This is a genomic window from Roseinatronobacter thiooxidans, from assembly GCF_001870675.1.
GTDB lineage: Bacteria > Pseudomonadota > Alphaproteobacteria > Rhodobacterales > Rhodobacteraceae > Roseinatronobacter > Roseinatronobacter thiooxidans.
On the sequence record NZ_MEHT01000003.1, the window covers coordinates 1 to 45,904 of the forward strand.

A 45,904-nucleotide genomic window follows, 5' to 3' on the forward strand; every position below is an offset into this window, starting at 1 on the left:
CTAAGATCGCGCGCGAATTGGACAAACACCTTGGTGACTTTTGCTTCCAGCTTTGCGCGGTCCTGTTCGGTCTCGACCGCCTGAAAGGCTGCGATCAGGCCCGGCACATCATAGCGGGCGCTTGGCAGGCCGTGTTCGGACGCGCGCGTCAAGGCATTCAGCAATGCTTCGCGGCGGGGCGCATGCGCGGCTTCTGTCCAGAGAGGGGCATAATCGGTGTCGCGGTAAAATGCGGAAACCTTGGGGTCTTCTGCCACGCTTTCGGCAAGCGCTTGCCGGAAGGCAGGGAATTGCTGCGCGACACCTTCCGATGCCAGCCCAAGCGCCAGCACAACTGCGACGGATGCCGCAAATCTTCTAAGCATCACCCTATGCCACCCCGTAGAATCACCATGCATCAACTAACCCCTTCCACTATTGAATACCACTTGGGCAAATAACCGCCTATAAGGTCCAGTCACAAGATTGCGATCACAACACTTCATATAAGCGATGTTGCCTTGAGATTTTGTAAATAAAACTCCGGTAGTCTTGGCCTATGCAGATCATCCTGTCACGCCCCAATCCAGCCGCAACGCCGCGGCCAGCCCCTGTAAACAGGCAAAATTCCGCCCAGATGCGCCCTCCACATGGAACCCATCGCAAAAGCGGGTTTTGGAATGGGCGCAAATGTGGCACCACATTAGCAAGCAAACGCGCTGCTTGGCAGGCACCGAGGTGAACCTTGGGCGCAAGCAGCGTATTTCGATAGAAAAAGGGACAGAGCGCTTCATGCAACATGCAAGCAGACCGAACCTCACGCGCCGTGCAATTCTTGGGGCTTTTGCCGCCACCGCAATTTCCGCCGCACCGTTCTTTCCCGGGGTGACCGCCTATGCACGCGGCTCTGGCGATATTCGCAGATTGCACTTCTACTCGGGCCGCACCGGCGAGAGCATGAATGTAATCTACTGGATAGACGGAACCTATATTCCCGAATCGCTTGCAGAGATTAACCACTTCTTCCGCGACTGGCGCAACAACGCCGTCCATAACATCGATGCACGGACAGTCGATTTTTTGGCCGCGACGCATAACATGCTGGCTGTGAACGAACCTTATATGCTGCTGTCAGGCTATCGTTCGCCCCAGACAAATGCCATGCTGCGCGCGCGCTCGCGCAATGTGGCGCAAAACTCGTTGCATCTGCGCGGGCAGGCTGCCGATGTCAGGTTGCGTTCGCGCACAGTGCGGCAAATCTCGCAAGCGGCGCAGGCGTGCAATGCCGGTGGCGTGGGGCGCTACTCACGCTCGGACTTCGTGCATTTTGACTGCGGCGCAGTCCGCAGCTGGGGATCGTAACCCGAAAATCGCCAAAACCTTGCAATGTAGCGGGTGTTGACCGGTCTGGTTGACACCCGTTTTCGCATGGCGGCCCGTACTGCGCCCAAAGCCCCCCTTTGTCTTGCCCCTCTCAACTTGATAAAATTTGCGCCAGCCGGGTATGAAACCGGCTTTTGTGTCTCATTTTGAACGAATTTCTAACTTAAGGTAGTATTGTGTCGCGTATCGATTGCACGCGCGACAGCAAATTTCCCTCACCCCCGACGAGGATTCAGACGTGCTGGAATTCGAGAATGTAAGTAAATCCTTTTGGACGGGCACACAGCGCAAGATCATTCTTGAAAGCGCAAGCTTCACTGTCAGGCGCGGGACGAATCTGGGCGTGCTTGCCAAGAACGGCACTGGCAAGACCACTGTGATCAACATGATGGCAGGGTTGGAGAAGCCCGATTCAGGCCGGATCGAGCGTAATTGCAGCGTGTCCTTTCCATTGGGGTTCATGGGGGGGTTGGAATCGAAACACACAGGCACCGAAAACGTCCGCTATATTGCAGCGCTTTATAGTCTGGATCAGGACGAGGTTGAGGCATTTTGCCGGTGGCTGTGCGATATCGGTGAATATTTCGACATGCCCATTGGCACCTATAGCACCGGCATGCGCGCGCGCCTGTCGCTTGCATTGATGCTGGCCATGAATTTTGACCTGTATCTGGTAGATGAAGGCATGCCCTCGACAACCGATGTCGCCTTCAACCGGCGTGCGGGTGCGATCATGCGTGAAAGATTTGAGTATGCAACACTGGTGATTGTGTCGCATGATATGGAAATATTATCTAAATTCTGCACTTCCGCCGCCGTTCTGCATGACGGCAAACTTTATTTTTTTGATACTTTGCAGGAAGCCAAGGCGCTTTATGACTACACAAGCTAAACCCCAACGCTTCAGGTTGCGCCGCATGGCGTCGACAGACCCTTCTGCCACCCCGCAGGAGGAGGTTCGCACACCCGCCCCCGCCCGAGAGGCGGACGCGCGCGACACACCGCCTGCCGATAGCCCAACTGTGCTGGTGCGCAAACACGCCAAACAGGCAGAGTATGGCGATGCGCTGGCCCCCCCGCAGGAAACCCCGCCCCATGAACAGCCAGTGACGCAAGCCCCTGCGCATATGGCCGACCACGAAGGCCGCCCGAAAACCCAAAACACGATTGACGCAATCCGCGCCGAAGGGCTGACCGCGCGTCAGCTGCGCATGGCCATGCGGGTGGCCCAGAAACACGGCATTCGCCCGACATCGGCCTTTGAGGCAGTCTTGATGCTGCGCGAGCGCGGCATCGACCCTTTTGCCCGCGCGACAATGCTGGATCTGGTGCAGAGCGAAACGCCCATGCAAGGGCGCGAGATGACACTTCCTGCGCAAACCGCGCCACAGGTCAGGGCTGCCCCTGGCCCACCGGCCCCCGCAAACCCCGTGGCCAATGCCCAAGACCGCATGGCCCAGATCGCCGCCGAGCGTGAAAAAGAACTGAAGCGCGTCCAGCGCGAGATTGCGAAGCGGCGCCGCAAACGGCTGGCGCTTCTGGGCACGCGCCTGCTTGTATTCGTCACGCTGCCAACCTTCATTCTCAGTTGGTATTTCTACGTTATCGCAACGCCCATGTATGCCACCGAAAGCCAGTTCATCATCCAGCAGGCCGATGCGCAGGCCGGTGCAGGCGGGCTTGCGGGCATGCTGCCATCTGCTGCCGGAATGGGGCTTGGCGGCATGAGCGAGGCTGCTTCTGTCCAAAGCTTTCTGCAATCGCGTGCGGCCATGCTGCGGCTGGATCAGGAAGAGGGGTTCAGAGCGCATTTTAGCGATGACAGGATCGACATGATCCGTCGCCTGCCCGCTGATGCAACAGATGAGGCCACCTTCAAGACCTACAAGCGGCATATCAAGATCGGCTATGACCCCACAGAAGGGGTTGTGCGCATGGAAGTAATTGCCGCCAGCCCCGAAGACAGTCAGCGTTTCGCACAAGCCCTTATCAGGTTTGCAGAGCAGCATATCGACATGATGACGCAGCGCCTGCGCGACAGCCAGATGCGCGAGGCACGCGAGAACCTTGAGGATGCACAGCAAAAACTGATCGAGGCGCGTCTGGCCTCGGTTGAATTGCAGGAACAGTCCAGCATCATGTCAGGCGAGGTGGAGTTGTCTTTGCTCTCGCAGCAGATCGGCGCGCTTGAGGCAGAGTTGACCCAGACCAGATTAAGCCTTCAGGAAATGCGCTCTAACCTGCGCCCCAACCCTGCGCGCCTGCAACCGTTGGAGCGGCGCGAAGCGGCGCTGCGCCGCCAGATCGAAGACTTGCGCGGCTCGATGACAATCGACACACCGGCAAGCGCCTCGCTGGCGCGCACCCAAAGCCAGCTTATTATGGCCGAGGCCGAGATACAGACCCGCGAGATGATGCGCGCGCAAGCCATGCAGCAAATGGAATCGGCCCGTATCGAGGTCAGCCGCCAAGTCCGCTATCTGGCCCTGTCGGTCGAGCCTGTGGCCTCGGATGAACCGGCATATCCGCGCAAGCTGGAATATTCGTCCCTGTCGTTTCTGATATTCCTTGGTATCTATTTGTTTGTGTCCATGACAGGCTCTGTCTTGCGCGAACAGATTTCGGGCTAAAGCAGGCAGGCCATGCCGTCAGACGGCCTGGCCTGCCACCCAGCCCGATGACCATGCCCATTGGAAATTGTAGCCCCCCAGCCACCCTGTCACATCGACCACTTCGCCAATGAAATGCAGCCCCCGCACATGGCGGCTTTCCATCGTCCCGGCATCAAGCCCGCGCGTATCCACACCGCCCAATGTGACTTCGGCAGTTCTGTAGCCCTCGGTGCCGACAGGCCGCACGCGCCAAGCCGACACATCCTGCGCAAGCGCTTGCAGCTTGGCCTTTGGCTGGTCGGCCAAGTTGCCTACCAGCCCTGCACGCGCCACAATCTGGCGTGCCAGCTTCTCGGGCAGATGCGCACCCAGTGCCACGGAAACGCCCTGCCGCCCGCGCATCTGTTTTTCCGCAGCCAGCGCAGTGGCAATTTCGACATCAGGCGCAAGGTCGATCTCGATCGCCTCGCCCTCTTGCCAATAGCTGGAGATTTGCAGGATCGACGGGCCGGACAACCCGCGATGGGTAAACAAAAGCCCCTCGCAGAAGGCAATCCGCCCGTAGCGCACGCTGGCAGAAACCGACAGGCCCGCCAGCGGTTTCATCTCATCCAGCTGCTCCGAGGTGAAGGTCAGCGGCACCAGTCCGGGGCGCGTCTCGATCAGCTCGGCACCGAAGCGCGTGGCAAGCTGGTAGCCAAAGCCGGTAGCCCCCATTTTCGGAATGGATTTGCCGCCCGTCGCCACCACCAGCTTTGGCGCGTGCAACTCTCCGGCGCTGGTTGCAACGATGAAGCCATCGCCATGGCGCACATCTTCAATACGGGTGGCAAGCATCAGGTCCACACCCGCCTCGGCCATATCCTTGCACAGCATGGCAATGATTTCGCGCGCAGACCCGTCACAGAACAACTGCCCCAGCGTCTTTTCATGCCATGCAATGCCTGCGGCGTTGACGCGCGCAATGAAATCATGCTGCGTATAGCGCGCAAGGGCAGAGCGCGCGAAACGCGGGTTTTGCGACAAAAACCGCTCTGGGCGGATGTCAAGATTGGTGAAGTTGCACCGCCCCCCGCCCGAGATGCGAATCTTCTCCCCCGGCGCTTTCGCATGGTCGATCAACGCAACACGGCGGCCCCGCCGCGCGGCCTCGATGGCGCAGAACATGCCCGCGGCCCCTGCGCCAAGGATGATCACATCATAGGGTTTCATGAATTCCCCTTGCGCCCAAGCGGGCCACAAAGACCGCCCGCGCAGCCGGGCACGCCCTGCCGCGCGCACCCCCCGGTGCGCACCATCGGCCACACCAGACAACGCCGCCGGGGTGCCAAAGGCAGGGCGTTCCCCCCGTTACCCCTCATTCCGCCTCGATGCTTTGGCGTGCCCACATGGCAGCGTAGCGCCCGTTTTGCGCCAGCAGCACCTCATGCGGCCCTTCTTCGACAATATGCCCGTCATCCAGCACGATAATCCGGTCTGCATCCACCACGGTCGACAATCTATGCGCAATCGTAATCACTGTGCGCCCCTGCCCCATCTGGCGCAGACTGTCCTGAATGCTCTGCTCGGTCTGGGTGTCCAGCGCGCTCGTCGCCTCGTCCAGCAGCAGGATCGGCGGGTTCTTCAGCAAGGTGCGCGCAATGCCCACGCGTTGCTTCTCGCCGCCCGACAGTTTCAGCCCGCGTTCGCCCACGGCAGTGTCATAGCCTTCGGGCAGGGACAGGATGAAGTCATGTATCCGCGCGGCGCGCGCGGCATCCTCAACCTCGGCGCGGGTGGCGCCTTCGCGGCCATAGGCGATGTTATAGGCAATCGTGTCGTTGAACAGCACTGTATCTTGCGGGACCACACCAATCACGCCATGCAGGCTGGATTGCGAAACCGTCCGCAAATCCTGCCCGTCAATGCGGATCGCGCCGCCCGTCACATCATAAAACCGGAACAGCAGCCGCCCGATGGTCGATTTGCCAGACCCCGAGGGGCCGACAATCGCCACTGTCTCACCCCCTGCCACGGTCAGGCTGATCCCTTTCAGGATGGGCCGCGCGGCATCATAGCCGAATTCAACCTGCTCGAAGCATATCTCGCCCGTGCTGACCTGAAGCGCCTTTGCATCTGGCGCGTCGCGCACATCGGGTGGCTGGTCCAGCAGGTCGAACATTTCCGCCATATCGACCAGCGCCTGCCGGATTTCGCGGTAGACTGTGCCCAGAAAGTTCAGCGGCATGGTGATCTGGATCATATAGGCGTTCACCATCACGAAATCGCCCACTGTCAGGTCACCCCGCTGCACCCCGATCGCGGCGAGCACCATGACGGTGACCAGCCCTGTTGTGATCAGCAGCGCCTGTCCGAAATTCAGGAAGGCCAGCGAATAGTTGGTTTTGACCGCAGCATCCTCATATTGCGCCATCGCCCCGTCATAGCGCTGCGCTTCCATACCTTCGGCATTGAAATATTTGACCGTCTCGAAATTCAGCAGGCTGTCGATGGCCTTTTGGTTGGCGTCAGTGTCCTGCCGGTTCATGATCCGGCGCTGGGTCACGCGCCATTCTGTCACGCGAAAGGTGAACCACACATACAGGCTGATCGTCACCACCACAGTGACCAGATACCACACATCGAACAGCCAGAAGAAGATCGCCGCAATCATCAGCAGTTGCAGCATAAGCGGAAAGATCGAGAACAGCAGGAACCGCAGCAGGAAATCCACGCCCTTGACGCCGCGTTCGATGATGCGGCTTAGCCCCCCTGTCTTGCGGGTAATATGGTAGCGCAGGCTTAGGCGGTGGATATGCTCGAATGTCTCCAACGCCAGCTGGCGCAGCGCGCGCTGGCCCACACGGGTAAACAGGATGTTGCGCAATTCCTGAAACCCGATTTCCATCAGCCGCGCAACACCATAGGCCACTGTCAGCCCGACCGCGCCCACGGCCAGAAACCACGCGGCCCCTTCGCCGGCCAGTGCATCCACCGCGCCCTTGTAGAAAAACGGGGTGCCAACCGCGACCAGCTTGGCCAGAACCAACATCAGCAAGGCCAGCACAACCCGCTTGCGCGCCCAAGCCGCATTGGCAGGCCACAGATAGGGAATGACGCGCTGGATCGTGCGCAAACCGCTTGCGCGTTCCTGTGCCGCAGTGGGTGTTGGCGGGATTGCCCCTGACGGGGCCTGATCGGGTGCGGACATGACTGGCTTTCGTGCTGGCTGTCCCCCTATCTAGGGCTAAGGCACGGAAATGACCAGACAGCGCGGCTTGTGCTGTCTGACAGCACGCTGACATGTCTGCCAGTCACTCGGCCGTTTGTGGCACGACAAAAACCTGCCCCGGATAGATCAGATCCGGATTGCGGATCTGGTCACGGTTGGCATCGAAAATCCGCATAAAGCGCCGGCCATCGCCGAATTGTTCCTGCGACATGGCCCAAAGCGTGTTGCCCGGCTGCACAATCAGGGCTTGGGTGCCCGTGGCCTCTCGGGCGATTTCGGGCGTCACGCGCTGGAACGGGATTTCGGCGCGCGAGGTCACTTGTGCGGCATCATCCAACTCATCCACACGCAGACGGTACACACCGCGTTCAATCCCTTCAAGCTGCGCCTGCCAGTTGCCATCTGCGCTGGCGCGCGCGCGCAGGATTGGCTGGTTGTCCAGATAAATCTGGATATCCGCCGCACCCTGCCGCGAACGCCCGCTTAACGCCACCTCGCCGCCCGCGTCATAAGTGACAGCGTCTATGCTGACATTCCCGCCAGATGCCTGATGCGTTGCCAGAGAAGCTGCCTCTCCCAAAACCTGCACCGTGCCATCCGCGCGCATCAGCACAGCGAGAGGGGCGCGGGGATCAGCAGTGTCGGTGGGCTGTAGCTCTGGCGGCATGTCTGTGGCGGCTGCACCCTCTGGCGCCGCTGCCCCGATGACCCGTGGTTCGGAAATCACCGGCCGGCGCGCGGATGCGCCGGGTTCGGGGAATAGGGGCGCCACATCGACCACGCGCGCGGTTTGCAGCGGTTGTGCTGCCGCGCCTTCGGACTGGCTGGCCACCAACTGGTTGCTTCGGGGCGCAAGCATCAGCGTATCGAGCGAGCGCAGCCTGTCGCCATTGGCCAGCCGCACTTCCAGTTCCAGAACCCGTGGCATGGGGCTTGGCTGAACCTCGAACATAAGCACGAATTCCCCGGCAGCCGTGCTGACTGTCTGCGCAACAGGGTTTTCATCTATCAGGGCAGAGACAGCACTTAACGCCGGGGCCTTGCCTGCGATCAGCACATCGCCCAGATCGGTCATGCGCATGATATCAAAACTGGGGGGCTGGCCCGCGGCCGGTGCCACCATTGCCAACTGCAAATCCGGTGCAGGCGCGTCCAGTGGCAGATCAAGATGCGCGGGTTCGCCCAACATGACAGAAGGCGCGGGCAGGTCGGGCTGCGGCCCCTCTGACGGGAATACCAGAACATAGGCCACGCTGGCCGCGCCAGCCACGGCCACCGACCCGACAAGCCATTGCGCCAACGTATCTTTTGGAAAGTACTTTAACATCGCGCGCCCTTTGACACCACGAAACCCAGCCTGTGCTTGAAAGACAGTAGCAATCTCGATAACCGATAGTAAAGCAATTCAGGGGGTAAATTGTTCCAAATGACAGTTTTGGCGCGCTCTTTATGTGTTTTCTGCGGCTCGCGCGCAGGAACAGACCCACGATTCGCCGCAGATGCCCGCGCTGTCGGCGAAATGATCGCGCGGCACGGGTGGCGGCTGGTCTATGGTGCAGGCGATATTGGCATTATGGGAGAGGTCGCGCGCGCTGCACAATCTGCCGGTGCCGCCACAATGGGCGTGATCCCCACCCACCTTATGCAGGCGGAAGTTGGCAAGCGCGATCTGGGCATGCTTGTTGTCACCGAAACCATGCACGAGCGCAAAAAGGTCATGTTCACCAATTCAGATGCCATCGTCGTGCTGCCCGGTGGTGCGGGGTCGCTGGATGAATTCTTTGAAGTGCTGACATGGCGGCAGCTGGGCTTGCACGCGAAAACGATTTTTCTGCTGAACACAGCGGGATACTGGTCACCGCTGGCCAATCTGGTGGATCATATTGTCGACCAGGGCTTTGCCGACCCCAGCCTGCGCGGGTTTTTTACCATGCTGCCAGATGTCGCAACCTTGGAAGCGCGCCTGAGTGATACTTTGATGTGACGCCCCACAGCGCAGGGGCGCGTACCGCAATTTCGCACAGATCAATAGCAGGTATACACGGCATCTTGGCGAAGAACTTGGAAACAAGGCCGCGCGCCATTATTTGCAACTTTTAGATTAATGACTTAAATTAAAAGCAACCTTTACGCGAATTTAATCAACGCGGTCGGATTGTTTCGGTATTTGAATTGCGGTGCCTGCCCCCAATGGTTTTTCGCTGGTCCGCTATGCAAATAAACACCCTATTCGGGGCCGCACCACATCCTAAAGTCAGGGGACAGGCGGCGTTGGGCTGGGCAGATCGCACCAATATTGCCCCCCAGTTACCCTGCTATCGGTAAATCTGAACGATTCGGTTGCCGCCGAACAAGCGCGGCACCAGGCACTCTGGCCCGCCTGCGACGGATGGACAGATTTTGAAATCCGGAAACAATGGTGTCCTTTGAGACGCACCGTTAAACAGTCTTAAACACTGACGCTTGGCAAACCCTCGTTTTATGGGTATTTTCCACATTACCAGTTGTCTTGCGCCCAAGCCTGGTAGAATTTGATTATGCAAAAGTCTCTCGCGCTTTTTTAAAAGCCACAACGATACAAACGAAATTTTAGGACGTGTTGATATAGTCGCTACGGCAGAGTTTTTTCAAAGACCAAATTTTTGGATGAGAAATTTTCTGAACAGACGGCTATGCGTCCCTGTGCAAGGAATTATGAAATGAGCGCATTGTCGTCAGGCGAAATCACGTTCAACATCGACTCTTCCACAAGTGCGGGCGACTCGGCAGCCGTCCATACATTGACCAGCATTCAGGTAGGTGACGAAGTCTATTTCGACCTTGTCGGGCCGGACAGTGTCAGTTTCAACGTGGTTGATGTCGCACATAAAGACCATGAGGCCCAACTCTTCGTCGGGGGCAAACCCATCTCGAAGCTGTGGCCAAAAGATGGGCAGCGCAATGACGCGTTCGAAGAGCAGTCGCTAGAGGTCGCGTTCCAAAGCAATGACCTGAATGCTTATGTCGACGCTTTTCGGGTTTCGACGACAGCACCGCAGCAGGGCTACACCCTAAGTTATGACACACCCATCACGGTGGCCGAAGGCGGGTTCATCTTCATTACCGAAAAAGATGGGAACAATAGCCAAACACTTGAATTTCTTGATGAAAATGGCGATGTAATCGCATCTGCCACCGCCATCAACAAACACGAGCCTGGCGGCAACTATATAGACCTAGGTGTACGCACATGGGCCGGGCAGAATATTCACGCCTCGGTATTTGAACTCACCTCTATCGATGGTCTGGAAGAGGGCACTCAAATCCACTCTGTCCGCGTTGTCTGGGATGTAGACACGAATTATCACCCCGATCCCGGGATCGGCGATGCCGGTGACGGTAAGGTGTTTTTCTTCGGCAATCAGGAAGTTATGCAGCCGAATACCCCGCCAGAAGCCGTGAATGATGACTTCACCGGCATTTTCAACGAAAAGATCGAGGGCGAGGTTCTGAGCAATGACAGTGACGCGGATGGCGACCCTCTGACGGTTATCGGCAATACCGATCCGCTGAACGGCACTGTCAATATCAAGCCAGATGGGACATTCACCTACACCCCCAAAGACGGGTTCACAGGTAAAGACCAGTTCACCTATACCATCAGCGATGGCAATGGCGGCACGGACACTGCGACTGTCACACTGACCATCGCCGCAGACCCCAACAGCCCGCCAGATGCGGTGAATGACACGTTCACCGGCGATTTCAACAAGCCTATCCTCGGCGAGGTGCTGGGCAACGACTCCGACCCCGATGGCGACCCTCTGACGGTTATCGGCAATACCGATCCGCTGAACGGCACTGTCAATATCAAGCCAGATGGGACATTCACCTACACCCCCAAAGACGGGTTCACAGGTAAAGACCAGTTCACCTATACCATCAGCGATGGCAATGGCGGCACAGACACTGCGACTGTCACACTGACCATCGCCGCAGACCCCAACAGCCCGCCAGATGCGGTGAATGACACGTTCACCGGCGATTTCAACAAGCCCATCCTCGGCGAGGTGTTGGGCAACGACTCCGACCCCGATGGCGACCCGCTGACGGTTATCGGCAATACCGATCCGCTGAACGGCACTGTCAATATCAAACCAGATGGGACATTCACCTACACCCCCAAAGACGGGTTCACAGGTAAAGACCAGTTCACCTATACCATCAGCGATGGCAATAGCGGCACAGACACTGCGACTGTCACACTGACCATCGCCGCAGACCCCAACAACCCGCCCGATGCGGTGAATGACACGTTCACCGGCGATTTCAACAAGCCCATCCTCGGCGAGGTGCTGGGCAACGACTCCGACCCCGATGGCGACCCGCTGAGTGTGATCAGCAACACAGACCCTGCCAACGGCACTGTGACGATCAAGCCTGACGGAACCTTCATCTATAGCCCGAATGCAGGGTTCTCGGGGAATGACACCTTTACCTACACCATCAGCGACGGAAATGGCGGCACCGATACCGCGACTGTCACACTGACCATCGCGCCCAACAGCCCGCCCGATGCCGTGAATGACGCCTTCACGGGCGATTTCAACGAACCCATCGAAGGTGCGGTTCTGGGCAATGACTCCGACCCTGATGGCGACCCGTTAAGCGTGATCTCCAACACAGACCCGCTGAATGGCAGTGTAACAGTTAACCCTAATGGCACATTCACCTATGTGCCGAATACGGGCTTCTCTGGCGAAGATCAGTTCACCTATACCATCAGCGATGGGTTCGGCGGCACAGACACCGCGGTTGTAAAGCTGACAATCGCAGCCGAACCGAACGAGCCGCCCGTTGCGGTTGCCGATAGCTTCAATGGTCAGGAAGGCGCGCCGATTGAAGGATCGGTTCTGGGCAATGACAGTGACCCCGATGGCGATGAGCTGAAAGTCATCGACAACACCGTCCCCTCCAACGGGAAGGTCGTTATCGGAACAGATGGCAAGTTCATCTACATTCCGGATGAAGGGTTCTCGGGGACAGACAGCTTCACCTATACCATCAGCGATGGCAAAGGCGAAACCGACACCACCACCGTGACACTGACAGTCAATGGCGCACCTATTGCCGAAGATGACGGCTTTAGCGGTCAGGCTGGTGACAAGATCAATGGGTCGGTTCTGGGCAATGACTCCGATCCGGATGACGACACGCTGATTATACTGGACAATACCGACCCTGAAAACGGGACGCTTGTGTTCAGACCTGATGGCACCTTCACCTACACACCGGATGAAGGGTTTTCGGGGACAGACAGCTTCACCTATACCATCAGCGACGGCAATGGCGGCGTTGACACCGCAACCGTTACCCTGACAGTCAACGGCGCCCCCGATGCACAGGATGACGGTTTCAACGGGCAGGCTGGCGATCCGATCACCGGGTCTGTTCTGGGCAATGACTCAGACCCTGACGGGGACGATCTGACGATTATCGGCAATACCGATCCGGCGAACGGCACCCTTGTCCTAAGGCCCGATGGCACCTTTACCTATACCCCGGATGAAGGGTTCTCGGGGACAGACAGCTTCACCTACACCATCAGCGACGGCAATGGCGGCACCGATACAGCCACTGTCACGCTGGATGTGAATGGCCCACCCGTGGCCGAGGATGACGGCTTTGATGGTGCCTTCAACACCGCCATTGAAGGGTCGGTTCTGGGCAATGATTCCGATCCTGATGGCGATGATCTGACAGTTATCAGCAACACTGCCCCATCGAATGGGTCGGTTGTCGTCAATGCCAACGGCCAGTTCATCTATGTCCCGAATGAAGGCTTCACCGGAGAGGACAGCTTCACCTACACGGTCACAGACGGCAATGGCGGCACTGACACAGCGACAGTCACTGTCACTGTGGGTGAAGCCCCGAATAACCCGCCTGATGCCGAGAATGACTTTTTCTCGGGGGATTTCAACGAGGAGATCAAAGGCTCGGTTCTGGGCAATGACACCGACCCGGATGGCGACACGCTGACAGTAATCGGCAATACAAACCCGTCAAACGGCAGTGTTGTCATTAACTCGGATGGCACCTTTACCTATACCCCGAATGAGGGGTTCTCGGGCGAGGACAGCTTTACCTATACCATCACCGACGGGAATGGTGGTCAGGACACTGCGACAGTAAACCTGTTCACCGAGAAGCTCTGCGCGCCCGGCAACAGGCCCCCTGTGGCTGTCGATGACAAGTTTGTAACCGATGGCATTGACGAAAGCGTTGAGGGGAACGTGTTGGTGAATGACAGCGACCCTGATGGCGACCCGCTATCGGTGAAGCTGAACACTCAGCCTGCAAATGGCAAAGTGGTGATGAACCCAGACGGGACATTTACCTACACCCCCAAAGAGGGCTTTTTCGGAGAGGACAGTTTCAAGTATGTCGTCACTGACGGAAAAGGCGGCGCCGACCATGCGACAGTGCATATCACAGTGCCCTGCTTCGCGGCAGGTACGCTGATTGTCACTGCCGAAGGCCCCAAACTGGTCGAGGATATTCGCATCGGCGACAAGGTTCTGACGCGCGATGACGGGTTCCAGCAGGTGCGCTGGGCCGGCCAACGGGTGCTTGATGCGGCGTATCTGGCACAAAACCCGGATTTCGAATCGGTCGTCATTCGGGCTGGTGCGCTGGGCAACAAGCTGCCCAGACGGGATTTGCGCGTCTCGCCGGGGCATCGGATTTTGCTAAGCGGGTATCAGGCAGAGTTGATGTTCGGAGAGCGTGAAGTCCTTGTTGCCGCCAGTGATCTGGTGGGGCAACCGGGCATCGACCATGATCCGCGTCCAGTGACCTATGTGCATATCATGTTCGACAGCCACCAGATTATCGACTCTGAAGGGGCTTGGAGTGAGAGCTTCCAACCGGCCGATGTCACGCTGAACGGGCTGGACATGCAGCAGCGCGACGAATTGCTGGCGCTGTTCCCCGAACTGGCCACACGCAAGGGCCAGCGTGGATACACTGCCGCACGCCGTGTTCTGGCCCGCCACGAAAGCTCTGCCTTGCTGGCAATGTAACGGGCATAAGGTAAGACAGACACGGGGCCTCGTCAGAGGCCCCGTTTTCATATGTCACAGCTTATTTTCCGGAGAGTACGCGCCGTCTGCGCGGCAATCTGCGCGCGCGCGCAAGGCCAAGCACACGCGCGCCTGTCAGGCAGATCAGCCACAGATCCAGACACAGGCTTTGATGGCGCTGGTAGATCAGGTCAATCCGGGCCTTGCGCGGCACACAGACCCGCGCATAGGTCGCGTCTGTTTCCTCGGGCGATGCGGTACGCGCCAGCAACCGTTCTTCATGCGCAGCAAAAACAAGGCTGGCCAGCCCCGTTATGCCCGGGCGCGTGCGCAAAACCTGCGCATAAAGATCGGGGAAACGCTCGACATAAATTCGCAACGGGGGGCGCGGCCCCACAAAGCTGATATCGCCGCGAAAGATGTTCAGCAATTGCGGCAACTCATCCAGCCGCGACCGGCGCAGAACGCGCCCCAAAGGGGTCACCCGCGCGGCCTTGTCGCCACCAGACACGCCCGTATCCACAGCGACCACCGACATGCTGCGCAGCTTCCACAGGGTAAACCCCTCGTGGCTGCTGCGCATGCGTTCGCCCCCGAAAAAAACCGGCCGCCCCTGCCGCAACCAAAGCACCGCCACAAGCCCCGCAAGAACCGGAAGCACCAAGGGCAGAAGCACAACTGCGAAACACAGATCGAACACACGTTTCGAGGGCGTCATGCACACCGCCTGTCTGCACGCCAATCCGCAACAATTTCTGCCGCCTCTGCTTTGGGCAGCGGCACCAGTCTGGCCAGCTGCGCCACATCCAGCACCACAGATTGCAGCGCAGTCTCGGGGGCGGGGTGCCACTGAAATGGCACCCCCGCTGCATCGCATAAATCCGCCATTGCAACGCCGCCCTCCAACGCAAGGTTCAACCGTGCGGGCAGGCGCAGGCCACCGCAGGCCAGTTGCACCAGCGCCTGCACCAGTCGGGCGAATTCCACAGGCCCGATATAAGACCGGACAGGGCCGCGCCCATCTGAAAACTGGTCAAGGCGGCGGCTTTCACCGCTTTGGCCCAGCAAGGCATCGGCCCCTGCAACATTGCCAATGCGCAGCGCCGTAACGGCAATGCCATGTCGCGCAGCCCGCGCCAGTGCGGCCTGTTCCATTTCCAGTTTGGCACGTCCATATGCGCTGACAGGGAATGCCCCCCCCTGTTCCCCCAGCAGCGTGGTCGATGGCCCATAGACCGCCGCAGAAGACGACAGAAACACATGCCTTGCGCGCAGCCCCACGGCGCAATCCACCGCCGCCAGACCAAGGTCGCTGTTCAATGACACGTCCCCTTTTGCAGGCACAACACCTGCAAGCCCCACCACCACATCCACGGGGCCACATTGCGGCAGGCCAGCAAGCGGGTCACACAGATGCACAGATCCGGTTGCCACAGATGTCAGCGGGGCGCGACGAAACTGCCACACGGGCGTTGCGCCTTGCGCGCTCCAGTGGCGGCGCAACATACCACCCAAACGCCCGCTCGCCCCCAGAATCAGGACGCGCGCAACACTCACAAGGACCCTGCCGCCCGACCAAAGCCAAGAAACGCCCCGAACAGGGCCAGCACCCGCTGCGTTGTCACCGCAGGCGCTTGGGTCGCAAGCACGATGTCACCATCCGCGATCAAAAACTCATCCGCGCTGAACATTCCATCTGCGCGGGTCAGATCAAAGCTGAACACAACACGCGTATTCGGGGCACCCGAAGGGCGGCTGACCTCTGCGGCGGTATAGCGGCGTAGCACAAGAATGCCGCGCGGGTCTGCGCGTGTGTCCGCAATCCCGCCCATCAGCGAGACTGCGCGCAAGGCGCTGACATCTTCTGCATCGAACCCAACAACCTCTTCGCGTTGCGCGGCCCCCAATGCCTTGAAACTGCGCCTGTCGCTTTCAATCAGAACGCTGTCGCCGCCGCGAATGGCAGGGTCATGCGCGGGATTATACAATACGAATTCCAGCGGGCGGCGAAAGACTTGCTGCCCGCGCGTGATCTGCACTTGCGGATTGATCAGCGTCGGGCTGACCCCGCCCGCAGCAGCAATAAGGCTGGTCAAGGGCAAGTTGCGTTCGTTCAAAGGGTAAGTGCCGGGGCTGGCAACCCCCCCCAGCATCTGCGCCGAATTGCGCCGCCCCTCGGTCACTTCCAACTGGACCTGCGCCGAGGGAATAATCGCTGTCAGTCGTTCCTGCATGCGCAAGCGCGCCTGCTCGGCGGTCAGGCCGCTGACCTGCACCTCGTCGATATAAGGCAGGCTTACGCGGCCCGATGCTGTGACAAGGACATTGGCAATATCTGCAAACGGGCTGCCTGCCTGCGTGATAAGCGAGCTTTCTTCGGCATCCCAAACGCGCAGGGCCAGCCTGTCACCCGGTGCCAGAACCTGATCTGTCGGCACGGCACCACCAGAGGGCCAGGATGTAGACGCGCGACCATTCAGAACGCCCCATCCGGGGTAAAGTGGCAGCCTGTCACGGGTGACGATTTCCAAGGCGAAATCTGCACCCTCGGCATCGGGGCTTGCCAGAACCTCGCGCTGGGAAGGGGCACCGCGCGCCACGCTGCAACCAGATACGAACAACAGCGCGACCCCACCGATCACATGCCGCCTTGATATGGTCGTGGTCAAAACCCGTCTCCCGCTACGCTAGTGCTTTTTTACAAGTTTCCTTGTGGTCTGGAATCAGGGCAGGGTCAATTCTTCATGCCCCCCATCCGCGATACTACACCAAAGGCGGCGCTTTTGCGCAACGGCCCAACCGCGCTATGCGCGCGCCACGCGCACGCTGAGTTCCCGAAACTGCGCCTCGTTTTCGGTTTCCATGAAGGCCACATCACCACAATCACGCCCAGCGCCGATGACAACCAAGGTGGCGGGGGTGCTCATGCCTGTTGCATCGACCAGATGCCAGCGCCCGTCCAGCCAGACTTCGGCGACGGCATGAAAATCTTGTGGCGCAACATCAGGCCCATAGCCCGACACATAGCGCGCCGGAATATTGGCGGCCCGTGCGAAGGCGCAAACCATATGCGCATAATCACGGCACACGCCTTGACGGGACAGGAAAGTTTCCACCGCGCTGGTCGAAGCGACAGAACTGCCGGGCACATAAGACAATTCCCGGCCAACCCAGTCCCGGATCGCCACAACCAAAGCCCCGCCATGCAGATCGGCAAATTCTTTGGCGACGAACGGCACGAACATATCGGACGGGCAATAGCGCGAGGGGCGCAGATAGGGCAGAACATCACTTGGCAGCGCATCCAGCGCTGTGGCGGGGCGCGTGGCAAGGGCTGCGTGTGTGCGCGTCACCTCTACTTTTGCGCGGTAGCGGGTTTGCAAGCGGGTCTGTTGCACCACAGCCCAGACACGCTGTTCAAGCGCGCCATCTGCATCGATCACGCGCAGCTCGGCATTCTTGACATCCAGATGGCTGTCCAGAATGCGCTGCCCGTCCTTATGCGCCGCCTCGATCATCAGCAGGGCCGCGTCGCCTTGCGTCAGGTCATAATCCAGCAACACATCAATCTCGAACAGCATCGGGTATCACCTCCGGGGTCAAAATGTTGCGGCATGGCCAGACGCCTGCGCCCTGCGGGCGGTTTGCGCGTCGCAGCCTTGCGCTGTCCTAACGCATGTCCGATGCAAGCGCGATGGCTTTTCAAGCGCCCGACCACGGGCCTTGCCGCGCTTTTGCGCCACTTGGGGTTGGTTTGAGACCGCGATGCGATAGTTTGCACCCAAAGGGCGCGCGCGCCATTCAAGACAGGAGCATGCACAATGACCACCCCGCGCCTTTGGGTCGCAGCCAGTGCCGTTTTGGGGGCGATCCTTGTGGCGGGTGTGGTCCTGTTTCAGCCCGGGCAGCATGCTGAAAGCTCCGATACGCCGGTTGACTGGCTGGGTGCGCTGGCAAATATGGCGCAAGACGGCTTCGTGCGGCCCACGGGCACAGGGCCGCTTGATCTGCCACAAGACCATGCGCCCCACCCTGCCGCGCAATCAGAGCTGTGGCAGATGTCAGCGCATCTGACAGGGCCAGATGGTGTGCCAATAAATGTGCAATTCTCGCTTATGCGGCTTGGCCTTGTGCCGCCAGACACAGATCAGCCCGCGTCGATCTGGGAGTTGCGCAGTATATATCGCGCCCATCTGATCGTCGCGGACAGCGCGCAGACGGTGGCACAGGAACGGTTTGGCCGTGGCCTTGCGGGTTCGGCAGGGTTCGATACCGATGCACGGGCGCTGTATTTCGACAACTGGGCGCTGGCTTTCCCGGGTGACAGCCGCACAGGGGCGTGGCGTTTCAGCGCAACATCAGCCGGTGCCCGCGTGGTGTTGGAGATGGTGCCAAGCAAAGCCCCCCTTAGCATTGACGCGGCAGATGCGCCGTTTCGCGGCTATGCCTTTTCGCGGCTGGATGTGACAGGCACCGTCACCCTGTCAGGCCGTGACGCGCCGGTAACCGGCAGCGCGTGGTTCGATCACGCTTGGGGCGAATTGCCCTTGCCGGGCGCTGGCCCTGTCATCTCGGACAGGTTGGCACTGCAACTGGATACGGGCCATGAACTGTCTGTCATCGTGTCGCAACGCAGTGACGGGCGCGGGGTGCCCACGGTGGATGCGGTCTTGATCGACACCGATGGGGCCGCGCGCCCGCTGGGCGCAGACCATGCGCAGGTGACATTTCCGCGCCAGTGGCAAGGGGCGCGCGTTGAATGGCCTGTCGCGTGGAATATCCTTCTGGATGATGTGCTGGAACTAGAGGTCGCGCCGGTTTACGATGCACAGGAACATGACTTTACCCCCCCTGTCTGGTCCGGTCTGGTGCAGGCCGAAGGCAGGTTAGACGGGCAACCCGTGCGCGGCACAGGTATTTTGCAGCTTTCAGGAGAGAGGACGCCATGACACGCAAACCCCTGGCCTATGCCTTGGCCGCATTCGGTGTGGCCGCAGGGGTCTGGGTGCTGGCGGGCCTGCCCCTGCCCTTTGGCACCGATCCTGACAGGTTCCGCTCGCCCACAGGGCGGGTGGCGGAAACGCCCCAGCGCGCAGGCGACCCGCAGGCAGGGTATACGGCGCTGGTGAACAATCCCTATGTCAGTTGCGGCATGCCGTATTCTGCCTATCGCCGCGTGGCCCCTGAAACCGACCCCGCCACCCTGTTGCCGGGGCGGATAGGGCGCAATGCGGAATTGCCGTATTTTCTGACAGCGCATACCAATGATGACGGGGTGGAAATTGTCTCGAACAATTGCCTTGTGTGCCATGCAGGGCGCATCGGGGATGAGGTTGTCGTGGGGCTGGGCGATGCCTTTGCCGATTTCACCGCCGACCCGCGCCAGCTTGTCACCCAAGTGGGGCGCTATGTGCAGGGGCCGGGCGAAAGTGCAGCATGGCAGCTTTGGGCCGACCGGATTGAAGGGATAGCACCCTATACCCAGACGCAGACCATCGGCATGAACCCTGCAACCAACCTGAGTTGGGCTTTGATGGCGCATCGTGACCCGCGCACGATGGCGTGGTCAGATACGCCCCTGATTGACCCGCCCCCGACTGCGCCCGTCCCCTTGCGCACCCCGCCATGGTGGTGGATGGGCAAGAAAAACGCGATGTTCTACACCACAATCGGGCGCGGGGATCATGCGCAATATATGCTGTTCGCCTCGATGCTCTGCGCCGATAGCGTGGAAGAATTGCAGGAAATCGACAGCTATGCCCCCGATATCCGCGCCTTTCTGGAAAACCTGACGCCCCCCCCCTACCCCAATGCGGTTGACCCTGAATTGGCCGCCCAGGGGCAAGAGCTGTTCATGACCGAATGCGCCAGTTGCCATGGCACCTATGGCGAAACACCCAGCTACCCCAACCGCGTTGTGCCACTGGATGAAATCGGCACCGACCCGATATATGCGCAAACCATGACCGATGGCAGCCTTGATCGGTTCTTCGACTGGGTGGACCGCTCGCCCCATGGTGGAACAGTGCGCGCGGCCCCCGCCGAAGGGTATATCGCCCCCCCGCTGGACGGCATCTGGGCGGCGGCACCCTATTTGCATAACGGATCGGTTCCCAATCTGGCAGCGCTGCTGGACAGCCGGTTGCGCCCGCGTTTTTGGCGCCATGTCACACCGCAAGACTATGACCACGAGGTGTTGGGATGGCGCAGCCAGACGCTGGAGGCAGGCAAAGCCGCCGCCCAAACCGCAGAAGCGCGCAAAAGGATCTATGACACGACCCTGCCGGGATATGGCAATGCAGGGCATACCTTTGCCGACCGGTTGTCCGATGCACAGCGACAAGCCCTTCTGGAATACCTCAAGACGCTGTAAAGCGCATGCAGCGCGCGGGGTTGCGCGCAGCAACAGGCCAAGGGGCTGATTGATGGACGTCACCGAGATTTTGTTGGCCGGTCTGGGGTTGTTTCTGGGCGGTGTGCTGAAAGGCGCGACAGGGGCGGGCGCACCCATGATTGGCGTGCCGGTTCTGGCCATGTTGTTCAACGTGCCCACCGCTGTGGCGCTGTTTGCCATTCCAAACTTGCTGACCAATGTGACCCAAGGCTGGCAATTCCGCGCCCATCTGGGCCGGATGGGGCTGGCCACCAGCTTTGCCCTATGGGGCGCGTTGGGGGCGCTGGTCGGGTCTGTGTTGCTGGCCGTGGCACCTGCCACCTTGCTGATGGCCGGTGTTGGCGCGGTCGTGCTCAGCTATATCGTGTTCCGGCTGATGCGCCCTGACTGGCAGCTTGGCCCAAATGCCGAATCCCGCCTGACTGCGCCTGCGGGCCTGATTGGCGGCGTGCTACAAGGGGCCAGCGGCATGTCAGGGCCGGTTTCCATCACCTATCTGAATGCTTTGCGGCTGGAACGGCCCCGCTTCATGGCGACAATCTCGATCTTTTTTTGCACAATGGCGCTGATGCAAATTCCTGCGCTGGCGCTGTTGGGGATTTTGACCCCGAAACTGGCGCTTTGGGGGATTCTTGCCGTTGGCCCGTTGCTGCTGGGCATGCCCGTGGGGAACTGGCTGGCCAGCCAGATTTCAAAAGCGATGTTCGACAAGCTTATTCTTGTGCTGCTGACAGTGATTGCGGCCAAGTTGCTGTTTGACGGGCTGACCGCCTGAACCAGCCCCGCCGCAAGGGCCGGTCAGTTCATCTGGATCTGTAGCGGGTAATGGCCGTTGCGGAATTCGCCGAATATTTCACTTAGATCAGGGTGCTCTACAGGCTCGCCCGACTCGTCCGGGACAAGGTTCTGCTCGGACACATAGGCGACGTAAAAACTTTCGTCATTCTCGGCCAGCAGATGGTAAAAGGGCTGATCCTTGCGCGGGCGCGAGTCTGCGGGGATGGAATCATACCATTCTTCGGTATTGGCAAATTCAGGATCGACATCGAAAATCACCCCGCGAAACGGGTGCTTCTTATGGCGCACGATTTGCCCAAGATGATATTTTGCCGACTGCCGTTCCATGTCGCTCCTCTTTCCCCTTTTTTACGCGCTGCACTGCCCGATGTCCATGCCCGCCCAAGGGAATCACGGAAACAAACTGTGGGGCCGCGTGGAACAAAACGCCCGTGGCGGGCGGGTTCTGGCGCAATCGGGGCCAGAATACTGGCGTTTGCGCCAGCAATTGGCGCAGCGCCGTTGCACTGTTTCTGCTTCATGTTACAAACATGGCGGATTGCAGTCATCTGACAGGGCACGATTTGCGCTTGGGGCGGAATATCCGACAATAGAGAGAGGAGATCACATGACCAATGTTGTTATTGTTTCAGCGGCGCGCACTGCCGTTGGGTCTTTTGGTGGCGCGTTTGCCAACACCCCTGCACATGACCTTGGTGCAGCCATTCTTCAAGCGGTTGTAGAGCGCGCAGGCGTTGACAAGAGCGAAGTATCCGAAACCATTCTGGGGCAAGTCTTGACAGCAGGTCAGGGGCAAAACCCCGCACGTCAGGCGCATGTCAATGCCGGCCTGCCGATTGAATCGGCCGCGTGGTCGATCAATCAGGTATGCGGGTCTGGCCTGCGCGCGGTCGCACTGGGTGCACAGCATATCCAGCTGGGCGACGCGTCAATCGTGCTGGCGGGCGGACAAGAAAACATGTCGATGAGCCAGCACGCAGCACTGATGCGCACGGGCCAGAAAATGGGCGACATGAAACTTGTCGATACCATGATCAAAGACGGGCTGTGGGACGCGTTCAACGGCTACCACATGGGCCAGACCGCCGAGAATGTTGCCGAAAAATGGCAGATCACCCGCGAGGAACAGGACATCTTCGCAGTTGCCAGCCAGAACAAAGCCGAAGCCGCACAGAAAGCGGGCAAATTCGCCGACGAGATTGCGGCCTTTACCGTGAAAACCCGCAAGGGCGACATTGTGGTGGATCAGGATGAATACATCCGCCACGGCGCCACAATGGACGCCATGCAAAAGCTGCGCCCCGCCTTCACCAAAGATGGCACGGTCACTGCGGCCAATGCCTCTGGGCTGAATGACGGTGCTGCCGCAGTCATGCTGATGAGCGCGGAAGAGGCTGAAAAGCGCGGCCTGACCCCGCTTGCACGCATTGCCAGCTATGCCACAGCAGGGCTTGACCCATCGGTGATGGGCGTGGGGCCGATCTATGCCAGCCGCAAGGCGTTGGCCAAAGCCGGTTGGAAGCCAGAGGATCTGGACCTGATCGAAGCGAATGAAGCCTTTGCCGCCCAAGCCTGCGCCGTGAACAAGGAAATGGGCTGGGATGTGGACAAAGTGAATGTGAATGGCGGCGCGATTGCCATTGGTCACCCCATCGGGGCCTCTGGCTGCCGCGTGCTGAACACACTTCTGTTCGAGATGCAGCGCCGCGACGCCAAAAAGGGTCTGGCCACATTGTGCATCGGTGGCGGCATGGGTGTCGCCATGTGTCTGGAACGCTGAGCAAAAAAGGTTGCGCAACAATCTTGCGCAACCTGACCACGTTCGATAACAGATATTGCGAAGGCCCAACCCTGAGGAGGAGTAAACATGGCAAGAGTGGCATTGGTCACAGGCGGATCGCGCGGTATTGGCGCAGCGATCTCGAAAGAACTGCAAGCGAAAGGCTACACTGTCGCGGCCACCTATGCTGGCAATGACGCAGCAGCGGCCAGCTTCACAGAAGAGACTGGTATCAAGACCTACAAGTGGAATGCCGCCGATTACGAGGCATCCAAAGCCGGTCTGGCGCAGGTCGAGGCCGATCTTGGCCCGATTGAAATTGTGGTTGCGAATGCCGGGATCACCCGCGACGCGCCGTTCCACAAAATGACGCCAGAACAGTGGAAAGAAGTGATCGACACCAACCTGACGGGCGTGTTCAACACTGTCCACCCCATCTGGCCCGGCATGCGCGAACGCAAGTTTGGCCGCGTGGTGGTGATTTCCTCGATCAATGGCCAGAAAGGCCAGTTCGGTCAGGTGAATTATGCCGCCACCAAAGCAGGTGATCTGGGGGTCGTGAAATCGCTGGCGCAAGAAGGCGCGCGTTTCGGGATTACCGCAAACGCAATCTGCCCCGGCTATATCGCCACCGAAATGGTAATGGCCGTGCCAGAGAAGGTGCGCGAGTCCATCATCGCAGGTATTCCCGCAGGCCGCCTTGGCGAGCCAGAGGAAATCGCGCGGTGCGTGGCCTTCCTTGTGGCGGATGATGCGGGCTTTATCAACGGCTCGACCATCAGCGCGAACGGGGCGCAGTTCTTCGTCTGATCTGACGGCTTGAAAACAAAAAACGGCCCGCGTCTTGCGGGCCGCTTGCGTATCACAGGAAAGAGCGCGTCAGGCGTGCGACAAGCGCTCGATTTCCTCTTTCAAACGGAGCTTTTGCTTCTTCATGTCGGCGATATGAAGGTCATCCGTGCCGGGGCTGCGTTGGGCAAGTTCAACCCTGTCAGAAAGGTGTTCGTGCTTACGGCGAAGTTCTGCAATATGCGAACCTATGGACATATAAATTCCTCCTGCTTTGGTGAAAGTATCTTCAGTGCACCACAACTGAAGGCCCCTGTCACCAAAAATCGGTGTGAGGTTTCGCCGCAACTGCCAGTTTCCGCCAAATGCCTTAACGCAGCCTAAACGACCACATCCTGCGCCACTTGCGGCCCCACATCGAACACACGCTTGTAGCGCGCGATTTCGTCCTTTGGGCCCATCGCCTTATGCGGGTTATCCGACAGCTTGACCGTTGCGCGGCCATTCGCCGAGACCGCCTTGCACACCAGTGAAAACGGCGCCAGCCCGTCATCTGGTGCAAGGTTGCGAAAGTCGTTGGTCAACAGCGTGCCCCAGCCGAAACTGATTTTCACGCGCCCCACGAATCGGGCATGAAGGTCTTGTATCTTGTCCACATCCAACCCGTCCGAGAAGATGACGAGCTTCTCGCGCGGGTCTTGCCCGCGATCCTGCCACCAGCGAATGGCAATCTCTGCCCCTGTCGCCGGATCACCTGAATCGATGCGGATGCCTGTCCAGTCCGACAGCCAATCGGGCGCGCGGCGCAGGAAACCTTCGGTGCCGAATGTGTCAGGCAGGATAATGCGCAGATTGCCCGAATGCTCTGCCTGCCAATCGGCAAGCACCTGATAGGGGCTATGCGCCAGTTCCGCATCGGTTTTGGCCAAAGCCGCATAGACCATGGGCAATTCATGCGCATTGGTGCCAATCGCCTCAACCTCTCGGCGCATGGCGATCAGGCAGTTCGAGGTTCCCGCGAACCCGGTGCCCAACCCCTCCATCATGGCCTGAACGCACCAATCCTGCCACAGATAGGAATGCCGCCGCCTTGTGCCGAAATCGGCGATGCGCAGCGCATCCAGCCCTTGCAACTGTTCTATCTTCTCCCAGACGCGGGTCATGGCGCGGGCATAAAGCACTTGTAATTCAAAGCGCTTCATCCGCCCCAGCACCGCCCGCGAGCGCAGCTCCATCAGCACCGCAAGTGCGGGTATTTCCCACAGCATCGCTTCGCACCATGTGCCTTCAAAGGTCAGTTCATACTGGTCGCCCACACGTTCCAGATGGTAGGGCGGCAGGCGAAAATTCTCGAACCACTCCATGAAATCGGGGCGGAACATCTGGCGTTTGCCGTAAAACGTGTTGCCGCGCAGAAAGGTGGATTCCCCGCGCGACAGCGACAGCGCGCGAACATGGTCCAGCTGTTCGCGCAATTCACCTTCGTCGATCAGATGCGCCAGCGGGATATGCGTGGCGCGGTTGATAAGGCTGAAGGTAACCTGCGTCTGCGGGTGGTTGGTAAAAACCAACTGGCACATCAGCAGCTTGTAGAAATCGGTATCTATCAGGGACCGAACGATCGGGTCCATTTTCCAGCGGTGGTTATAGACGCGGGTTGCAATATCCATCGGTTACACCAGCGTCACACCTGCCGCGCGCATCGCATCCTGCGCCTGCGCCAATGAGCCGTCATGGTCGATGGCACGGCACAAATCCCCCAGCACACGCACGTTGAAGCCCAGCCTTGCCGCATCCATCGCCGACCATGCCACACAGAAATCCGTGGCCAGCCCCACAAATTCCAGCTCTGTCAGCCCACGGCTGCGCAAATACCCTTCCAGCCCTGTGGGGGTGGTCTGGTCATTCTCGAAAAAGGCCGAATAGCTGTCAATCTCGCGCCGGAACCCTTTGCGGAGGATCAGATCGGCGCGGTCTGTTGCCAGATCGGGGTGGAAACCGGCACCTTGTGTGCCTTGCACGCAATGATCGGGCCACAAGACCTGCGGGCCATAGGGCATGTCGATCACCTGCAGGGGCGCGCGCCCTGCATGCTGGCTTGCGAAAGACGAATGGCGCGGGGGGTGCCAGTCCTGTGTCAGCACCACGGCACCGGCCTGTTCCATGCGGGCATTTATGCCTGCCACAATCTCGTCCCCGCCCGCGACCGCCAGCGCGCCACGAGGGCAAAAGTCGTTTTGCATGTCGATTACGATCAAAGCGTGGTTCATGGCGCGGCCCTTTGTGCTTTTTGCAAGGGCTAAGGGGCGCAGGCGCTGGCGTCAATGCTCCTCTCTTGCGCGGGCGCGGTCTGCGCAGTAAAGCACGGTCATGTTTACTGTTGCAGCACTCTATCATTTCACGCGGTTCGATGACCCCGCAGCCCTGCGCGCGCCCTTGCTGGCGCTGGCAGAGGGGCATGGCGTAAAAGGGTCGCTTTTGCTGGCCGCCGAAGGGATCAACGGCACGATTGCAGGCACGCGCGCAGGCATTGACGCGGTGCTGGCCCATATCCGCGCCCTACCCGGTTGCGCCGCGCTGGACTGGAAGGAAAGCCCCGCCGAGACGATGCCCTTTGGCCGGATGAAAGTCCGCCTGAAACGCGAAATCGTCACCATGGGCCAACCCGATGTGGACCCCCGCGCGCGCGTGGGCCACTATGTTGCCCCAGAGGATTGGAACGCGCTGATCTCCTCGCCCGATGTCGCCGTGATTGACACACGCAACGACTACGAGGTGGCAATTGGCACATTTGAAGGCGCGATAGACCCCGGCACCCAGTCTTTCGTTGAATTCCCCCAATGGTGGGAAGAGAACAAGCACCGCTTTCACAACAAGCGGATTGCCATGTTTTGCACCGGCGGCATTCGCTGCGAGAAATCGACCAATTACCTGCTGGGTCAGGGCGTGGAAGATGTGTTTCACCTGAAAGGTGGCATTCTGAAATACCTTGAAGAGGTGCCGGAAGACCAAAGCATGTGGAACGGGGCCTGTTTCGTCTTTGACCAGCGCGTGTCTGTGGAACACGGGCTAAAGCCCGGGCCACATATCATGTGCCATGCCTGCCGCCGCCCGCTGTGGCCCGAAGACCGCAATCGCCCGGAATTTGAAGCGGGCGTGCAATGTCATTTATGCGTGGACGATTATACGCCTGAGCGACGCGAGGCGTTTCGGGAACGGCAGCGCCAGATTCAGTTAACCCGCGCGCGCGGGTACGAGCATCTGGGGCCGCGCAAGAAAACAGATTGAACGCGCCATATTCAGGCCGAATTTTAAGACGATAGTGATTTAAAGAAACGACGCATCGCATCCGGGTATATTAACGCCCAAGGTGCTTTCATTGTGAAGTGATTTGAATTTGACTGGAGTTATTTTGGCAGACCTACCAGCACCCTCTGTCGGCGTGGTGATCCGCACCAAGGACCGGCCGGTTTTCGTTAAGCGCGCGCTTGCAACTGTCATGGCGCAGACCCACAGAAATTTTCATATCATTCTGGTCAATGACGGGGGCGACCTGTCTCAGCTTCAGGCGGCACTTGCGCCCGATGGTGTGCTGATCGTCCCGCAAGAGCGGTTCACCCTGCTGAACCTGAACCCCGGACTGGGCCGGTCGGCTGCGTTCAATCGCGGGGTCGCGGCGCTGCAAACAGATTTTGTAACCTGTCTGGACGATGACGACACCTGGGATGCCGATTTCATGTCGGCGCTGCTTGCGTTCTTTCTGGAAACCGTCCCCTCGGTGCCGGACTTGGGCGGGGTTGGCGCACAGGTCATCGCCCTGAAAGAAGAGATTATCGGCACCGGAGCAGACACCGAGATACGCATCATCGGCGAAGACTCTCTGCCTGCCGCATTCCATCGGGGCGAGTTCTTTCTGAACCCGCTGGCTTATGCGTGCTACCGGCAAGACATCTATCCTGTGCAATGGATGATGCGCCGCGATGCCGTGCTTCAGATCGGCGGCTTTCCCGAGCATTTTGACGTGATGGAAGACCGCGCCTTTATGAACCGTTTTCTGGCGCGCTGGCGGATGGCCATTCTTGACAGGCGGCTGGCCTATCACCACCGCCGCATCCAGCGCGCCGAAGACCGAACCCGCAATGTGCTTTTGAACACGCTGGACAATCCGTCCTATGACTGGCGCTATTTCTCGGATCTTGCCCGCCCGGCGATCGATCTTGAAACCGATTCCGCCATGGCCGCGATCATTCGCAGCATCATCTCTGACCTGCTGAGCGAAGTGAACTATGAAACCAGCGCGATCTGGCAAAAGGTCGATGGTGAAATGCGCAGCCTGCGCGCGCAACTTGCCGAAGACCGCGATGCCCTGCTGCACCAGCTTGAAACAGTGCCTGCGGGCAGGGCACCCGCCCCCAAAAACGCCATGGGGTCTGACAGGCTAATGTCACAGCCTGCCCTGTTCGACCTGTGGAAGGTGTTTCCACAAGGCGAGCATGCGCAATATGTCACCCCCAATACCGCCTTTGCTCAACGCCTGTCGCTGTCGATCAACGCGCCGCAATACGGCTTGTTGCTGCATGCCTCGTCACACACGCACAAGCTGGTGCTGCAAATCCCCGATACAGGCGATTGGGCCGCGCTGGAAATGCGCCTTGACGGGCTTGCAGCGGCGGGTCAGGGCTTGCAATGTCATGTCCAGATAGACGCCGCCGAGGATTATCTGTTCGAGACAGCCTTGCAGCACCGCGTCACAACCGAAAATGGCGAAATCCGCCATGATGCAGGCGCTTTTGCAGTGCATGCATGCAACGCAGGCACAGGCAGCATAATTTCGCGCGATATTCCGGCGGCGTGGCTGCACAGTGTCAGCCAACCCAAATTGTCGATCATCTTTCCCCGCCGCTGCCAGAACTTCCGTTTCATCTGCACCAATCTTGTGGTCGGGCCGCATGCGCAGGTTTGACAGCACAGGGCATGGGCCAAATCGTCTTGGAAAAGTCGCGGATCGGACCAGACATGCTGACTGAACAGATACCAGAATTTGCCGTTCAAAGTGAGCTTGGCGCAGATATTTTCCGCCGGGTCGAAACGCCGAGCGAGCGCCGACACCACTATGAATGCATTGCCACTGTCATCCGCGATGACGATCTGCCCCGCGTGGTCGCGTATCACGACGATGCACGCAAAAACCCCGAGCGGATGATCGCAGCCGAAGCGCGTATGCGCCAGACTGCGGCACTTGGGCAGGGCTTCATTCTGGCCGACCCGCGCAGCTACCCTGTGCCAGACACCCCGCGCATGCGGCTTGAGTTCTTGCTGTATTTGGACTTCTTTCGCCACTGGCAGATCAAGACACTGGAAATCGCGCGGATTAAAACCCTGATCCAGTCTGGCGGAACGCTGACGCCGCCTGAAATCTCGCGCGTGTTCCGGCTGCTGCTGGATTTCAACCAGACCACACAGGCGCAATTTTTCATCAGCGCATTTATGCCCCATCTGCTGCGGATGTCGCAAGAAAAGAAAGATGACAGGTGGCAGAACGCAGCCTATGCTTTGCGCATGATCGGCGATTTGCTGCTTCGGTCAGGGCAGGCGAAACCTTCTCTTAATGCTTATGAGGCATCCATTGCATTGGGCGACAACGCATTCCGGCGCGGCCTTGCAATCCGTGCAGCTTTTGCCGCCGATGACAGGGATGCAACCCTGCGCCATCTGGAACAATACGAGCGTCAATGGCAATTGCCCGCGGCGCTGGCCACCATCAAGACCGTCATTTCATCTTCTGATTCTGGAGAAGCTCTTTGACCACGATAACCCGCGAAAATTGCGCTGACATCCTGTGTATCGGTGCGCAAAAAGCCTCGACCAGCTGGTTGCACCATGTGCTGAATGCACATCCCACAACCTATTCATTTCCGAATTCGGAACCCGTCACCTCGACCACGAAAGAGGCGCATTTCTGGGACTGGAACCATCAACGCGGGGCCGATTGGTATCGCGCCCTGCTGGCCCCACCAGAACCGGACCGGCTGTCGATGGATTTCACCCCTGAATATTCCCTGATGTCAGAGGCACAGATTGCAGAATGCAAACAGTTGAACCCCACAGCGCGCGTCATCTATGTGCTGCGCGACCCGCTGGCGCGCGCCATCTCGGCCTTGCGCATGCATACGCTGTGGCAAAGTGACGGAAAAGACGCAGAGCAGGTGGAAATCAGCTTTGACGATGGCTTTCTCGAATTGCTGCAAACAGCGCGTGTTTTCGACATGAGTTCCTATGTTGCGAATTACCGCCGCTGGGCAAAGCATTACGACAATATTCTGGTTCTGAACTACGAAGATATCGTCGCAGACTCCGCAGCCTCGATGCGGCGTGTCTATGCGCATTGCGGGCTGGATATCGACACCATGCCCCAAGAGGCGCGCGCGGAATTCGACAAACGCATGCAAAAACGCATCTGGGCCAGCGTGCCCTATTCGGTCAGCGCGGATGTCACATATTTTCTGCATGGCTTGCTCTGGCCAAAGCGGCAGGCCGCGGAAAAAGAATTCCGCTTCAAGTTTCAAGAATATCGCGATGTGCTTGGCCACAGGGTTTGACACGCGGGCCAGCGCATGACGCAACCGGCGACAGATCTGGCGCGGCACCTGTGGCACGCGCCCCTGTCCGACCCGGCGGCACCGCAGCAGGAGGTGCTGCGCGCCCTGACGCAAGGTGCCACATATGATGCGGTGAAATCGGGCTTGCAGCAGCTTGCGCGTCTGGGTCTGCCCGGCGCGCAAGTCTCTGCACAGGCGCAGGCGCGCTGGCCAAACTCCATCGATATGGCGTTGCTGGCCTTCGATCTGGCCCCCCTGTCACAAAAAGACGCGGCCCTTGCGCAGGCGCATCACTGTGTCATCGCGCAAAACCGCCGCCGCGCCGCGCTGGCGGGTGCCTATCTGCGCATGGGCCGTGCGAAGCACGCGCGTCAGGTGCTTGAGAATATCGACCCGCACTCTGCCACCGCGCCCGATGATACCCGGCGCAGGGCCGAGCTGGCGCTGGCGCAAGGGGATTTTGCGCGCGCCCGCGCAGATATCGACTGGCTGGAAGGGCAGGGCAAAGTGACGATAGCCCACCTGCTGCGAATGCAGCTTTGCTACCAGTGCGACGGCGCAGTGGGGCTGCATGCATGGCTTCAGTCCATCGCAGCCCCCTCTGCCGCCCTCTGGGAACGGGCCTTTCATATATTCATGTCCGAAGGCGATTTCCGGAATGCCCCGCAAGCCTTGGAAAACTGGCAGCGCCTTGGGCATACCGACCCCGCAACGCTGAGCCGCGCGCAAACGCGGCTGGCGCTGGAACGCGGCGATGCTGAACGCGCGCACGCGCTGTTGCATGACAGGCTTGCCGCGCAGCCCCACTGGCACTGGCAGGCAACAGACCATGTGCAATGGCTGCGTGCAGGGCAGCTGGCCCAGCACCCCCCGGCCGAATTGCTGGACCACGCCCATGCCGCCTGCCGGATACATGCGCGCCACGACTGGCTGCACCACCTGCGCCGGATGCTGTGCGAAACTGTCGAAGACTGGCGCGGGCTGGCGCGAGTGCCTGCTTTCAGTACGCAAACCGCGCTGATTTCCGCGCGCGCTGCGTTGCGCATGGGCCTATCGGGGCAAGCGGCAGCGGCACTTGCGCCCGCGCGGCGTGGCACCGCCACTGCGCAAGACATGTGCCGCCTGATGGTGCTGCGCGCCGAAGCGTTCTGGATGGCCGGTCGCCTATGCGCTGCGCGAAAGGCGCATCACATCGCCGCCGAACTGGCCACCGATGCCCTGCAACGGGCCGAGGTTGCGCTTTCGGGCGCGGAAATCGCCTTGCTGGCCGGTGATGCGGCCGATGCAGGCCAAGTGCTTGCGCCCGCAGCACAAGGCTTCCCCGATCGCATGGCCGTACCGCTGACGCAGGCGCGGATCGCCTTCCTGCAGGGGGATTTCACCGCAGCAATGGCAGAGCATGCGCGGTTCAACACCCTCAAACTCGCCCAGACCGGCACGCCCGCCCCGCCAGATGTGCGTGACCGCATCGTGGCGGATGCCCATCTTGCCGCGCGCGGCATCGAGGCGGCCTTTGCCCCGGATCAGAGCGTGGCCCATAGCGTCGCATGTGCAGGGCTGGCGCGCGTCATCGCATCACCGGGCTTGTCGGCCTGCCTGCTGCGGCGCGCGCATCTGCGCGGGGAATTGCCGTTTCATCCCCAAAAGGGCGCGCATATTCCCCGCGTGATCGCGCATTACTGGCAAGGCCCGCATGGCCCTGCAATCGCCCGCGCCCGCGCGCAATGGGCGCGCATGCATCCTGGCTTTCGCCAGCATGTCTTCGATGACACAAGCGCAGCTGTCTGGATGCGCCAGAATTTCGGCGCAGAGATGGCCCGGCGCTTTCTGGCCCTCGGCCATGCTGCCTTGCGCGCCGATCTGTTCCGCCTGTGCTGGGTCTTGCGGCAGGGCGGGCTGTTTGCCGATCTGGACGAATATCCGCGCATCCCTGTCACCCCGTGGCTGGAAGGCGCGCGCGCAGTGCTGTGTGTCGAGCGTGGCTTTGGCACGATTGCCAATAATTTCATTGCCGCCGAACCGGACCACCGCGTTTGCGCCATGGCGCTAGAGCATGTCTGCACCGCATTGGACCAGACCGACACACCCTATGCATGGTGGCATAGCGGCCCCGCGCAATGGACACGCGCGACCTTTGCCCATCTGGTCAAAGACGGCGGCACCGATATCCGTCTGCTGTCGCAAGCCCAGTATTGCAGGCGCGTTGCCACCAATCTGCCCTATCCGCATAAACGCAGCCCCGACCACTGGCGCTAGTGTGCCAGCCTGCGGCAAGGCCGCTGTGCCAAACACAGGCGGCGGCGCGCAAGCTATAGGGGCCATCCCCGATTGACCCTGCCTGCCTGCGCATGCAACCCTGCCATTTTCTTGCTCCAAATACTCCCGCCGGAGGCATCTGGCCGCAAGGCCAGACCCCCGCCCAACAAAGGCACTGCCCATGAAAGCTGCTCTGTGCACCGATTTCAACGCACCGCTCACTGTCACCGAACTGACCCTCGCCCCCCCGCGCGCGGGCGAGGTTGAGGTGACACTGGCCGCCTGCGCGATCTGCCATTCCGATCTGCATTTTATCGAAGGGGCATGGGGCGGCAGCCTGCCTGCGGTCTACGGGCACGAAGCTTCGGGCTATGTCACAGCGCTTGGCGACGGGGTCTCCGCCTACCAGATCGGGCAGCCTGTGCTGGTCACGCTGATCCGCGCCTGCGGCACGTGCGCCTGTTGCAGCGATTGCCGCCCTGCGATTTGTGAACATGCGGGCGCGGCGGACTCGCCCCTTTCCCTGCCCGATGGCACTGCTGTTGCGCAGGGCATGAAAACCGCAGGTTTCGCCGAGAAAGTCGTGGTCGATGCCAGCCAGCTTGCGCCCCTGCCCGCTGACATTCCCATGGATGTGGCCGCCCTGCTGGCCTGCGGGGTGATTACGGGTGTGGGCGCTGTGTTCAACACCGCGCAGATGCAGGCCGGGGCCACGGCGTTGGTCATCGGCACGGGCGGCGTTGGGTTGAATGCCATTCAGGGTGCGCGGCTGGCGGGTGCACGGCGCATCATCGCCATGGACATCGCCCCCGAGAAGCTGGCGGCCGCGCTGGATTTTGGCGCGACAGATGGCGTTCTGGCAACCGACAAAGACGCGCGCCAACAGGTGCAAGCCCTGACCGACGGGCGCGGGGCGGATTATGTCTTTGTGACTGTGGGCGCGGTTGTGGCCTATGAACAGGCGCTGGGGTTATGCGCGGTCGGTGGCGCGATCGTCATGGCGGGCATGACCGGCAATGACGATTACATGCGCCTGAACCCGATGATGGTGGCGTATCAGGAACAGCGGCTTTTGGGGTCCAAGATGGGCGGCACAGTGCTGCGCCGCGATATCCCGCGTTTGATCGAGTATTACCGCCAAGGCCGGCTGAAGCTGGATGAGTTGATCTCGAACCGCTACCCGCTAGATCAGATCAATGACGCCATTGCCGACACGGCCAAGGGCGGAACGCGGCGCAATGTCATTGTGTTTGATGCTTTCTCGCGGGGTGCGCCATGAAACTGGAAGCGCTGGAGATTTTCTTCATTGAAACCCCGCCCCCCGGTTGGGGCGGGCGCTACTGGACCATCGTCAAGCTGGTTACCGAATGCGGCATTTTGGGCTATGGCGAAGTCTATGCCAGTGCAGTCGGCGCGCAGGCCATGCGCGCGGTGATATCGGATGTGTTCAACCGCTATTTCAAGGGCGAGAACCCCGAGAATGTCGAGCGGATGTTTCGCCGCGCCTATTCCTCGGGGTTCACGCAGCGACCGGACCCAACCGTTATGGGCGCATTCTCGGGGCTGGAGATTGCAGTTTGGGATATTCTGGGCAAGGCGCGCGATCGGCCTGTCTGGGCGCTGCTGGGCGGGATGATGAACGAGAAGCTGCGCGCCTATACCTACCTCTACCCCCTGCCCCATCACACCAAAGCCGAATTCTGGACCAGCCCTGAACTGACCGCCGAAAGCGCGCTTGCGGCGGTTGATCAGGGCTTTACCGCCATCAAGCTGGACCCCGCTGGCCCTTATACCATGCGCGGCGGTCACCAGCCGGGGATGCGCGATATTGACCTGTGCGACCGGATGCTGGGGGCGGTGCGTGCGGCCATCGGCACGCGCGCCGATATCTTGTTGGGCACACATGGGCAGTTCACCCCGTCAGGCGCGATCCGTCTGGGCGCCGCAATGGAACGTCACCAGCCGCTATGGTTTGAAGAACCCACCCCGCCCGATGATATTGCAGGCATGGCAGAGGTCGCGCGCGCGGTTCGCATTCCTGTGGCCACGGGCGAGCGGCTTTGCACCAAGGCCGAGTTCGGCGCGGTGCTGCGCGCGGGTGCCGCCAGCATTTTGCAACCCGCCCTTGGGCGCGCAGGCGGGATATGGGAGGTCAAGAAAATCGCCGCCATGGCCGAGGTGTTTGGCGCGCAGCTTGCGCCCCATCTGTATGCGGGGCCAGTGGAATGGGCGGCGAATATTCATCTTGCCGCCTCGATCCCCAATTTGCTGATGATCGAATGTATCCAGACGGGGGGCGAATTTCACCTGCCCCTGATCAGCCATAGCCTGCGGGTCGAGGATGGCTTTGTCACCCCGCCCCAAACCCCCGGCCTTGGCATTGCCTTTGACGAAGCCATGGCGCGCGCGCATCCCTATAGTGGAGAGGCTTTGCATCTACAGATGCAGGATGCGCCCTGCGATTATGTCAATCCAAACAGTTTTGAAGGGGGTGCGCCACGCGATTGACCTGACCTGTGTTTTGCTGCAAGCTGAAAACGACATTATGTCGTTTTTCGCCAGTGATGTGATGAAGCTCCGCACAAAGCAGGTACGACGTTCTGGCGGCACCCTTGTCGCCATTGCGGCAGTAAAAACGACCGGCTCAGGCTCAAAACAAGAAACAAGATACCAGACAGGGAGATCAGAAATGACACATGAGACAGGCCAGAAACCCAAGCTGCACCACGCGGCAAAACTGTATGCGCGCGAATGTCAGGATGGCCGGCTTAGCCGCCGCGAATTCATGACACGCGCCACCGCGCTGGGTGTTGCTGCGCCCGCCGCATATGGCTTGCTGGGTCTGGCCGCCCCCGAAGCCAAGGCACAGACCCCGCAAATGGGAGGCACAGTGCGGATACAGATGGATGTGCGCGCCCAGCGCGACCCGCGCACATGGGACTGGTCAGAACTGGCAAATACCTGCCGTGGCTGGCTGGAATATCTGGTCCAGTATAACCGCGACGGCTCTATCACCCCTGTTCTGCTGGAAAGCTGGGACGCCAATGACGAAGCCACCGAATACACGCTGAATATCCGGCAAGGTGTAACCTGGAACAATGGCGACCCGTTCACCGCCGAGGATGTGGCGCATAATTTTGAACGCTGGTGCGACTCGTCCGTGGAAGGGAATTCGATGGCCAGCCGTTTGGGGGCGATCATGCAAGACGGGCAGTTGCGGGATGGCGCGGTCGAGGTGGTGGACGACCACACCTTGCGCCTGCATCTGTCCAATGCCGATATTACCATTCTTACAGGGCTTGCAGATTATCCCGCCGCTGTTGTGCACCCCAGCTTTGACGGTGACCCCATTCGCAACCCGATTGGCACCGGCCCCTATCGCCCCGTCAGCTATGACACCGGCATCGGGGCAATCATTGAACGCAACCCCGACCACAGCTGGTGGAACGCGGGCAATGGCGCATGGCTGGACCGGATCGAGTTTATCGATCTGGGAACAGACCCCGCCGCATGGGTTGCCGCTGCCGAAGGTGGCGAAATTGACATGCTGTATGAAACCACCGGCGACTTTCTCAGCATCTTCAGTGCGATCGGGATGGAACAGACCGAAGCGATCACCTCTGCCACGTTGTGTGTGCGGTTCAATCAGGGCAATCCGCCCTATGACAACCGCAATGTGCGCCGCGCGCTGCAACTTGCGGTCGATAACGCGCAGGTGCTGGAACTTGGCTATAATGATCAGGGGATCATGGCGGAAAACCACCATGTCTGCCCTGTTCACCCCGAATATGCCGAATTGCCCCCGCTAGAGGTGGACAGAGAGCGCGCACGCGCCATGCTGGAAGAAGAAGGCCACGGCGATACAGAGTTCGAGTTGATCTCTTCGGACGAGACGTTTCATTCTGACACCTGCGACAATGTGGCCGCGCAAATTCGCGCAGCGGGAATCAATATCCGCCGCACCATTCTGCCGGGCGCAACATTTTGGGGCGACTGGCTGACATATCCGTTTTCCGCGACAAGCTGGGCCATGCGCCCCTTGGGGGTTCAGGTGCTGAATCTGGCCTATCGGAGCGGCGAGGCATGGAATGAATCGGCCTTCTCGAACGCAGAGTTTGATGATTTGCTGGAACAGGCGAATGGAATTGTCGATGCGGATGAGCGCCGCGAATTGATGGCGCGCTTGCAGGAAATCATGCAAGAAGAAGGTGTGTCGATCATTCCATACTGGCGGTCGCTGTTCCGGCATGCACGCGCCGATATCCACGGCGCGGAAATGCACCCTACTTTCGAGATCCATTACCAGAATTACTGGATGTCCTAAGCCCTGCTGCAAACTGCGCAAATCACTGTGCCAACCCGCAAGGGTTGGCACAGGCATCGCCCGACAGAAATAGTGCATCCTTTCGATGCCCTGAGCCAGTGGGAACCCCATGGTCAGTTTTCTACTTCGCCGCATCGGTATCATGCTTGTCACGGCCCTGTGTCTGACCTTTATCGTGTTCTACCTGACGAATTTGCCTGCCAAACTGGACACCCTGGCCAAAACCCAAGCCGGATCGCGCATATCTGATGCCGAAGTGGCAAGCTGGCTGGATCGCAATGGCTATAGCCAGCCGATGCTGGTGCGCTATGGCGAATGGCTGGGCGTGGTGCCCGGCTGGACGCGGGTTGAGGCTGACGGCACGCAAACAGGCCGCTGCAACAGCCTGACCGCCCCCACAGATATCGCCGCGACCCCAGAGCGCTGCGGGTTGTTTCAGGGCTATTGGGGCAATTCCACCCGTTTCCGCGCCCCTGTGTCTGAGGTGATCAGCGCAAGGCTGGGTGCGACGGGTTTGTTGATGATGTGGGTGTTGATTGTCATGGTGCCGATGGCACTGATTGTGGGGGTGCTGGCGGGCATGCGCGAAGGCTCGCGCACGGACCGCGCGCTGTCCACCTTTGCCATCGCCTCGACGGCGACGCCGGAATATGTGTCCGGCGTGGTGTTTATCGCACTGCTTGCCTCCTCAAGCATAGGGGTGTCGCCGCTGCTGGTCAGTTGGGGCTGGATCGAGGGGCCAGTGCTGTTTCAGGGCAATGCCCGCTCGGCGCTGCAACAGATCACCTTCTGGAACTTTGCCTTGCCTGTCATGACGATCGCGCTGTTTGGTATGGGCTATATCGCGCGGATCACGCGCGCCTCGATGACCGAGGTGATGACCCAGCAATATATCCGCACCGCCCGCCTGAAAGGCGTGAGTTTCGCCAATATCGTGCTGCGCCACGCATTACGAAACGCGCTGATAGCGCCCTTTACCGTCATCATGCTGCAAATTCCGTGGCTGCTGAACGGGGTGGTGATTGTCGAGGTGCTGTTCAGCTATCCCGGCTTTGGCTGGACCCTGTTCGAGGCGGCGGCGAATAACGATATTGAACTGCTGCTGGCCGCCTCGGTGGTGGCCGTGCTGGTGGTGCTGGTCACACAACTGATTTCAGATATCGGCTATGTGTGGCTGAACCCCCGCATTCGGATTTCATAAGGAAGGCCCGCCATGATTGACCCTTTGGGCTGGCCCGCCATCCTTGGCCACCTGTTCCTTCAGCTTTGGCCGGTCTGGGCCGGGCTGGTAGTGCTGTTCGCGCTGTCCCTGACCTATAAGCGCCGCCTTGGCCTGTATGGCAAACTGTTCGATTCAACTGTCGGTATGATCGGGTTTGCGCTGGTCATGTTCTGGGTGTTTGCAGCGCTGTTTGCCGATATGATCATCACCCACGACCCGCTGGGCCAGTTCAGCGGCATGCGCAACGCCGCCCCCGGCACGCCCCTGCGCGACCCCGCAGGCGGGTTCGAGTATTTCCTGCTGGGCGGCGATGCGCTGGCGCGCGATGTGTTTTCGCGCATGGTCATGGGCGCGCGCGAAGTGCTGCGCATCGCCCCTTTTGCCGCGATGATTTCCTTCATGATCGGCATTTCGCTGGGCCTGCCTGCGGGCTATATCGGCGGCAAGCTGGATACGGTTCTGACTTTCATCGCCAATCTGGTGCTGGCCTTTCCCGTCATTTTGCTGTTCTTCCTGCTGGTCGCGCCCGAAATCCAGAACACCGCCATTCCCCGCGTCATGGCGGGTATCCTGTTCCTGATGCCGGTGCTGTTTTTCACAGTGCTGCTGAACGCGCGGTTTTTCACCCAACCGATGAAGCGCAACCTATATGTCGGTGCGGTGCTGGTCCTTGGTCTTTGGGCCTATTCCGGCCTTGCCTTCAACGCCGACCCGTTGGGTGTATGGGGCATGTCGCCCAACCTGCTGAATGTTTTTGTGGCTGTGGTCTTCGTGAATGCGCCCACTGTGTTTCGCATCGTGCGCGGGATCACGCTGGACCTGAAAAGCCGCGACTACGTTGCCGCAGCGCAAACGCGGGGCGAAGGGCCTTGGTATGTCATGCTGTGGGAAATCCTGCCCAATGCGCGCGGGCCACTGATTGTCGATTTCTGCCTGCGCATTGGCTACACAACCATCCTGCTGGGCACCTTGGGCTTTTTCGGCCTTGGGGTTGCGCCTGAAAGCCCTGATTGGGGGTCTACCATCAATCAGGGTCGCCGGTTGCTGACGGTCTATCCACATGCGGCACTGGCCCCTGCACTGGCGCTGATGTCGCTTGTGCTGGGCCTGAACCTGCTGGCCGATGGGCTGCGCGAAGAAAGCCTGAAAGATTAGGGGGAAGCTGCCATGCGCGTGCCAAACATCATACACGGATGCGACAAGGGGCAAGGCCCGTCATGGCCCCGCCCCCAGTCATGTTTCAAGTTTTCGTATCCTGCATCAGGCGCGCGGTATCACAACACGCCGAATAGCAATAACAGGATGACCACGGAAAGCGGCACACCCAGAAGCCATAGAATAATTGGCATTTCATGTTCTCCTTATCATCTGAGTATAGAACCCCTGAAGGGCCATGGCGTTCCCTGTGGGGCAGATATTTCCAGCGCCGCGCGACCTTCATGGAGGGGGAAAAATGTCTGATCGTGCCCTGACACAGCCCATTCTGGAAATTGAAAACCTGTCGATTTCCTTCTTCACGCGCCTGCGCGAAATCCCTGCTGTGATGGATTTTTCCTGCACTGTCATGCCGGGCGAGGCGATGGGGCTGGTCGGCGAATCCGGCTGCGGCAAATCCACTGTCGCGCTGGGGGTGATGCAGGATCTGGGCGTGAATGGCCGCATCGTGGGGGGAAAGATCAAGTTCAAGGGGCGCGACCTGAACACCATGAGCGCGCGAGAGCTTGCCAAGCTGCGCGGCTCTGAGATTGCGATGATCTATCAGGAACCGATGGCCAGCCTGAACCCCGCCATGAAAGTCGGGCGCCAGTTGATGGAAGTGCCGATGATCCATCAGAACATGCCAGCGCGGCAGGCCCGCGCGCGCGCCCGCCAGCTTGTGGCCGATGTGCGCCTGCCCGACCCAGAGCGTATTCTGAATGCCTATCCGCACCAATTGTCTGGCGGGCAGCAACAGCGCATTGTCATCGCCATGGCGCTGATGGCCAACCCGGCGCTGCTGATCTTGGATGAACCCACCACAGCGCTGGATGTGACGGTCGAGGCGGGCATTGTCGATCTGGTCAAGGATCTGGGGCGCAAATACGGCACCTCTATGCTGTTTATCAGCCATAACCTTGGCCTGATCATGGAAACCTGCAACCGCCTCTGCGTGATGTATTCGGGCGAAGCGGTGGAAACAGGGAATATCCGCGATGTGTTCAACCGCATGCGCCACCCCTATACGCAAGCGCTGTTCCGCGCGATTCCCCTGCCCTCGGCCAACAAGAGTGCACGGCCCTTGCGCGCCATTCCGGGCAATTTCCCCTTGCCGCATGAACGCCCCAAGGGCTGCAACTTTGGCCCACGCTGCGATTATTTCCTCAAGGGCCAGTGCGATGCGCGCGATATTCCCATGGCAGGAGTGGATGGCGATGACCGCCATGAAAGCCGTTGCTTGCGCATAGACGAGATTGACTGGAACGCAGGCTGGACTTCGGCCAAACACGTCGCGCCATCCGAAGTGGGCGAAATTGTCCTGCGCATGGATGACGTGCGCAAATATTACGAAGTTGCGGCCTCCAGCCTGTTTTCGGGCGGCGAAACCAAGGTCGTCAAGGCCAATGAAACGCTCAGCTTCGATGCACGCGCGGGCGAGACGCTGGCGATTGTGGGCGAATCCGGTTGCGGCAAATCCACCTTTGCCAAGGTACTGATGGGGCTGGAGACTGCGACCAGCGGCAAGATCATGCTATTTGACGAAAACGTCCAGTCCACCCCCATCCAAAGCCGCAACACCGATGCCGTGTCTTCCTTGCAGATGGTGTTTCAAAACCCGTTCGACACGCTGAACCCGTCCATGAGCGTGGGCGCACAGATTGTCCGCGCGCTGGAGATTTTCAAGATCGGCAAAACCACGGGCGAGCGTGAAACCCGCATGCTGGAATTGCTGGATCTGGTAAAACTGCCGCGCGAATTTGCCACCCGCATGCCACGCCAACTGTCTGGCGGACAAAAACAACGCGTTGGCATTGCGCGCGCCTTCGCTGGTGATGCCAAGGTCGTGGTCGCGGACGAGCCTGTCTCGGCGCTGGATGTGTCGGTGCAAGCCGCCGTGACCGAGTTGTTGATGGATATCCAGCGCAAGAACGGCACCACGCTGTTGTTCATCAGCCATGACCTGAGCATCGTGCGCTATCTGTCCGACCGCGTGATGGTCATGTATCTGGGCCATGTGGTCGAGCTGGGCACGACAGATCAGGTTTTCGCGCCGCCCTATCACCCCTATACCGAGGCACTACTTTCTGCGGTGCCCATTGCAGACACATCGGTCATTAAAAAACGCATCGTGCTGGAAGGGGATATTCCGTCTGCGATGAATCCCCCCTCTGGGTGCCCGTTTCAGACGCGGTGCCACTGGAAAGCCGATGTGCCGGGGGGCTTGTGCGAAACACAAGTGCCGCCCATGCGCACGCTGGCAAATGGTCATCAGATCAAATGCCACCTTGCCCAAGATATTCTTGCGCGGATGGACCCTGTATTCAAACTGACGGATGCGTAAAATGGCCCCGCTGGAGGTGCCACTTGGCTGGCAGGGCACGGGGACAAAGCGCGCGGGCGCGGAGCTTGATCCCCCCTCCTGCGACACGCTGTGACGACTGCGCCCAGCGGTTCCAGCAAGTTTTGAAAGCCATGCGCGCGCTGCGCCAAGAACAGGTCTTGACGCTGCCCGAGCCCTCGACTAAACGGCGTCGACATGTGGCGGAGTAGCTCAGTTGGTTAGAGCAGCGGAATCATAATCCGCGTGTCGGGGGTTCAAGTCCCTCCTCCGCTACCATCGCACCCCCCACTTGAAGATCAAGACCCGAAATGAGAGCGTTCAGACGCCCCCTGATTTCGATCGGCACGCCGTCGTACTCAGCCGGCGAGACGATGATTTCTGACACAAGCCCCCGCACCGCATCTCGCGCCTTGGCGTCTGGTTTACCATCGTGAGCTCTGAAGGACTCCATCAAATCGCTAAGCGCGGACGCATATCGTGCTGGCTTGGCCGGATCAAAGATGATGTCTTCGTCGCAATTGTTCAGGGCCGCGAGTTCCGCTTCCGCCGCGCGCAGACCATTTTTCGCCTCACGCACCTTCGCTTCTCCCTCCGCGCCATCGAGAACTCCGCACTCGTAGAGATTCAGGCGACGCTCGAACAGATTGCGCGCTTCCACGACCGCCCGTTGCAGTTTGCCCTGATCGGGCTTTCCTGCGGCAGCGAGAGCCTTCCGCTCTTGGTCATATGCCGAGACATATTCTTCGAGGTATGCGGGATTCAGAAGATGCTCATAGAGATTCGAGAAAATCTCGTCTTCGATCTGATCCAGGCGAAACCTTCCGGAGTTGTCACAGGACCCGCTCTCACGAGACGTCGAGCAAGCGATCCGTATCGCGCTTCCTTTGCGGTCATGGATTGCCATGCCGCCACCACAGCATCCGCATTTCAGAAGCCCTGAAAATGGTCGGGCAGGCGCGCGCGTCGACGTTCCTGCGGACCGGGCGTATGACTGATCAGAAAGGCGCTGTTGAACAGTGTTCCAGAGGTCCTCGTCGATGATCCGTAGATGTGGCACCGTGGCATACTTCCAATCCTCCCGAGGCTTCACCCGGCTGACTCGCTTGCCGGTGACCGGGTCGAGCACCATGCGCACCCGATCCCAGACCAGCACTCCGGCATAGATAGAATTGCGCAGAATTCCGTAGCCCCGATCGGCGCTGCCGATCAGCGTGGAGGCGTTCCACTTGGCACCCCTGGGAGGCAAGATACGCTCAGCATTCAGATCGTGCGCGATCTGGCGCGGGGAAGCGCTGTCCGCATACGCGCCGAAGATCCGCCGGATGACATCGGCTTCATGGGCTTCGACTTGAAGCTCGCCGGGTTGTCCGGCAATTGGGGAGTAATCATAGGCTTTGCCGCCGGCGCTTAGCCCCTCGCGAATGTTGCCGACCATCCCGCGATGAATTTTTTCGCGCAGATCCTTGTGAAAAAACGTACCCATCAAACCGCGCACGCCAATCTGAATCTCGTTTTGCACGCCTTCGTTCGCGGAAATGATGTCGATCTCGCTGAACCGCAACAGCTTCGCGACCTGGTGCAGATCCCCCGCGTCCCGGCTGATACGGTCGACGCACTCCACAACGACCGCGTCAAAGCTTCCGTTGCGGGCTGCTTCGAGAAGCTTAGCAAGGCCGACGCGACCAATAAGTGTCTCGGACGTCATGGCGCGGTCTTCAAAGATGGCCACCTCGCCGTAACCTTCGCGCCTCAGATAGCTTCGGCAGAGCTCCACCTGATCTTCAATGGAGCGATCCGATTGGAGCACGGTCGAATATCGGGCATAAATTGCTGCGCGGCGTTGCATTGGCGATTTCCTTTAGCATCCCGGCGAGCATTTGCACGGGCAATTTCTCTCACGAGATCGCCCATGGCCGGGTCCAACGGCGAGTTGTGCACGTGAGGCGACAGTTTCTTCATGATGGCACTGCCAACCGGTTATGCGTCAAGTTCGGGTTCACGGTCTTGCCTGCTCGATCTGTTTGTGTCTCTGAGGCAGGATCTCGGTTCGCCCGCGATGCGTGGCGTAACGATCTGAAGTTCACGAATGCGTGAACGGTTGGCGGTGTCATCGGGCGCGCCGCAACGGTCTGGAGTCTCAGACGGGATTCCGATGCAGACAGAGGAGCGTTGCCAGCATCCGGGCGCGGGGCTGAGCACCAGTTGCCCGGTCGAAGTCAATGGCGTGTCGACGGGCAGCAAGAAGGAGGATTGGTCGACACGCCGTCCCGAGGTGATCCCGCCTCGGGCTGGGGCCCAGAGCCCCTCAATGCGCGGCGCCCCACAGGGCACCGCGATTTATCAGACGCCGAGAAGTTGGTCGGCTTCACGGAGCGCACGGGCAGCGGCTCGAGCGCCGAACACGAGCTTATGCAAGAGCTGGACTTCTTCGCAGGCGCGAGCAAGTTCCGCAGCCTCAGGTTCGCGGTGCACGACGTGATGACCGCCCCGAACATGGCACTCCACAGGTTCCCAAAACACCTGTGTGCCAGCCTCCACGCGACCGTACAGGTGATCGCCCAGAGCCTCGAGATCTTCGAGAAGCGCTTGGTCGAAAAGTTCCTCGTGCTCCAGCCGACGCACCAGCCGACCGATCATCGCGCGGCGGCCAGGAGAGAGTGCGGGCAGGACCGTCTCACGCAACTCCGAGATGACCAGCCTGGCTTGAATGATCGCGAGCGTCGCCATCCTTGCGACGGTGCCATGGGTGATTTCGCCAGTTCCGCCCGCAAGGTCGAGTACGCTGATGCCGCTGCAAACTTCGTCTCTCATGCCGCGGCCCTCCCCCCATTGTCGGCGGATGCGCCTATAATAGCCTCGCGGCAAGCCTCGATCGCGTCGGCGAGGCCATCGGCGAGCAGGCAGACGTCCTCTACCCGGGGGTCATTCAGATCGATCGAGGCGAAGAGGCCGGCCTCCTCCCGCTCCGGGTTGTGGACGTCTTCGAGCATTAGCAGCGCCAGAAGGTCGCCGAACAGGCGCAGCGCACTGCGAGGCGAGTCCTGGACCATGTGAAGGCTGTTGAGAGCTTCGCGTGCGCACCGCGAGCCGCCAGTGCCGCCAAGCCACGCCGCTGCATTCTGGAGGGCCTCACGGTGCTCCGCAGCGAACGCTCGGAGTTCGTTCAGAGTATCGGGCCGATCCGCCCGAGCGGGGTAGTCTGTGATGATGTCGAACATGGTTGTCTCCGGTTGGAAGTTTTCCGGCTCCAAGGCCGGGTCAATGTCCGCCCGTTCGTCATCATCCTATGTTGAGGCAGCACCCAGCTTGTTCTGGCTGCGCGGCTCCCACACCAAGGAGCCGCGCAGCCAGAACAAGCGTCGCTGCATCCGGTCACGCGCCCTGGGATGCGCTTGAACACCTCTCCCCTTCGATTTCCGCGCAGGTTCACACGATACGAAATTCTCCCTGTAACCATCACAGATATGAGGAGAATGAGAACATGATCACAACTGGCATCTACCTTCCGAAGAACGCGTTGATGCGGCTCGAGTCAATTGTTGCGGAGATTCATCACGCGACTGCCCCAATGACGCTGGCCGAACTTCGGCAGAAAAAGCCCGAGGGATTAAGCGCCAAACTCTCCTATCGCTTCCAAGTGGAATTCACCAAGTCCGGCAAGGTAAGCAATTTCCGCGCGGTTGCAATCGACTGCTCGGTCGAAAAGTTTCGCGATACCGGGTTTGAAGCAGACATTTGGGCCCTGGGACAAGTGAAACACGGCATAACGTCGCTCGCAGGAGAGCTTGGGGAGTACCTCATCTGGCGAGTCGTTGAGGCTCGGCGTCGGACGGGTGAACGCGAACTGGTGTCCTTGTCGGACGAGCAACTCGAAGATGTCGCCGACGAAATGGAGGACTTGAAGAGCCGTCTTTCCTATTGCCCGAATAACTGCGGGACTTCCATATTGGGGCGG

Annotated in this window: 37 protein-coding genes and 1 tRNA gene; 23 read left to right on the plus strand and 15 right to left on the minus strand. The window is 59.8% G+C overall.

All coding sequences use genetic code 11. The annotated features are described in order from the left end of the window. Positions 1-365 (minus strand): L,D-transpeptidase scaffold domain-containing protein (locus tag BG455_RS01705; protein ID WP_483880054.1); only part of this gene is annotated, 365 nt, incomplete at its 3' end. Between the two features lie 406 nt (positions 366-771). Here BG455_RS01705 and mepK point away from each other — a divergent pair. From mepK to BG455_RS01720, 3 genes are all read left to right on the plus strand, one after another. Then, positions 772-1,341, plus strand: a complete 570-nt coding sequence (mepK, locus tag BG455_RS01710; protein WP_071468269.1) for a peptidoglycan L,D-endopeptidase MepK — start codon at positions 772-774, stop codon at positions 1,339-1,341. Between the two features lie 259 nt (positions 1,342-1,600). Beyond that, entirely contained in the window at positions 1,601-2,254 is a 654-nt protein-coding gene (locus BG455_RS01715; protein ID WP_071468243.1) for an ABC transporter ATP-binding protein, read from the plus strand. Continuing rightward, positions 2,238-3,992 (plus strand): KpsE/RkpR family capsule polysaccharide export protein, encoded by a 1,755-nt coding sequence (locus BG455_RS01720; protein ID WP_071468244.1) that lies wholly within the window; start codon positions 2,238-2,240, stop codon positions 3,990-3,992. Before BG455_RS01715 ends, BG455_RS01720 begins: the two co-directional genes overlap by 17 nt. Positions 3,993-4,010: 18 nt before the next feature. On the opposite strand, the gene BG455_RS01725 is transcribed toward BG455_RS01720, so the two are convergent. The 3 genes from BG455_RS01725 to BG455_RS01735 all read right to left on the minus strand — a co-directional run bounded on the left by BG455_RS01725 (position 4,011) and on the right by BG455_RS01735 (position 8,512). Next, positions 4,011-5,186: a BaiN/RdsA family NAD(P)/FAD-dependent oxidoreductase gene (locus BG455_RS01725; RefSeq protein ID WP_071468270.1), complete on the minus strand. Its 1,176-nt coding sequence runs from the start codon at positions 5,184-5,186 to the stop codon at positions 4,011-4,013. Positions 5,187-5,331: 145 nt separating this feature from the next. Continuing rightward, positions 5,332-7,164 carry an ABCB family ABC transporter ATP-binding protein/permease gene (locus BG455_RS01730; protein WP_084386078.1) on the minus strand — a complete coding sequence of 611 codons (1,833 nt, stop codon included), beginning with the start codon at positions 7,162-7,164 and terminating at the stop codon, positions 5,332-5,334. 103 nt (positions 7,165-7,267) lie between these two features. Next, entirely contained in the window at positions 7,268-8,512 is a 1,245-nt protein-coding gene (locus tag BG455_RS01735; protein WP_084386079.1) for a LysM peptidoglycan-binding domain-containing protein, read from the minus strand. A 99-nt stretch (positions 8,513-8,611) separates the two neighbouring features. Between BG455_RS01735 and BG455_RS01740 the strand changes: the two genes are divergently transcribed. Together BG455_RS01740 and BG455_RS01745 are read left to right on the plus strand one after the other, a co-directional pair. Then, complete coding sequence (locus tag BG455_RS01740; RefSeq protein WP_071468246.1) at positions 8,612-9,169, plus strand: LOG family protein; 558 nt, start codon at positions 8,612-8,614, stop codon at positions 9,167-9,169. A 715-nt stretch (positions 9,170-9,884) separates the two neighbouring features. After that, entirely contained in the window at positions 9,885-14,249 is a 4,365-nt protein-coding gene (locus tag BG455_RS01745) for an Ig-like domain-containing protein (protein ID WP_071468247.1), read from the plus strand. Positions 14,250-14,310: 61 nt separating this feature from the next. Here BG455_RS01745 and BG455_RS01750 read toward each other — a convergent pair whose 3' ends face one another. From BG455_RS01750 to BG455_RS01765, 4 genes are all read right to left on the minus strand, one after another. Further along, the gene (locus BG455_RS01750) at positions 14,311-14,967 is read right to left on the minus strand and encodes a sugar transferase (RefSeq protein ID WP_071468248.1); all 657 of its coding nucleotides are present in this window, start codon (positions 14,965-14,967) and stop codon (positions 14,311-14,313) included. Then, the gene (locus tag BG455_RS01755; protein WP_249030774.1) at positions 14,964-15,806 is read right to left on the minus strand and encodes an NAD-dependent epimerase/dehydratase family protein; all 843 of its coding nucleotides are present in this window, start codon (positions 15,804-15,806) and stop codon (positions 14,964-14,966) included. Before BG455_RS01755 ends, BG455_RS01750 begins: the two co-directional genes overlap by 4 nt. Continuing rightward, positions 15,803-16,918 (minus strand): polysaccharide biosynthesis/export family protein, encoded by a 1,116-nt coding sequence (locus BG455_RS01760; RefSeq protein ID WP_084386081.1) that lies wholly within the window; start codon positions 16,916-16,918, stop codon positions 15,803-15,805. The genes BG455_RS01755 and BG455_RS01760 overlap by 4 nt, the downstream gene beginning before the upstream one ends. Before the next feature lie 135 nt (positions 16,919-17,053). Then, positions 17,054-17,830, minus strand: a complete 777-nt coding sequence (locus BG455_RS01765; protein ID WP_071468249.1) for a transglutaminase-like domain-containing protein — start codon at positions 17,828-17,830, stop codon at positions 17,054-17,056. Between the two features lie 240 nt (positions 17,831-18,070). Between BG455_RS01765 and BG455_RS01770 the strand changes: the two genes are divergently transcribed. From BG455_RS01770 to BG455_RS01780, 3 genes are read left to right on the plus strand one after another with little or no spacing between them, the layout of a single operon-like run. Then, positions 18,071-19,198 (plus strand): lipocalin-like domain-containing protein, encoded by a 1,128-nt coding sequence (locus BG455_RS01770; protein WP_071468250.1) that lies wholly within the window; start codon positions 18,071-18,073, stop codon positions 19,196-19,198. Then, positions 19,195-20,622, plus strand: a complete 1,428-nt coding sequence (locus BG455_RS01775; protein WP_071468251.1) for a c-type cytochrome — start codon at positions 19,195-19,197, stop codon at positions 20,620-20,622. Before BG455_RS01770 ends, BG455_RS01775 begins: the two co-directional genes overlap by 4 nt. 52 nt (positions 20,623-20,674) lie before the next feature. After that, positions 20,675-21,418 carry a sulfite exporter TauE/SafE family protein gene (locus BG455_RS01780; RefSeq protein WP_071468252.1) on the plus strand — a complete coding sequence of 248 codons (744 nt, stop codon included), beginning with the start codon at positions 20,675-20,677 and terminating at the stop codon, positions 21,416-21,418. Positions 21,419-21,441: 23 nt separating this feature from the next. On the opposite strand, the gene hspQ is transcribed toward BG455_RS01780, so the two are convergent. After that, entirely contained in the window at positions 21,442-21,768 is a 327-nt protein-coding gene (gene hspQ, locus BG455_RS01785; protein ID WP_071468253.1) for a heat shock protein HspQ, read from the minus strand. Positions 21,769-22,048: 280 nt separating this feature from the next. Here hspQ and BG455_RS01790 point away from each other — a divergent pair, with 280 nt between their 5' ends. Both BG455_RS01790 and phbB read left to right on the plus strand, forming a co-directional pair. Then, on the plus strand, positions 22,049-23,221 hold the full coding sequence (locus BG455_RS01790) for an acetyl-CoA C-acetyltransferase (RefSeq protein WP_071468254.1): 1,173 nt from the start codon (positions 22,049-22,051) through the stop codon (positions 23,219-23,221). A gap of 87 nt (positions 23,222-23,308) precedes the next feature. After that, positions 23,309-24,031, plus strand: a complete 723-nt coding sequence (phbB, locus tag BG455_RS01795) for an acetoacetyl-CoA reductase (protein WP_071468255.1) — start codon at positions 23,309-23,311, stop codon at positions 24,029-24,031. Between the two features lie 69 nt (positions 24,032-24,100). On the opposite strand, the gene BG455_RS01800 is transcribed toward phbB, so the two are convergent. The 3 genes from BG455_RS01800 to pncA form a co-directional block, all read right to left on the minus strand. Further along, positions 24,101-24,268 (minus strand): YdcH family protein, encoded by a 168-nt coding sequence (locus BG455_RS01800; protein ID WP_071468256.1) that lies wholly within the window; start codon positions 24,266-24,268, stop codon positions 24,101-24,103. A gap of 122 nt (positions 24,269-24,390) precedes the next feature. Continuing rightward, entirely contained in the window at positions 24,391-25,680 is a 1,290-nt protein-coding gene (pncB, locus tag BG455_RS01805) for a nicotinate phosphoribosyltransferase (protein WP_071468257.1), read from the minus strand. 3 nt (positions 25,681-25,683) lie between these two features. Continuing rightward, the gene (gene pncA / locus BG455_RS01810) at positions 25,684-26,280 is read right to left on the minus strand and encodes a bifunctional nicotinamidase/pyrazinamidase (RefSeq protein WP_071468258.1); all 597 of its coding nucleotides are present in this window, start codon (positions 26,278-26,280) and stop codon (positions 25,684-25,686) included. Between the two features lie 100 nt (positions 26,281-26,380). On the opposite strand from pncA, the gene trhO reads away from it, so the two are divergent. From trhO to BG455_RS01870, 12 genes are all read left to right on the plus strand, one after another. Further along, positions 26,381-27,298 (plus strand): oxygen-dependent tRNA uridine(34) hydroxylase TrhO, encoded by a 918-nt coding sequence (gene trhO, locus BG455_RS01815; RefSeq protein ID WP_071468259.1) that lies wholly within the window; start codon positions 26,381-26,383, stop codon positions 27,296-27,298. Positions 27,299-27,422: 124 nt separating this feature from the next. Beyond that, positions 27,423-28,973: a glycosyltransferase family 2 protein gene (locus BG455_RS01820; RefSeq protein ID WP_170124754.1), complete on the plus strand. Its 1,551-nt coding sequence runs from the start codon at positions 27,423-27,425 to the stop codon at positions 28,971-28,973. A gap of 53 nt (positions 28,974-29,026) precedes the next feature. Next, complete coding sequence (locus BG455_RS01825) at positions 29,027-29,815, plus strand: hypothetical protein (RefSeq protein WP_143079861.1); 789 nt, start codon at positions 29,027-29,029, stop codon at positions 29,813-29,815. Beyond that, positions 29,812-30,609, plus strand: a complete 798-nt coding sequence (locus tag BG455_RS01830; protein WP_071468262.1) for a sulfotransferase family protein — start codon at positions 29,812-29,814, stop codon at positions 30,607-30,609. Before BG455_RS01825 ends, BG455_RS01830 begins: the two co-directional genes overlap by 4 nt. A 15-nt stretch (positions 30,610-30,624) precedes the next feature. Next, positions 30,625-32,865, plus strand: a complete 2,241-nt coding sequence (locus BG455_RS01835; RefSeq protein WP_071468263.1) for a glycosyltransferase family 32 protein — start codon at positions 30,625-30,627, stop codon at positions 32,863-32,865. A gap of 181 nt (positions 32,866-33,046) precedes the next feature. Beyond that, on the plus strand, positions 33,047-34,144 hold the full coding sequence (locus BG455_RS01840; RefSeq protein WP_071468264.1) for a Zn-dependent alcohol dehydrogenase: 1,098 nt from the start codon (positions 33,047-33,049) through the stop codon (positions 34,142-34,144). Beyond that, a complete protein-coding gene (locus BG455_RS01845; RefSeq protein WP_071468265.1) occupies positions 34,141-35,373 on the plus strand; it encodes a mandelate racemase/muconate lactonizing enzyme family protein in 1,233 nt (410 codons plus the stop codon). The genes BG455_RS01840 and BG455_RS01845 overlap by 4 nt, the downstream gene beginning before the upstream one ends. A 181-nt stretch (positions 35,374-35,554) precedes the next feature. After that, positions 35,555-37,189 (plus strand): ABC transporter substrate-binding protein, encoded by a 1,635-nt coding sequence (locus BG455_RS01850; protein WP_071468274.1) that lies wholly within the window; start codon positions 35,555-35,557, stop codon positions 37,187-37,189. Between the two features lie 109 nt (positions 37,190-37,298). Continuing rightward, positions 37,299-38,390 carry an ABC transporter permease gene (locus BG455_RS01855; RefSeq protein WP_071468266.1) on the plus strand — a complete coding sequence of 364 codons (1,092 nt, stop codon included), beginning with the start codon at positions 37,299-37,301 and terminating at the stop codon, positions 38,388-38,390. A gap of 15 nt (positions 38,391-38,405) precedes the next feature. Further along, positions 38,406-39,566, plus strand: coding sequence for an ABC transporter permease (locus BG455_RS01860; RefSeq protein ID WP_071468275.1), 1,161 nt, complete (start codon positions 38,406-38,408; stop codon positions 39,564-39,566). A gap of 298 nt (positions 39,567-39,864) precedes the next feature. Next, a complete protein-coding gene (locus tag BG455_RS01865) occupies positions 39,865-41,949 on the plus strand; it encodes a dipeptide ABC transporter ATP-binding protein (protein ID WP_071468276.1) in 2,085 nt (694 codons plus the stop codon). Positions 41,950-42,148: 199 nt separating this feature from the next. Beyond that, positions 42,149-42,225 (plus strand) — tRNA-Met (locus BG455_RS01870). On the opposite strand, the gene BG455_RS17675 is transcribed toward BG455_RS01870, so the two are convergent. The 3 genes from BG455_RS17675 to BG455_RS01885 form a co-directional block, all read right to left on the minus strand. Continuing rightward, positions 42,182-43,795: a recombinase family protein gene (locus tag BG455_RS17675; protein ID WP_425438709.1), complete on the minus strand. Its 1,614-nt coding sequence runs from the start codon at positions 43,793-43,795 to the stop codon at positions 42,182-42,184. The genes BG455_RS01870 and BG455_RS17675 overlap by 44 nt on opposite strands. A gap of 494 nt (positions 43,796-44,289) precedes the next feature. Further along, positions 44,290-44,760, minus strand: coding sequence for a hypothetical protein (locus BG455_RS01880; protein ID WP_071468267.1), 471 nt, complete (start codon positions 44,758-44,760; stop codon positions 44,290-44,292). Continuing rightward, positions 44,757-45,167, minus strand: coding sequence for a hypothetical protein (locus tag BG455_RS01885; RefSeq protein WP_071468268.1), 411 nt, complete (start codon positions 45,165-45,167; stop codon positions 44,757-44,759). The genes BG455_RS01880 and BG455_RS01885 overlap by 4 nt, the downstream gene beginning before the upstream one ends. 263 nt (positions 45,168-45,430) lie before the next feature. Between BG455_RS01885 and BG455_RS01890 the strand changes: the two genes are divergently transcribed. Continuing rightward, positions 45,431-45,904, plus strand: a 474-nt coding sequence (locus tag BG455_RS01890; protein ID WP_143079862.1) for a hypothetical protein, incomplete at its 3' end; no start/stop codon positions are given.

What these genes read in the sequence shown, in the direction of transcription:
- BG455_RS01765 (WP_071468249.1), bottom strand. Translation starts at nt 17,830, where the DNA reads ATGCTGTTCGAGATTGATGTGTTGCTGGATTATGACCTGACGCAAGGC.
- phbB (WP_071468255.1), top strand. Translation starts at nt 23,309, where the DNA reads ATGGCAAGAGTGGCATTGGTCACAGGCGGATCGCGCGGTATTGGCGCA.
- BG455_RS01770 (WP_071468250.1), top strand. Translation starts at nt 18,071, where the DNA reads ATGACCACCCCGCGCCTTTGGGTCGCAGCCAGTGCCGTTTTGGGGGCG.
- BG455_RS01780 (WP_071468252.1), top strand. Translation starts at nt 20,675, where the DNA reads ATGGACGTCACCGAGATTTTGTTGGCCGGTCTGGGGTTGTTTCTGGGC.
- BG455_RS01880 (WP_071468267.1), bottom strand. Translation starts at nt 44,760, where the DNA reads ATGAGAGACGAAGTTTGCAGCGGCATCAGCGTACTCGACCTTGCGGGC.
- BG455_RS01745 (WP_071468247.1), top strand. Translation starts at nt 9,885, where the DNA reads ATGAGCGCATTGTCGTCAGGCGAAATCACGTTCAACATCGACTCTTCC.
- BG455_RS01735 (WP_084386079.1), bottom strand. Translation starts at nt 8,512, where the DNA reads ATGTTAAAGTACTTTCCAAAAGATACGTTGGCGCAATGGCTTGTCGGG.
- BG455_RS01865 (WP_071468276.1), top strand. Translation starts at nt 39,865, where the DNA reads ATGTCTGATCGTGCCCTGACACAGCCCATTCTGGAAATTGAAAACCTG.
- BG455_RS01800 (WP_071468256.1), bottom strand. Translation starts at nt 24,268, where the DNA reads ATGTCCATAGGTTCGCATATTGCAGAACTTCGCCGTAAGCACGAACAC.
- BG455_RS17675 (WP_425438709.1), bottom strand. Translation starts at nt 43,795, where the DNA reads ATGCAACGCCGCGCAGCAATTTATGCCCGATATTCGACCGTGCTCCAA.
- BG455_RS01825 (WP_143079861.1), top strand. Translation starts at nt 29,027, where the DNA reads ATGCTGACTGAACAGATACCAGAATTTGCCGTTCAAAGTGAGCTTGGC.
- trhO (WP_071468259.1), top strand. Translation starts at nt 26,381, where the DNA reads ATGTTTACTGTTGCAGCACTCTATCATTTCACGCGGTTCGATGACCCC.
- BG455_RS01730 (WP_084386078.1), bottom strand. Translation starts at nt 7,164, where the DNA reads ATGTCCGCACCCGATCAGGCCCCGTCAGGGGCAATCCCGCCAACACCC.
- BG455_RS01845 (WP_071468265.1), top strand. Translation starts at nt 34,141, where the DNA reads ATGAAACTGGAAGCGCTGGAGATTTTCTTCATTGAAACCCCGCCCCCC.
- BG455_RS01855 (WP_071468266.1), top strand. Translation starts at nt 37,299, where the DNA reads ATGGTCAGTTTTCTACTTCGCCGCATCGGTATCATGCTTGTCACGGCC.
- BG455_RS01850 (WP_071468274.1), top strand. Translation starts at nt 35,555, where the DNA reads ATGACACATGAGACAGGCCAGAAACCCAAGCTGCACCACGCGGCAAAA.
- BG455_RS01885 (WP_071468268.1), bottom strand. Translation starts at nt 45,167, where the DNA reads ATGTTCGACATCATCACAGACTACCCCGCTCGGGCGGATCGGCCCGAT.
- BG455_RS01775 (WP_071468251.1), top strand. Translation starts at nt 19,195, where the DNA reads ATGACACGCAAACCCCTGGCCTATGCCTTGGCCGCATTCGGTGTGGCC.
- BG455_RS01750 (WP_071468248.1), bottom strand. Translation starts at nt 14,967, where the DNA reads ATGACGCCCTCGAAACGTGTGTTCGATCTGTGTTTCGCAGTTGTGCTT.
- mepK (WP_071468269.1), top strand. Translation starts at nt 772, where the DNA reads ATGCAACATGCAAGCAGACCGAACCTCACGCGCCGTGCAATTCTTGGG.
- BG455_RS01790 (WP_071468254.1), top strand. Translation starts at nt 22,049, where the DNA reads ATGACCAATGTTGTTATTGTTTCAGCGGCGCGCACTGCCGTTGGGTCT.
- BG455_RS01740 (WP_071468246.1), top strand. Translation starts at nt 8,612, where the DNA reads ATGACAGTTTTGGCGCGCTCTTTATGTGTTTTCTGCGGCTCGCGCGCA.
- hspQ (WP_071468253.1), bottom strand. Translation starts at nt 21,768, where the DNA reads ATGGAACGGCAGTCGGCAAAATATCATCTTGGGCAAATCGTGCGCCAT.
- pncA (WP_071468258.1), bottom strand. Translation starts at nt 26,280, where the DNA reads ATGAACCACGCTTTGATCGTAATCGACATGCAAAACGACTTTTGCCCT.
- BG455_RS01725 (WP_071468270.1), bottom strand. Translation starts at nt 5,186, where the DNA reads ATGAAACCCTATGATGTGATCATCCTTGGCGCAGGGGCCGCGGGCATG.
- BG455_RS01835 (WP_071468263.1), top strand. Translation starts at nt 30,625, where the DNA reads ATGACGCAACCGGCGACAGATCTGGCGCGGCACCTGTGGCACGCGCCC.
- BG455_RS01840 (WP_071468264.1), top strand. Translation starts at nt 33,047, where the DNA reads ATGAAAGCTGCTCTGTGCACCGATTTCAACGCACCGCTCACTGTCACC.
- pncB (WP_071468257.1), bottom strand. Translation starts at nt 25,680, where the DNA reads ATGGATATTGCAACCCGCGTCTATAACCACCGCTGGAAAATGGACCCG.
- BG455_RS01720 (WP_071468244.1), top strand. Translation starts at nt 2,238, where the DNA reads ATGACTACACAAGCTAAACCCCAACGCTTCAGGTTGCGCCGCATGGCG.